Genomic DNA, 57,671 nt, shown 5'->3' with positions numbered 1-57,671 from the left:
CCTGAACAGTTTGTTGTTTTTGTTGTTGCATAAGTAAGGCTTAGGCAAATAAAAGTCAAAAATATTGCTATAAATTTTTTCATGATTTTTTCCTTTCTTGTATCTCTATATTTGATAAATTTAATTAGATTTACATTCTGTCATAAAAAGTGCTGTAAAAAAATGTTTGATCATTTATCTATTTGATAGGGCAGTTTTATTTTGTCTATTACTGTTATTTTCGAAATAATTTAATACAGATAATTTTTCTACTAAGGTATATTAGATGGTATAAAGTAATAAATACTGTTTGATAAGGAAGTTATGAAAACTTTAAACTTTGAGAAATTATATTCAGATTTTACAAATATTTTTGACTTATGTAGATACTCTAATGAGTCGTTAGAAGAAGAAATTATTCGAAGAGTTAAAGAAGATAATATTACCCAAGGAATGTTTCTTTTTAGATTTAGATTAGTTATTTTTAAATTTGAAGTGACTGATGATTCTATCGAATATATTGGTTATGAGAAGTAAGCTTAGATAATAATATGGCGGCTTTATATATTATTTTAGGCGTTTTGTTTCTTATATTTTTGCCTATCATAGATATATACTTTCCCTTTGTTCTTGGACGAACTCCTGGTATTCCCACTTCTGAAAATGAAAATTATGATTTAAATCCAAATAAGAGAAAAGTTGGTGAGAATATAAAAAGCGACTTGAGAAAATAGAAGTCAAAAGAAATGATCAAATAACGTTTAAGAACTTTTTTAGATCAATTTTTATAGGAATCTTAATATTTATAAGGGGCTGTCCTAGATAAGTTTACTTTAAACTCTCTCTAACCCAGTGTTTAATTAGCTTTAGCTGTTCCTTAGAATCACTGTGATTAAATCTCCACTCACATTCCTTCAAAAACAAGTAAAAATGGTCTCTAGGAATACCATTAAATTTTCTCAAATGTCTCTTAGCTTGATTCCAGAAGTTTTCTATACCGTTTATATGATTATGCTTCTTTGCAAACAGCTTACTATGGTTAATTCTATAATGTTTAAACTCTGAAACATCTAAGGCATTATAACTCCTAAAAGTATCAGTGTAAACGATACAATCAGGTTTAACTTTTTCTCTAATTATTGGTAATAGAGTATCACTCTTAGCATTTGGAATGATTACTGTATATACCTTACCATTACGTTTAAGTAAGCCAAATACAGGAACTTTACCACCAGCTCCTCTACCTCGTTTCCCTTTACGAGTTCCTCCAAAATAGCTTTCATCTACTTCAATCTCTCCTGTAAACATTTCTAAATGCTCACTATTTTCATAAATTAATAATCTTAATCTATGAAAATAATAGCTGGCTGTGGTTTTATTTACTGATACTAATTCTGATGCAGTTCGTGCTGTACTTCCTGCTATAAATAACTCTATTAATTTGTCTTGCTTGTATGTACTTAATCTACTTTTCCTCATCAAAACCATCCTAACATAACTTAGTTATCTAGGACAGCCCCATTTATAATTATTACTATGTTTTATTTTCTTAAGCTATAAAAGATATTTTGTTTTAATACCTGCGGTCATTCCCACGCAGACGGGAATCTCTCAAGTCGTTAGGAGATCCCCGTGTCAAGCACGAGGATGACAGTGTTTTTAGTTTATGTCTCTTACTTATGAATTTGAAGAATGACTAAAACATTGGTATCACAACAACTTACCGCAATGGTGCAAGAATATATCATGTAGAGTTTTATGTTTTTATAATCAATCTGCTATAATTTCCTTATCTTAAAATTTCAAAAAATAATTTTCATGGCTGAAAAATATATATACTCAATGCATAGGGTTGGTAAAGTTGTGCCACCTAACAAATATATCCTAAAAGATATTTCTTTATCTTTTTTTGATGGTGCAAAAATTGGTGTACTAGGTCTTAATGGTTCTGGTAAATCAACACTACTTAAAATTATGGCTGGTCTTGATACTGAGATTGTCGGTGAAGCAGCTCCACGTAAAGGTGTCAAAATAGGCTACTTACCACAAGAGCCAAAATTAGATGAAACTAAAGATGTGCGTGGTAACGTTGAAGAAGCTCTTTCTCATCTAAAAGATATGCTGACTAGGTTTGATGAAATCAGTATGAAATTTTGTGAGCCAATGTCTGATGATGAAATGGCAAAACTTCTTGAAGAACAAGGTGAGTTACAAAATGCTATAGATGCAGCTGGAGCTTGGGAAATAGAGCGTAAACTAGAAGTTGCTGCAGAAGCATTACGCCTTCCAGCTTGGGATACTGATGTTACTAAACTATCTGGTGGTGAGGCGCGTCGTGTTGCTCTATGTAAATTATTATTATCAGCTCCTGATATTTTACTTTTAGATGAACCTACTAACCATCTTGATGCAGAATCAGTAGCTTGGCTTGAGAAATTCTTAGCTGAGTATAAAGGAACAGTTGTGGCTGTTACGCATGATAGATACTTCTTAGATAATGTTGCTGAGTGGATTTTAGAACTTGATCGTGGCGAAGGTATTCCTTTCAAAGGTAATTATACTCAGTGGCTAGAGCAAAAAGAAAAACGTCTAGAAATGGAAGAAAAACGTGAGACTGCTCATCGTAAAGCTTTACAACATGAGTTAGAATGGGTGCGCCAAAATGCTAAAGGTCGTCAAGCAAAATCAAAAGCAAGGCTTGCTAAGTTTGATGAGTTAAGTTCGCAAGAGTTCCAAAAACGTAATGAAACTCAAGAGTTATATATTCCACCAGGAGAAAGGCTTGGTAAAAATGTAATTAAAGTCAAAGATATCGTTAAATCATTTGATGATAGATTACTTATTGATCATTTAAATATGGAAGTTCCAGCAGGATCTATCGTTGGTATTATTGGTGCTAATGGTGCTGGTAAATCAACATACTTTAAGATGATAACAGGTCAAGAAACTCCAGATAGTGGTAGTATAGAACTTGGTGAAACAGTTCATTTAGCCTATGTAGATCAGTCTCGTGATGCTTTAGATGATAATAAAACTGTCTGGGAAGAGATTGCAGATGGCTTAGATGTAATCACTGTTGGTAAATATACAATTCCATCACGCCAATATGTAGGTAGATTTAACTTCAAAGGTGCAGATCAGCAGAAGTATATTTCTCAGTTATCTGGTGGTGAGAGAAACCGTGTTCACTTAGCTAAGCTACTTAGAAGTGGTGGTAATGTTATCTTACTTGATGAACCAACAAACGATCTAGATGTCGAGACTTTAAGAGCACTTGAGGAGGCTATCTTAGCTTTCCCTGGGTGTATTATGGTTATCTCGCATGATAGATGGTTCTTAAACCGTGTTGCTACACATATGCTTGCTTTTGAAGGCAATAGTGAAGTAGTTTGGTTTGAGGGTAACTATGATGCTTATATAGAAGATAAGAAACGTCGACTTGGTGATAAGTATGACGCTATTACAAAGATCAAATATAAGCGAATTTCTGTTGATTAATACTATTTTGTAACTTTTATTGAATTGATATCAAGAGGTATATTTGTAGCTGCGACTTCATTCCAGCGAACAATGCGACATTTATTATCAAAATCAAAAGATGCTACATCAAGAAGTTTAAAGTCAGCGCCTTTATATTTTCCATCCATATTATATTTAAATATTAAATTATGATTGTTTTGACTTAAGTAACGGAAGTTACTAAAGCTCATTTCTGTAATGCCTTTGTTAAGCATAACAAAGTGCTTTTCAAACTGGTCATATCCTGTAGCTAGAACCACATCATCAGTAGTCATTGTAACATTTGGGTTAAAGAATTTTTTAAAGTCTTTTATTTTAGGGTTATTAAATTTAGAAGAGTTAAGATATAAGTATAGGTTTTGAACTACTTGAAATTTTTTAAGGCTACAATTATTTACAGTACTAGCATCTGCAAAAGTGTTTGTTGATATTAATAGAAGAGAAGCTAGGCTAATAACTAATGTTAGTATATATTTTTTCATGGGATGCTCCTTATTATTTGGAATTTCTTGTTTTTATTTATCTATACTTAGGAAATATTTGATTAAACTTTTATATAGATAGTTTTTTGTATTTCTTTATTTGCTCGCTATATCTCTATGTGTATTAGAGCCATTATTTTTTATGGAAATATAAAATAAGACCCTATAGCGAACTTGGTTCTCATGATTTTTTTAAGAGCTCTAGTTAATCATGTACTGTATATTTTAGAACAATTATCTGTGTCTTAATATCGGAGTTTAGACTATTTATAAATAATTGTGGACATTTTATTATTGTTAGGTAAAAAGTGGGTATTTACTATATAATTCAGTTTTTTTAATAAGATTAAGAGATTTGATTATAAGGTAAAGAAATATTTTCTGGTAGATTTTCAAAAGTTGCACTTATATGCCAATCTGGTCTAAGAAGAATATATTTATGAGGGTATGCATCTTCTGGAAGCCTTAGTATAGAAACTTTATCTGGTAGATTGATATCCATACTATGATTGCCAACAACTAGTAAGCTCCATTGAGTGCGAGATAAAATTTCATAAATAGATTTATCATCAATATAGACTTCAGGAAGAAAATAACCTGGATCTGCATGAGCTATGTAGTCATCATTTTTCTTTATTTCATCTAGAGGTTGTAATCTATTTAGTTTTGTAAGACTACTATATAAATAAGTGTAAGCATGAGTTATATGTCTGGCATTAACTTGTTTATCAGAAATTTCTGCTAGTTCTTGAATATTATCTTTTGCAAGTATTCTATCTTGAGCATTTTGTTCGGCAGCATGTAGATTGCGTATAGCAACAGGTCTACGCTCTGATTCATATGTTGATAGAATATTTGGGTTCTGTTGCTTATGAATTACAGATGCAAGTTTCCAGCAAAGATTTACAATATCTCCAAAGCCTGTATTTAAGCCAAGCCCACCTGTAGGTGCAAAGGCATGAGCACTATCACTGACTAAAAATACTTTTTGGTAATAACAAAAGTATTCTGCTATTTGTACTTGCATTTGCCATAAATGGTAGTTTACTATCTCTTTATCAATTTTTAGTCCAGCAACCTCATCAAGGGTTCTACTTGCTAACTCTTTTGAAGGTAGTTCTTTTCCAGGATATTGGATTTGTGCGTACCATATCTCTTCTTTGGTTCTTAGATCTATAGGACCAATTGCTGACGCTCCATCTTTAGTTAGGCACAAATGCATCATACTAAGATTTTTAACTTGTGATTTTAGATCATTAGCTTTAAATAAGATACTTAGCATTTGTCTTTTAGGACCTAATTCTATAAAAGGTATTTTACATTTTTTGCGAACTAGACTATTTGCTCCATCACATGCAATAACATAGTTTGATGAGAATGAGCAATGTAGATTATCTTTGTTTATAACAGATACTTCTGTTGTATCTTCAGATATTTCAATATCAACAACTTCATGATTTTTTAGTAAAGTTACAGATGGAAACTCAGAAAGTCTTTCTCGTAGTATATTTTCCGTAATATACAGGGGTATTCGTAATCCTTTAGATTTCATGCTACCAACAGCTATAGGATCTGCTTTTAGATTAGCTTGCCATACAACATCCTGAGGAAAGTCTTTACTAAGGAGAGTTTGATTTGATAATTTATCAAAAATTCCCCAACGTTTTAGTAAGCTAACGGTCCGTGAGTTAAGATATTGGGCTCTAGGGCTAAGTAAAGGATTAGTATATTTCTCAAGAACTAAGGTTTTGATATTTTGCATGCCTAGTTCTATAGCCGCAGCTGTACCAGCAGGACCGCCCCCTACAATGATTACTTGATAATCTAGAGTTGTACATTTTGAAGAGTTTTTCATAATATGCTCCTTATTGCTTAAGCTTTATATATTTTTTGATAAATTGCTATTGTATGTATTAGTTATATAGTAATCTACATTGCAAACATCATGTGTACACCACCTTTGGTTGATACATCGTGATATGGGTATGATGAGCTTATAGAACATAGACTATTACCAAACTCTACAGAAAATAGAAGTAACAAGAAGATCATTGTGATATTAATTTTTTTCATGATTAGTTCTCCTGAAAATATTAACTAATTATATGCTCGGTATTGTAGAAGAATTAGTTCAGGCGTAATATAATAATTTAGACTATTTATAAATATATATGGACATTTTAATGATTGATAAGATTCCAGCGTCTCTTATAAAGAGTGAATCACCTGTGTTTGGTATTAGCCATGATAATAGTGCGCCGTTCGTGGATGGGAGTCATCAACATATACAGGCTCAGCTAATGTACTGTTCCAAAGGGATAATAGAAGCACAAGTTTCTGAGAAAGTGTTTTTAGTACCGCCAACAAATGCAATATGGATACCAGGTAATGTACCTCATAGCACATTAAGTAAAAACCGAGTTGACTTTCGAAGTGTCTATTTTTGTGAAGAGAAGTTAGATAATTTACCTAAAACACCTCAGGTTATTTCAATCTCTCCTTTACTACGTGAGTTGATTATTGAAACTTGTAAGTTTGAAGGACGCCTAACGATAGAGCAAAAAAATATAATAAATGTACTGACAGATCAATTAAACTTAGCAAAACAGCAAAACTATACTTTAGAAATACCTAACGTAGATATTATAAAGTCTATTTATAAATATATTATAAATAACTTATCTGAAGCTCTTTTGATTGACCAGGTAGCAAAGTATTTTGCAATGAGTAGTAAAACACTAACTAGGTTATTTCAAAAACATGTTGGTATGACTTTTGAACAATGGAAGCAGCAAGTAAAAGTATTAGAGGCTATTTCAATGTTATCGCAAAATACTTCTACAACACAAGTAGCTCAGGCTTTAGGCTATTCTAGTGATAGTGCTTTTATACATCGTTTCAAAAAAATGACAGGCAAAACTCCAACAGAGTTTAAAAAGAAATAAATAGATGCTTGAGTTTTGCTGTTTCTAAAAATTGTAATTTTTCTTTATTTAGATAATATCGTACCCAACAAATATAAAAATATAATTTTATCTGATGACTTTAACTAAAGATCAGCTCGATCTACTAATCGAAGAAGGGTGTTGTGTTACGGATATTCCAGCATTATCAGGGTATGAAAATTTAGCTAATTCACTAAAGAGTTTTATATTACGAGAAAAAGCTTACAAAGATAAATATTTGCAAAAAAACTTTTCTAAGGGTTTTGATGGTTACTCATATTTAGGTCAAGAGGATAGTACAAATCAAGGTGCGACCGATTTGCTACACACATTTGTTTTATCAAATTTACATGAATCAAGTTGTTTTCCTATAGAGTTTAAGAAATTTCTATCAAATGAGTGGGCTGATATCTATAAACAGATTTTTAAGATAGAGAAAAGTATACTTTCATCTTTAAGCTTTAGTAATCTAGAGGGCATACATAAAGATATGGCTCATATGGTTTCATGCAATTTCTATCCTGAAGTTAAAAAAGATATGCTTCACCAAGAATTACGTTTAACTGAGCATACAGATATTTCTCTTTTTACAGTTTTTCCATTTGGTACAAGTGATGGTTTAGATTATAAAAACTCACACGGGCAATGGCAGAAAATACCAGCAAGTAATAATGTAACAATTTTTAATGGCTATTTTATGAAGTACTGGAGTAAAGGTAGATTTCCTGCTTGTAATCATCGCGTTAATCTTGATAAAAAAGCAACTAATGAAAGAATTTCATTCGCGTTTTTCTCTATACCACATCCTCAGCAAGATATAATATTAATCGATAAATCTATGGTAACAGCAGAGAAATACTATAAAGATTATTTAGCATTATTTTCAGAATAGAAAAATACGTTAGAGATGATGTATTTTTTTATAAAACTAATACATATTTTCCTTTAGTATGAGCTTTACGCATTTCTTTTAGAATCTCTGGCACATCTTGGATAGAAATAGTATTTATTAAAGGAAGTTTTATAGCTTTATTTTCAACAAGTTGCAACATATTCTCACCTACTTCTGTAAGCTGTTTCTTTGCTTTGTCTCCACCATATCTATGAGCAGCACCTAAGCTTAATTGATGAAATGATAGGTTCCTCATAAAGACATCATTATATTCTGTAGGTCTTACAACATCCAAAAGCTCTAAAAAATGTCCATTGAATGCAAGTAAATCACTTAAAGCAATATCAGTACTTCTACCAGAAGTATTTAACAATTTATCAATGCCATAACCATCTGTATAGTCGAAAACTTTCTCAATTAGCGATTTATCATTATAGTTTACGACATCTGTTGCACCTAAAGATTTAACATACTCAAAATTCTTCTCAGAGCAGCTTGCAACTACATATTTTGCTCCAGCATTTTTAGCTAGTTGAACAGCAAAGCTACCTACACCACCTGAACCTCCAGATATAAATACACTTTCTCCTTGAGTAATATTAAGCTTCTCCAGCATAGCTCTATATGCTGTCCAACCAGCACAAGGAATGCTTGCTTGCTCAGCAGGAGTTAATTTTTGACTTGCTTTTATTAGTGTACGAGAGTCATGGATTGCATATTCTGCAAAACCTCCATTAGCACGCATCATATCACCATGATAAAGAACCAAATCTCCCTTATTCCATTTTGATACATCAGAGCCAGTAGCGATGATTTCACCACATACATCTAAACCACCAACCCAAGTTGATTGAGAATTTTCAACCATGGAAAACCACTGATTAATTTTTGCATCAACGGGGTTTAGTCCTACAGCTTTAACTTTCACTAAAACATCAGTAGAATTTTCTATTTTAGGGATATTTATCTCAGCATTTTCAAAAACATCATTCTTATCGTTATATATAATTGCTTTCATTTTATTTGTTTTTCTATTTATTTAAATACAAACTAGAGACTATTTTACTTGGTATATTTAACAATTTAAAATTATTAAAAATAATCAAAATTATGGATATTACTATCTGAAATTAAGCATTAACGTTGGAAGAAAATATATTACTAGAAGTTTCTTAGCTTTAGTAATTGTATCCCCTAGTTTTTATAGTTATATTTGAAATTAGTTGTACTAAAAAATCTAGTTTTTGAATGTTGCTAAATAATATTAATAATGAGTTTGATAGCGAAGCAAATGAATATAAAGAGTATAGGCTAGAATATCCAAAAGAAATCTTTGAATGGATCAAATCTATAAAGCCTGCGGCAAAAAATGTTTTGGATCTTGGTACTGGGAATGGTCAAGCAGCTATTAAACTAGCAAGTTTTTATTCTAATATATATGCTATTGATATAAGTGAAAATCAAATTATATGTGCATATAAAAATCCAAATATTAAATACTTACAAATGGATGCTAAAGATATAACTTTTGATTTTAAGTTTGATTTAGTGATTTCTGCTACTGCTGCGCACTGGTTTGATCAAGAGGGCTGTCTGGATTCTCTAATTAGACATCTTAATAATAATGCCTTTGTTTGCTTTTGGAGCTATTCATTTCCAGAGTCATCAGATCCCCAAACAGTAGAGAAGTTAAATTTGATTAAAGATTTAATCGGAGATAAGTGGTCTAAAAGATCATTAATACATCTAAATAAATATAAAGACTTATACTTTCCATTTGAAGAAATTGAAAATATTCCAAAAGTAACTCTTAAGCTAAGTTGGGATTCAGATCAGTTATTTAAATTCTTTAGTACTTGGGGATTTTTTAGGGATTACTCAAAAAATGTTGATAGTGAATTTTTTACAAAAGTTAGAAAGATATTAGATGAGCAAGTATACAAAGTAGAATTTCCTTTGGCTTTTAGGGCGGGGTTTTATAAAAAATAAATGAGTAGTATCTAGAAAATCAATAAACATTGCAGTTATATAAGGTTTTCTCTTTATCTGGAAAGAGTTTACATATAAGGAGTAATAGTGTACTATTGGGTTGTTAATTCCTCCTAAGCCTATCTATAGAAGCTCAAATTTGGAGGCTCAATTCTTTCTTTTATTTACATATGGCAAAATTAAAATATTCAAAACCTCCGCTAGATTCCTCTGAACAATTAGATTTGCTTGGTGGAAGGGGATTATTTATTAGTGATGAATTAAGAGCAATAAGATATTTAGAGAATATTGGTTATTATAGATTATCACCTTATTTAATACCTTTTGAAGAAAAATCAGACGGAGGTTCAAGGAAACATCAGCTAAAAAATGGTATTTCTTTTGATAAAATACTTAATATATATCTTTTCGATAGAAAATTAAGACATCTGTTACTAGAGATTATAGAACGAATAGAAATATCTTTCAGAGCTTGGTGGGTTAATGTGATGTCTGAAAAAACGAAAGATTCTCATTTTTATCTGAAATCAAATAATTTTATGAATATCTTATCTAGCTCCCTTTCTGATAAAAGGATTTGTTATAATTCTTTACTTAATAATATAGAAGATAAAGTTAATGATGTTGAAAGAAAAATCAAAGAAGAAAAGGCTGTTAAAGAGATATCAATAAAATCATACCTAGAAAAGTACTCGAGTCCACGTTTTCCTCCCACATGGGTTGTTGCAGAATATCTGACGTTTGGGGAGTTTTCTATGTGGTATTCAATAACACAAAGTAAAAGCTATAAAAAGAAGATAGCCAATAAATTAGGTATTCCATCTGGAGATCTAATGCAAACAGTATTGAAATGTTTAACGGATATAAGAAATATGTGTTCTCACCATGAGAGATTGTATGGTACAAGAATGGTTGCATATCCTCCATTATTAGACAAGTATAAACAGGCTATGAATATTGTAATTCAAAAAGAAGAAACTAAAGAATATGAGAAAGCTGACAATAGTGTATATAACTATATAGTTATTGCTGTATTAATGCTTATGAAAATAAATCCTAAATCAACATGGATAGATAGACTTATAAATATAACAAAAATAAAAAATGAAAATGGAGAGTTGATTCATAATAAAGATATTGATTTAAAGTATTTAGGTTTTCCAAGTGATTGGGAATCAAGATTAAAAAAAACTATAAAGCTAGCTATTATGTAGATTTATAAATAGTTTAATAATTTGTCTTGTAAGTAATTTATTAATTTATCTATAGCATTTTTAATCAAATCAGAAAGTACATCATCTTTTTCAAATATTCTTTGACCTTCTACTCCATAAAATTCAACATTGCTAATATTCATCCCTATAGCATCAGCTAATGCCAAAGATGGAGCAACACCAACACTATGTGAGGATAAAAAACCTCCAAAACTTAGAATATCTTTTGCTTTGAAATAAAATTCTGTTCCAGGTTCAACTTTGGCATATACAGCATCTATTAGAATAACTTTATCATAGTCACTATCTAGATAAGTAAGTAAATTTAAACCTGGTCTATCAGCACTTTCTACAGTTATATCCTGTATATTTTTTTCTTTTACAATCTTGGCTAATTTATCAGCTACAAACCAACCAAATTGATCATCAGCAAATGGTGAACCTATACCAAGAATTAGAGTCTTTTGTTTCATTTTTTACCTTTTATGATTAATAAATTTATGTAGGGGTAGCACATTGTGCTGTCCTATAGGGTAATTATTTAATTTTTCTTTTAGAATATATATTTACAAATTTAAACACAAAAAATACAGAGAAAATCATCACTAAAGTTAATCCAATAGTAGATGAGTAGTTATCGACAAAACCTGTAATTATATTAATAGTAACAATATTTGTATTTAATAAACCTAATAGCTCAACTAATGCAACAATATAAGCAGCAGCTACTACAATAGACAATATTATAACGTTATAACGATAAAATCTTTGTTCTTTTATATTTATGCTCAAAACTTTTGACATCAATCCTGCATCTATAGAATCAACTATAATCATACCAAGAGCAAATGAGAAAGGTAGTAGCATAATATACCAAATAGATAAGCCATTTAGTACATTAGCAGCAGCCATACCTAAAAGAGCAATCTCAGTAGCAGTATCAAAACCTAAACCAAATAAAAAGCCAATAAAATACATCTTATATGGTCTATCTATGACTTTTATTAAAGGCCTAAAAAGTTTTGCTAATAGTGAATTTGACGTGTGATCATGTGCAGAATCATTTTTATTCTTTAGAAGATTCTTTAAAGATATAAGACTCATCGTTCCTGTTAGTAGAAGAAATATGGCTGATACAATGGTTCCAAAGAATGCGCCAATATCTAAAGCACTAGTTTTCTCTATATTTGCAAAACTAAAGCCAATAACTATAAGTAAAGTAAGTAAAAAAACTATAGTAGAATGACCTAAGGCAAAAAATAATCCGGTTCTAAAACTTGCTCTATTTTGAGTTACTAGTTGTCTAGTTACATTATCTATGGCAACTATATGATCAGCATCAAAACCATGTCTAAGACCTAGCAAAAAGGCAATACCAATCATACTAAGCATTTTTATATCTTGAGTTGCTAGAAATAGTAGCAACACTAAGATTAGTAAAGAGAAAATGGTTATATTTTTTCTCATATTAGTTCCTTAAATTCTGAACATAGTTAATATTTCGCTACTTATTTTAACTAATTTTGTTTCTTAAATTAGAAATTTATAGCTAAATTAAAAAAATATAGCTTATCAGGCATAAAATTAGTATATTCAGTCATCCTGAACTCGTTTCAGGATCTCAACACAATCAAGACTTACAGTGAGATGCTGAAATAAATTCAGCATGACATTTTTATGTAGTGACAGATCATTGATCTGTCAGTTATTTAGTATAATTACAAATAGACAGCACATTGTACTGGCATACAATAAATCATTATTTAATCTCTATCAATATTCAAAGTTAAGAAATGCGCAGAGCAAGAAATACAAGGGTCATAGTTACGAATAACCATCTCTGCATGTAGTCTTATATCATCTTCAGGTTTGTCTAAACCGAAGTTTTCTAGAGCTATGCGTAAGTCAGCTTCTATACAAGGTAGGTTTTGCGATGTAGGTGCTGAGATTCTGATTTTCTCAGCTAAGCCTTGATCATTAACTTTGATATGATCTATCTGAATACCACGCGGAGCTTCTACAGCGCCCCAAGCATCAGCAGCTTTAACTGTATAGTCAACACAAGGAGTATCTGTATAAGAGTAGTTCTCACAAACTTGCAATGCTCTTTCAATAGCCCAATATCCTTCAATAGCTCTAGCAACTACTGAATGGAACATATTTCTACTAGGCCATTTAACACCAGTAGCATGAGCCATCTCTTGAATATGTTTCGGAAGTTTGTCGAAGTTTAGGTTGATCCTAGAAAGAGGGCCTAAAAGTATAGGCTGACCATCAACAGTTGTTGAGTGTAAAGCTGTTGACTGAATAGCATGGAACTCTCTAAAATGATCATCATATTCACTAATATGGAATTTTTCACCATCACTAGTGATTACATCATCACCAAATATAGGGTATTCAGTAGGGTGAGATAAACTTACCATCTTAAATGGAATAGTTGTATCTGGGAATGATAGTGTCGATACCCACTCAACAACATCTTTAGCTTCTTTTAGAGCATCTTTCATTTTAGGGATTAACGCATGAACTTCTTTAACTAAAGGAGCTTTGTAGAATCCACCAACCTTCATACCATTAGGGTGAACAGATCTACCACCTAAAAGTTTAAGAATATCATTACCTAAATGCTGTAACTTAACACCACGGACAACTTCTTTAGGGTAATCTTTTGCCATCTCGATAGCTGATCTGTAACCTAAGAAATCAGGTGCCGCTAATAAATGCACATGTAGGTAGTGTGACTCGATCCATTCACCTAAAAACATCAGTAGGCGCATATCATCTATCCACTGAGTCCTAGTAATATCAAATGCAGTTTCATAAGCTCTTGAGAAGCCTGCTTGATATGCCAGAGGGCAAATACCACAAATACGTGCGACAGCATCAATAATTGCATTTGGTTCTCTACCTTCGAGGAATTTCTCAAAGTAACGTGGTGGCTCATAGATTCTTAGATCACATTTATCTATTTTGCCATCTTTAATTCTTAAATCTAAAGCACCTTCACCTTCAACACGGGCTAAAATAGGTACTTCTATAACTGTTTCTCTACTCATAACTATACTCCAGCCTTTTTAAATACATCATCTTGGCTACTGATAAATCTATATTTATCATGAATCTGTTTATCTGATAACCCTAACTCTTTAAGCTTACGTGTCATAGCACCTAGGTTGGCATATTTAGATGCACCAAAGCAGCCATAGCAACCACGTCCAAGTTTTGGACATATTGCACCACAACCATCTGCGATTACAGGTCCTAAGCATGGCTCACCTTTAGCAACCATTACACAAGTAACACCAGCATGCTTACAAGTTGTACAGACTGGATCAACAACTTTCTCAGGTTCTACTCCAAAGAGTAGTTGACGGATAGCCTTAAGTATTTGCTCTGTAGTTATAGGGCAACCAGATATTTCAAAATCAACATTTACATACTCTTTGATAGCTTTAGCAGTTGGTAGATCCTCATCAATAATAACTTGAGTCTCTTGCGGATATACAGCCTTTTGCCATTCTAAAAGCTCAGCATCATTTGTGAAGTTTCTTAGAGCTTGGATACCTCCAGCTACAGCACAAGCACCCATAGATATTACATACTTTGCTTTTTCTCTGATTTTTTCTAAACGATGAATATCATGATGAGTATTTACACTACCTTCGATAAATGCAATATCTACTTCGGCAAACTCATCAAGAGGACCTGCTTCAGCAAAGTGGACAATATCTACCATCTCTGCAAGAGTAAGAAGTGATACAGCGTCGTTTATTAAAGCAAGCTGACAACCATCGCATGAGCTAAATTTATGCACGGCTATCTTAGGGCGAGGAGCTAAATTTTTTAATTTATCTTGAGCGGACATAATTATACTCCTTTTATTTCTAGTAGTTTCTTAACAGCTGGATAAGCGTATACAGCACCATCTTTACAGACAAATTCTTTACCCATTTGGCAATGACCACAATGCCCGATAGCACATTTCATGCTACGCTCTAAGCTGACAAATATTTGCTCTTCTGGCACACCAACTTTAGCAAACTCTTTAGCGACATTTTTCATCATAATCTCAGGGCCAACACTCATTACATAGGTATTTGCATAATCAATATCTAAATCTGGAATTGCTGTAGTTACAAAACCGTCATACCACTTCCATGGACCATGAGGTTCACCAGCGGTAGCAGCTAGAAGTACTTGTGTATTTGGTTGGTTATTCCAGTTGGTATATTTATCTTGGTAGATAAGTCCAGAAGTATCGCGAATACCTTGTACGACATATACTTTGCCATAGTTATCTCTATCTTTCATAATCTCTTCTGTTGCTGCAACTAGAGGAGCATTTCCAAGACCACCAGTCATGATTACAACATCTTTACCTTTGGCTTGTTCTACTGGCCAAGAGCTACCAAAAGGCCCTCTGACACCGATAGTCTCACCAGTTTTTAGCTTGTTCATACCTTTAGTTATACGCCCAACTACTTGGATAGTATGCTCAAAGATATCATCGGCAAAATTTCTATCATTAACAATAGATATAGCTACTTCACCAACACCATACAGATACAGCATATTAAACTGGCCAGGGTGAAACTTATAATTTTTGCGTAGCTCTTCATCTACAAAGCGTAAACGCAAGGTAAAAATATCATCAGCATCTTGGATAAATTCAACTATCTCAGCTTCATGAGGCAAATAAGCATCTTGTGGGTATATCATAATTATTTCTCCTCACAAATAGCGTTAATTTCTTCTGTAACATCAATTTTTACAGGGCACCATGTAATACAACGACCACAGCCAACACAACCTTTAGTCTTAAACTGTTCTCTCCAAGTACCAAACTTATGAGTTAGCCATTGGCGATATCTGTGTTTTGGTTCTTCACGATATAGCTCACCATGAGTATAGCTGTGATCTAAGCCAAAGCATGAATCCCATTCACGTGTATGCTCACTTTCTTTACCATCTAAGCTCGGCTGCTCTTTTTCTGTGTGGCAGAAGCAAGTAGGGCATGATTGCGTACAGCTACCACAAGATAGACATCTCTCTGCGACATCTTCCCACTGTGGATGGTCATAAGAGCTAGTTAAGGCTTTTTCTACTTGAGCTATTGGTGGTAGAGTTTTCTCTTGCATACCATATACAGCTTTTACTTTTTGCTCAGCTTGGTATGTTTGAGCACCTGTTGCAGGCTCTAATTGTAGAGCTAATATTGTTTGTCTGCCTTTATCACTACCTGTCTCGATAACAAAACCGTTCTCAATCTCTGTCATAGCTAGATCAAAACCTTTATCAGCCTCAGGCTTATCACCTAGTGTTATACAAAAACAGTTACTATGCGCTGTAGTACAATTAGCAGCTACGATAAACATAGCTTCTCTTCTAGCTTTATAGCGCACATCTTGATAAGCATTTTCAACAAATACTCTATCTTGAATTTCAATAGCTCTTAGATCACAAGGTCTGACACCTAGTACAGCATATTTTTTATTATTTAAGCTTTGATTGAAGGTTAGCTTACCATTCTCATCACGTGAAACTTTCCAGAGTGTTTCTTTCTCTTCAAAAAGCATTGGCTTAACAGATTGAACAGGTACACTCCAACCAAAAGCTTTTTTTACATCTGTTTTGATGACTTCATATTTTGCAGGCTCTTGTATATCTACATAACCCCATGGAAGCTCACTTGCATTATCTATATTGTCATAAACAATAGATTTATCTCTAACTGCTGGCGCCATAACTTCATAGCCTTGCCCTGAGAAGTAAGAAATCATCCTATCTAGATCATCATGTTTTAAAAAATAAAACTGACTCATACCATTCTCCTTAACATATTCTTGGTAATTGCTCACCACTTAACCAGTCCACACGTCTTTTACCACCAAATGTGGTTTTCATAAACACTTGTGGCTGTTCACTTTTTCTTACGGTTGCTATCACTTGGGCATTTTCTCCTAATGGATGATCCCTTAAGCAGTCTAAAACCTTTTGAGTTTGACTAGGCTTACAAGCGATTAAAACTTTGCCTTCATTGGCGATATACAATGGATCTAAACCAAGTAGCTCACAGGCTGATTGAACTTCAGTTGATATCGGAAGTTTTGTCTCATCTATTTCAATAGCTACACTGTGTTGGTTTGCCCATTCATTAAGTGTTGCACCGACTCCTCCACGAGTAGGATCACGCATAGTTTTTATTTTACAATTATTGCTATAAATTGATTCGACTAAATCATCTAGAGATGTTGCATCACTTACTACTTGGCATTGGAAATCTAGTCCAGCTCGTTGTGACATTACAGCGACACCATGATCACCTAGAGAACCATTTATGATAATCTCATCACCATCTTCAAGAGTATCTCTAGTGACAAAATTATCACGAATTACACCAACTCCAGTTGTATTGATAAAGATACCATCACCTTTACCTTTCTCTACAACCTTAGTATCTCCTGTTACGATTTGGACATTAGCTTTTTTAGCAGCCTCTGCCATAGAGTCTAAGATTATTTTTAGATCTTTAAGAGGTAATCCTTCTTCTAATATAAGCCCTACAGAAATATATAAAGGTTTAGCCCCTCCGACTACTAGATCATTGACTGTGCCATGAATTGCAAGACTACCAATATTACCACCACTAAAAAAATACGGTGTAATAACATAGCTATCTGTAGTCATTGCGATCTTACCATTTATTTGTGGTAGTACAGCTTGATCTTCTGCTTGAGCTAGATATTGGCTATCAAAACTTTTCTTTATCATCTGCTCTATTAAATGATGCATAGCTTTACCACCAGCCCCCATTGCTAGATCAACTACACCATTTTTGATATTTAATTTCACAGCCATTTTAGCCTCCGTATTGATAATGTGCCGCACAAGCACCTTCAGATGAAACCATACAAGCTCCCATAGGTTGCTCAGGAGTACAAACTACACCAAATAATTTACAATCTTTGGGCTCTTTTAGACCTCTTAGAATATCAGGGCAAGCACATTGCTTATGCTCTAGGCCTTGCACCTCGGGTATTTGATAGTATTTTTCAGCATCAAACTTTGAGTATGCATCTTTTATTTCTAAAGCACTATTGGGAATATATCCAAGTCCACGCCATTCAAAAGTATCTCTAATTGTTAGATATTGAGATATTAAATCTTGAGCAAGTTGGTTACCATTTGGCACTACAGCTCTTGTATACTGGTTCTCTACACCGATTTTGCCAGCGTTTATCATTTTGATAAGCATTAGTATAGATTGAAGTACATCTAAAGGTTCAAAACCTGCGACAACCATTGGTTTTTGATATTCTTTAGTCACCTTATCATAAGCGTTACTACCGATAATTACACTGACATGAGATGGACCTAAAAAACCATCTATTTTAACATCTTCAGATAGAATAGCTTGCATAGCTATAGGTGTAAGCACATGGTTACAAAATATTAGAAAATTATCTAACTTTTTAGCTATTGCTAACTGTATAGCTACAGCAGTTGGGGGAGTAGTTGTCTCAAAGCCAATAGCAAAGAATATAACCTTTTTATTAGGGTTTTCTTCAGCTAGTTTTAGAGCATCTTCTACTGAGTAGATCATACGCACATCAGCACCACGAGCTTTGGCCTTGATTAGACTATCTTGATGAGATCCTGGTACGCGAAGCATATCTGCATAACTACAAAATATTACATCTTTTTGTGATGCTAAAAATATCGCCTGATCAACTCTTTTAATCGGCAGTACACAAACAGGGCAACCTGGCCCATGTATCATTTTGACATTTGCAGGTAATAGACTAGGAATCCCATAACGGTGTAAAGCATGTGTATGCCCTCCGCAGAATTCCATCAGGTTGTATTGTCTATTAGTGTCAACTTCTTTAGCGATTTGTTGTAAAAGAGATTTTGCAATTTTCGGGGCCCTAAATTCTTGTATGTAATCCATAACATCACCCCTTACTTATATTGTAACATTTCTTCAAAATCTTTGAGAGTCTGCTGGGCCATTTCTTTGTCTAGTTTGCTTAATGCAAAGCCAACATGGATTATTACAAAATCACCAACCTCTACACTCTCAGCAAGTAGCGCAAGTGAGACTTCTTTTTTGACTCCACCAACATTTACTACTGCTTGATTTTCTGGTTTTATTTCTACAATTTCTGCAGGTATTGCTAAACACATTTTAATTCACCTTTTTTAAATTTTTTGGCGCCAAGCCAAGCTTGTCCAAGACTTATACCACCATCATTTAGTGGCACTTTTTCTGAGATATAAACATTTAAACCCAACTTTTTAAGTTGAGTATAAACCTCAGTAAGCAGTAGCTTATTTTGAAAACAGCCACCACTTAGTATTATTGTTTTTATATTATTCTCTTGAGCTGATTTACTAACCCATTCAACTAAAGCATAAGCTAGAGTGCCGTGCCATAAATTACTAGCTATATATTTATCATTAGCTTTAATAATTTTTTTGAATAGTTTTTTTAAAACCAATCTATTCTCATCGGATATTTCAAATAGATCTTCTTCAACGATTATTTGGTTAGCCAATGACTCTATTTCCATTGCACCCTGGGCTTCATAGCTATTTATATGGCAAATATCAAGAAGACTTGAGACAGCATCAAATAGCCTGCCCATACTGGTGGTTTTACCTTTTGCTAATAAGTGATTTTGCAAAAGTTTAATAAGATTTTCAGTTTGTGAAAATTCCTTAAGATGATTTGGTATCTCAAGATTATATTTATGACATACTGCCAAAGCTATACGCCAAGGCTCTTTAGCAACTTTATCAGCACCAATATACTCGATAGGATCTAGCTCACCAATGCGATTAAACTCTAAATTATCAATATCACAATGATAAAGTTCACCACCTCGAGCTAAACCATCTTCACCTAGACCAAAACCATCTAGTACTAAGCCTATAGTTTGACCTTGTAAATTATGCTCAGCAATTACAGCTGCTAGGTGAGCTTGATGATGCTGAATTTGATAAATCGGTAGATTAAATTTTTGGGCAAAATGCGTAGTATAAATATCAGGATGTAAATCACAAGCAATACCATCAAACTTAAGTCCAAACATTTTCTGAAAATGCTCTAAAGACTGCTCAAAAAACTCTATATTAGCTTGGCTATCCATATCACCAATATGTTGCGATACAAAAGCTTGATTATCTTTGATAAAGCAAAAAGTATTCTTTAAAAATGCTCCAGTAGCCAATATATTTGGTAAGCTTTCAGATAACTGTATTGATTGTGGTACAAGGCCCCGAGATCTTCTAATTGGTAGATTTTTATCTATAACAGTATGAAAAACACTATCATCACTTTTTACCGCAATATCACGGTTATCTGTCACGATTAAATCAGCGATATCTTTAAGTTTTTCATAAGCTTCATTATTATCAGCTATAATGCTCTCACCAGAGATATTTGCACTAGTGACTATCAATGCTAAATCATAAGCTTCATCTAGCCAGCTAGAGCCAGTAGGTTCGTTTAGTAGATGGTAAAAAAGGATATAATCAGCCTCAGTTGTTGGTAGCATAAAACCAAGCTGATTTATATTAGGTGCAATAGCTTTACTAAGATTACTAGTAGAATGTCTTTTAAGTAAAACGATAGGTCTGATAGTCGTGTTTAGAAGCTCTTCTTGCTGTGAAGTAACTTCTGCAAAATGCTTTTGTATACTTTGAGTATTTAGAGCCATCATAGCAAATGGTTTATTAGGGCGATGCTTTCTTTTGCGTAGTTCTGCGACTGCTTGAGTATTTGTAGCATCTACAACTAATTTAAAACCATTTTGGCTTTTTATAGCGATGATTTTACCAGTTTTGATAGCTTGTGATATTTCTGCAAAAGAGTGTGATAATTCTGGCCCACATCTAGAGCATGCAACGGTTTGAGCATAATAGTGTCTATCTAGTGGATTTGTATAGCTAGCTAGACAATCATCACATAATGGAAAATCTTTATAAGTAGTTTTATCTCTATCATAAGGTAGGCTTTGTATTGTACTAAAGCGCGGACCACAATGCGTACAGCTAGCATATGGATATAGATAGTAGCGACTTTGTGGGTCAAAAATATCATTCAAACACAAATTACAAATAGCTGTATCGGCAGGGATTTTGGTGGTAGAGCTTCCTTGTAGAGTTTCTAATATTTTGAAATCTGTAAATTTAGTTTCAGTTTGGTAAATTGTCTTTTCAATAGTTTCTATATTAGCTAGAGGAGGTAGTTTTACCTGCATCTTAGCTATAAAGATATCTGCAACAGATTCATCACATTGTAGAATTATTTCAACACCATTAGGAGTATTTTGCACCGAGCCGTACAAATTCATATCTTTGGCAAGGCAATAGATAAAAGGGCGGAATCCAACCCCTTGAACTATACCATTGACGAGAATTTTTATTATGGTTTGTTGCATTTTTTGTGCCTATTTATGAGTTCTTTTGACTAATAGCTTTTTCTTTAAACGGTTTCATAATATGATCCGCAATTTTAGGTGCGACTTTTGGAATCATAGCAATAACTCCAAAAACTATTACAACAGTAACTATAAGAGCTATAAATTCTCTTTTATAATTCTTTTTCTTCTTAGACAAAACTTATTCCTTAATTATTCCTAGTGTAGTAACAGCACAGTGTCTGTCTTCTAAACAGTTGACAGATCAATGATCTGTCACTACATATAAAATTATTAGTCATACTACTCGGTCACTGAGTACATTCGACTACGCTCATATTTAGTCATACTACGGCTCCGACCGTAGTATCCATTTTTAAACTATAGCTTTTCTCCATAGTTTTTGGATTCTATGGTCAAGCCATAGAATGACAATCTCTACTTTCTGTCATCCTCGTGCTTGACACGGGGATCTCTTAACTACTTAAAATCATTAGTCATACGTTTTAAAACTACCTCGTCAGTCTGCGACTGCCACCCCTTCGTACCCGAAAGGGAATTAGATATAGCTTTAAATAAACAAGTCATCTTGAACTTGTTTTATTGATTTTAAACCCACTCCGTCATTCCCACGCAGGTGGGAATCTATAAACTATTCAAGAGATTCCTGCCTTCGCAGGAATGACATCTCTTAATTATGAATTCTTATAATTCTCAATATACTCTAAGACAATCTCATGATGATCTTTCGTTTTAAACTTATTAAATACGTGATTGATCTTGCCATCTTTGTCGATAAAGAAGCTAATTCTATGGATACCATCATATACTTTGCCCATAAATTTTTTCTCACCCCAAACACCAAATTGCTCAGCAACTTTATGATCTTCATCACTTAGTAGTTGTACTGTTAGGCTATCTCTTTCCTCAAATTTCTTAAGGCGTTTTGGTGCATCTGGACTGATACCAAGAACTACAGTATCAAGCTCAGCTAGTTTGTCACTAATGCTACTTAGACCGATAGATTGAGTAGTACAGCCTGGCGTCATTGCTTTTGGGTAGAAGTAAACTAAGACATTCTTTTTACCTTTAAAATCACTTAAAGATACTTCTTCATTATTTTGATTTTCTAATTTAAAATTTGGAGCAATTTGTCCTTGTTCTAATGTTTTCATTGATTTATCACCTATCCTATTTTATATTCTACTTAACATTATCAACGTATAAACTGTTCATAAGCTGCTTTTACACCACTAGGGACACTAGAAAACTCAATCAAACTAAGCAATGATTTAAAGTTTCTTTTACAATTAGAGTTACTATTAACTCTATAACCAAGCGGACTTGAACTATCACAGGCACTTCTGATTAGAGTGGCAATTTCTCTAGGAGAAAACCCTTGAATCATTTTGTTATAATATGAAACAGCGCTATTGGCTACGCCATAACCATTACCTATACGACAAGCTCCCACAGTTTGTACGAACTGCTCGTGTATTGTTTCTGGAATTGCCCCATGCTGTGATAATTCGTATAACCGCTCAGCAAAAGGCGCCTCATTATAAAAGTTATTTACTCCTTTATGTGCATTCCATAATCTTTCTATCGCTCTTGAAAAAACTATATGTTGCTCAGACTCATTAAGGATATTTAATAAACCAAGCTTTTCAAAAAATTGTAATGATGCACTATGTTTATCTTCTAAACCTTTAGCAACATATTCAGAATGACTATTAATTAAGTCTGATTTTATATCGGATGTTAACTGATCTTTTAATTTGTAACAGATATCAAGAGAATTTAAACGAGAAGGTTCTGGAGTTGCTCGATCACAATATATTCCGTGAGTCATATTTAGTAACATTTGTCTCTGAGCGCTATGAGTTTCTTTTAATCTTTCAACCCATATACTACATTGATTAAAATTAAATCTAGGTCCTTTGATAGCAGAAATGAAAGAACTCATATTTACACCTTTTGGAGATGATGAGTCAGCTAAGGCATATCTTACACAGCGATTTAAAAAATTTGTAAACTCCCGGTCATTAACTGAGCCTATAGTTGGATGAGCCGCCGAAAAATTATTTCTAACATCGCGACATTGATCTAAGAAAAAAAATCCCTCCTCATCAATAATGTTAAGTTTTAAACATAGCTCTAATAATTTACTATCTTGTAGTTCCAATAAGTGTTTTTCTTCAAAATCATTTTGCTGAATTTGAGCTACTATTGTTAGACCAAAATTTCTTATTTTTTGACGAAGATTCAGAATAGCAGCATTCCAAGCATAATTCATTGCACTATCAAACAATCCAGTGCTTACGGCAACACACATTTTTGCGATAAACTCATCACGTAAATGATTTGGTATCTCTCTTAACTCTCTAGGTAAGTCCCGCCAAGCATATTCAATCTCTTCATCGCTTGCTAATACATTCCTCGGTATCCCTAAAGATTTTGTTAATTCGGTTAGGGTAGGCAAAACAGCTGCGGGTGATGATGGTAATAATAGATCTCTTTCTACAGCTAAGTTTGTCATTTATAATCCTTATACATTAAATTTTTGTTCATAGAGTTTTGTTTGAAAATAGTTAAACTACTTACTACTGCTTCAAACCTCTCAACCAATCCAACCAGCTATCAAAACCAGCACCAGTTTTTACAGAGAGCTCAAATATTTTTACATCTGAACGAATCTTTTTGATATTTGCGATACATTCTTGGATATCAAAATCTACATAAGGAGATAGATCAATCTTATTGATAACAACTACATCAGAGTAATAAAATATATCAGGGTATTTAAGTGGCTTATCAGCGCCCTCAGTAGTTGAGATAACTGCGACACGATGCTTCTCACCGAGATCAAACATTGCTGGACATATCAAGTTACCAACATTCTCAATCATCACAAAACCATCTTTGATATCGCCAAGATGTTCAAAAGCATGACCAACCATGTGAGCATCTAGATGGCAAGCTTTACCAGTGTTTATCTGATAAGCTTTTGCACCAGCTTTACGAATTCTATCAGCATCAAGATCTGTATGCTGATCACCTTCAACAACAGCGATAGGGTAGCTATCACCAAGCTCTTTGATAGTTCTCTCAAGTAGAGATGTCTTACCAGAACCAGGGCTTGAGACAAAGTTTAGGGCAATATTATTATCTTTAGCTAGAGCTTTTCTATTTTGCTCAGCATATTGATCATTTGCATCTAATATCGCTTTTTCTAGCTTTACAGCATCGCCTTCGTGACCATGATGATGGTGGTGATGATTACTATCTGTTCCACATCCGCAAGTTGTACACATAATTTACTCCTTAATTAAAAACTATAGACTCTACGAGCATATCTTTACCTTTGAGAATATCTTTCTCAAAACTACCACAATTTGGGCATTGCTCATATAGCTTAGTTAGTTCAAATTCATGTTCACAAGCTTTGCACTTTGCTATAGCTTGTTCATGTATTATTTCTAGTTTTGCTTGTTCTAATACACTATCTTTTGCTGCTACAGGAAACCAGAACTCAAAAGACTCAATATCAACACCGGCCAGGGTGCCTATTTTAACTATGACTTTAGCTATCTGCTTTGAGCTATCTTTAGGTGCTTTCTCAGCAATACTGATAACACTTTGGCAGAGTGAGAATTCATGCATTTTTTAGACCAAATAAAACACTTTAGATCATGTATACATTATAACATATAGATAAATTAGATATGAGAAATTAATTTTAGCAAACCCTTATTTTACAAGGCTTTGAATGATAATAATAACCATTTAGGAAAATAACAATGTAATTAATTTTTTATCTATATATAATAAATTTTATATATAAGAAAACATTAGTTAGGATGATACAGCAACTAACTTTTAAAGAGAAAGTAAAAACAGTTTCTATAATAAATTTAGGAGCAGTTTTAGAGTGGTTTGAGTTTTGTCTATATGGCTATTTAACAACTTATTTAAGTCTACTTTTCTTTCCCAAAGAAGATCAAGTTGTCGCAATGATAACAGTCTTTGGGATCTTTGCCGCTAGTTATATTATGCGACCATTAGGTGGTTTTGTACTTGGTTCTATCGGGGATAGATTTGGTAGACGCTATGCTATTAGACTAAGTATGATTTTGATGTGTATTCCAATGTTATTGATGACTGTTATGCCGACATATCAATCAGCTGGGATATGGGCTATTTTGATTTTACTATTTGCTAGGATGTTACAGGGTTTTTCAGTAGGTGGTGAATATACAGGTATTCTTGTAGCTCTAGCAGAGAGCGCTTCTGAGAAATATCGTGGTCTGACAACAGCATTAGCTGGCTTAGCATCGCAAATAGGTGTGATACTTAGTGCGACTACTGTAGGAATTTTATCAAGCTTATTAACAAAAGAGCAGATGCTAGCTTATGGTTGGCGAGTAGCTTTCTTTATAGGTTTAATCTTGGCTATTTCTTCAACAATTATTCAAAAGAAAGCCAAAGAATCACCATTTTTTAAAGAGATGAAAGCGAATAATAAGCTAAGCAAAAGCCCTCTTAAAGATGCTATAAAAGGCCCTAAAATGCCATTAGTTTGGACTTTTGTTTTAACAGGTTATGTTGGTATAGCATATTATATGATGGCGACATTCCTACCTAATATTCTTATCTCAGATAGAGGTTTTGATGTAAATAAGATCATGTTTATAACTGTTGCAGTATCATGTTTCTATGCGGCACTATCGCCACTATTTGGTTGGTTATCGGATATCTATGGTAGAAAACCGCTACTTTATATACCAATACTCTTGTTAGCGGTATTTGGCTATCCAATGTTTATCTTCTTTAATAAAGGCGGCTTAGAGAGTATATTGATTGCTGAGGTTATATTAGCGATTATAATATCAGCAATGACAGCATCATTCCAAATAACAGTTGCTGAGCTTTTCCCAACTAATCATAGATATAGCGGTATGTCAGCAGCCTATAATACGGGTAATGCACTATTTGCAGGGACAACGCCGATGATATGCGTTTGGCTTTCAGGAGTATTTAACTCAAGTTATGCGCCAAGTTTTTATCTAATAATATCTTCTATTATCACACTTCTACTTATCTATAAAATGCCTGAAACAAGACATTCTCAAGAGTTTAAATTTATATAAATTAGAATATTTATTCACCAAGTATTATTTTTGAGAAGTCTTTCTTTGGATTAAGATATTTATAATCATTGCTATTAATGTAATGATAGCTCCAGCAGTAAGTATATAAGCAGGAGCTAATTCGCTACCAGAGGCTTTAATTGCCCCAAAGACTATCATCGGAGTTAAACCGCCAAATATTGCAAATCCAATATTATACGAGAAACCAATCCCTGTATAACGGACATCTTGTTTGAATAGATCAATAAGTATAGCAGGAATATTACCCCAACAAAGAGCTACTAAAATAGCGCTTATGAAAATTGCAAGGAAGTAGTAATCTTGGTTGTATACATATGTTTTATAGATAAAAAAGCTAAAAGCACATGTGGCTATAATACTAACAAGTAAGATAAATGAGCGATTTATCTTGTCAGCAAAAAAGCCAATAACCACACAGAATATTGAGATAATTATAACCCCAAGACTGTTTATCCATGTGAAATCTTTTAAGTGTAGCTTTAATACTGTTGAGAAATAAGAAGGTAATAGTAAAAATAGTGTCACAAAAACAAGAGCACCAAATGAAACTATTATACACGCATAAATAAAGTTCCAACTATGTGTTAGAAGCATCTTTGTGATAGGTAGAGAGTATTCTTCTTTGATAAAAGGGCTAAACTCTTTGATATCTATTAGCTGACGTCTAAGATAGTAGGCAATTATTCCAAATAATCCCCCTAAAATAAAAGGTATACGCCAACCATAAGATAACATTTGTTGCTTATCAAAGATCTCTAGCATTATACTTTCAACAATAAAACCAAGAGCTACACCAGCTATTAGAAAGCAAAAAATCACCCCTGTAACAAGGCCTTTTTTTTCTGGAACAATTTCCCCTACATATGTAACAGCTCCAGGGATCTCACCTCCTACAGATATTCCTTGAGCAACTCGGCAAAGCACAAGTAAAATAGGAGCAATAAAGCCGATATGGCTATATGTTGGTAAAATACCTATGATAAAAGTTGATAGAGCCATGATAAGTATAGAGATTGTAAAAGTCTTCTTTCTACCATATTTATCACCAAAATGCCCAAAGATAACTCCTCCTAAAGGTCTTGCTAGATATCCTACAGCATAAGCACTAAAGGCTATCAGTAAAGATGTTATAGCTGATTCTGTTGGGAAAAATAGCTTTGAAATAAAGCTTGCAAGCAGGGCATAAATAATGAAATCATAAAACTCAAGGATTCCCCCTAAGCTTGATAAAAAAAGCGCTTTGCGTTGATTTTGTTGTAACATATTATTCCTTTTAACTAATTAAGTTATATATTGTTTTTACTTCATTCTGGTTGAAATATTATCTTTTAATATTAACCAATGGTATAAAGCTGCGACTATATGTAGCACAACTAATATGAGTAAAATAGTAGCAAATAGATAATGATAACTGAATATTTTTGCACCTAAAGAATAATCAGCTTCAAATATCTCTGGAAAAGGAATGATAAAAAATATTTTCCATTGATAACCCATTAGCATCGAACCAAGAAGTCCAGATAAGGCCATACCAAGAGCTGATATGTAGAGCCCTAAATGAACGATTTTGGCTATCATATACTGAATACGAGGTAGAGGAGGGTCGTATTGAAGTTTTTTACTTAGTATCCGAGCGACCACTAGCATTATGATGATGAAAAATGTTAGTAGACCAAATGATTTATGTAAAACCATAATCCATACAAAGTCTAATATAGCAAAGGCGAAAGCAAAACCTAATATTAGCTGGATAATTATTAAACTTGCTAATATTTTGTGAAGTAATCTTATAAAAATATTATATTTCATACTATAAAAAATATTATTGTAGTAATAGTTTTATAGCATTTAATATCTCTTATAAAAAGGCATTTGTTAATTTTTCCAGATTTTTCTGAACTCTTTTATGATCTGATCATGACGTAAAAGAAAGTCATTAGTATTGTAATTTTCATCAAACTTTTGTGTTTTGACAATCCTTTTATCTTCATTGAGGATTATCTTATTTGTAAGACTAAATAATCTATCAGCAAGAGGTTTTATAAACTTATTTGTCATAAAACTACGATAGTTTACTAGATATAGTTTTGTTTCGTTTTCATTTATTGGTACAAAGTAGACACAGATTTTTAGCTTATCAGAATTATTTAGAAGCCAAAAGTTTGGTAGGAGATATTTTAACATCAAGCGATCATTTTTAATTGCTTCAATATACTCAGGTGTAATATTTAAAGTTACATTATCAGGGATCTGATATCCTCTGCCAATTGATTTTTTATGTACTGTTGCAAGGTGCGTATAGTCAAGCTGATTTTCTATACAATGGCGGATATTATTTTGCCAAGTATCTGTAAGAAGTGAGTATTGGGCTTTAAAATGATCGTGAGTTTTTTGGATAAACTCAAAAGCATAGCTATTATCAATCTCTTCATCAAAAATATTAATCCAAAGCATATCAGCAATTACTTTTGTTGGATAGATTTTTGCTTTTAGTTTTGGTATTGCACCTTTTGTTTCAGGGGTGTATGTACAGTTACCATTAGTATCAAATTCAAAGCCATGAAAAGGACAAACTATAGTATTATTACAGATCTTGCCTGAGCTAAGCTCGGCTCCTCTATGAGGACAGCGATTTTCCATGACGATAATATTATCTAAAGATTTCCAAGCAACGAGATTTTTACCAAACCTTTGTAGCTTGATAGGCTTATTTTTAATCTCTTTTATATGAGCTATGGCGTACCAAAATTTTGGAAGGTTTTTCATTTAAATGAAAATCTTTTTTTCATAAGTAGAATTATACCTCAAGCTATTAGATAATAAAAAGATAAGGTATATAAAGTAGTTGGGATATATGGGTGTCAATTCTAACAATCAAGAACTAGTTGGTGGAGTAATTTTATTTTCAGCTGCTATTCTTGCTATTTTGGTTAATAACTCGCCGCTATCTTTATATTATGGAATGTTAGATACTGTTAATGTTAAGCTAGGAATTGAAAACTTAGTAATAGATAAAAACCTCACACACTGGATAAATGATGGCTTAATGGCTATATACTTTCTGTATATTGGCTTAGAAATTAAAAGAGAGGTAATTACTGGAGTATTATCTCGACCATCTAGCATAATAACACCCGCTATAGCAGCTTTTGCAGGGTTGATATTACCAAGTTTAATCTATTTGTTGATAAATTTTAATAATCACAAACTTCTCGATGGTTGGGCAATTCCATCAGCTACAGATATAGCTTTTACGCTTGGGATACTAGCATTACTTGGATCAAGAGTATCGCCAAAGTTAAAACTACTAGTTATTACGATAGCGATTTTTGATGATATTGCTGCAATAGTTATAATTGCTTTTTTCTATTCAAAATCTTTATCTTTGGTTTCTTTAGTATTAGGATCGGTATTTCTCCTAATGATGATTTTTTGTAGCCTTGTTTTAAAAGTTAATAGATCTTCAATATACATTGTTTTGGGCTTCTTAGCATGGTTTTGTACAATTAAATCAGGAGTTCATGCAACCTTAGCGGGCTTTGTTACTGCTCTATGTATTCCTTATCGAGATGGTGATCCAGAATCGCCTGCTAAGTTTATGGAGGAGTCTCTTCATTCGTGGGTTATTTATTTTATACTGCCTATTTTTGCCTTTGCTAATGCCGGTATAAACTTCTCTGGGATTAGCTTTTCAATCATTTTTAAACCGCTAACTTTAGGAATAATATTAGGTTTGTTTGTAGGTAAGCAAATTGGTATTTTTTCTATATTAGCTCTTTTTAAGAAGTTAAAGATTTTTAAGTTAGGAGAGTCTTTCTCAAACGTACAGCTATATGGTGTTAGTATACTCTGTGGAATAGGTTTTACAATGAGCTTATTTATAGGAACTTTAGCTTTTAATGATAGCCACCTATTAAATTCAATAAAAATAGGCGTGATTATTGGATCGATATTATCAGGACTTACAGGGTATATAGTGTTAAGGTTTTTTGCTACAAATTCTAAGTAATTTAGGCTCTACTAATAATTTTATATATAATAAAGAGATAACTATAAAGATAAGAATACTAAATGTTTAATCGAGAAACACAGAGCAATTACTCTAGAAGATTTTGCTTAATGAGTTGGAATACATATAAGATAGATTATAAAGACTCTCAAACATTTAACTCATATATCAATCAAGTTTATGCTGAGCATGATATAGATATTTTTTGTTTACAAGAAGCAGTCCATCATCATGAAACAAGATTCCCTATCGATAAGTTTGATATCAACTTCGCTTCGAATATTGTTCTGCGTTACCATAATTATGGTGTGGCAACAGTTAGTCACTACCCTGTGATAAAAAATGTCAGAATACTTACCACGCATAGAGAGTCTGTTATAAATACCCATAAAGCATCGTTAATTACGCACTTTAATATTGATGATACTAAGGTTATTATAGTAAATATTCATGCAATAAATTTTAAAAGTAATAAAGTCTATGAGTATGAGTTTGAGAAGATAAAAGAAGTAATAAATCCAACAAAATATAAGTATCCGATAATTATTGCAGGAGATTTTAATTCTTGGAATAGAAAAAGAGTTAAGTTTATAAAAGATTTTTGCCGAGAGTTTAACTTTAAGGTAGCTTTTCTTGAAGAAGCTGAGTTAATTAAATCTTTTCAGAATAATCATTTAGATTTTGTTTTATATCGAGGTTTAAAGCTAGAAAAAGCATGTGCCTTAGACTGTCAAAAAATATCTGATCATAACCCGATTATTACAAGTTTTTTGCTTGAATGATTTAGCCACCAAATGACTTTGTTTTATCATTTATAATGTCATAGCACAGGTCAGTTAGTTCAGCCACAGAGTACTGTTTTGGATCTATAGCTTTTTCAAAAGACATTCTTGCGATACCTGGCTTTATAAAGTCACCTTTCTTACGCCCAAAGAAAACACCAAAGTTATGAGCTACAGGGATTATAGGTATATCTGTGACTGTAGCTAGCTTCATCGCTGAGCGGTGGAACTTAGGATACTCGCCAACAGGTACTCTTGTACCTTCTGGAAATATTATAATGCTAAGCCCTTTATTCTTAACTCTATCTTTGCCATCTTCTAATACTTTTTTGATAGCTGAAAGACCTTTAGATCTATCTATACCTATTGCTTCAGCAAAGTGGTTAGCTTTACCAAAAACTGGTTTATCTAGAAGCTCTTGTTTCATTACAAAACAGCTTTTAGGAATTAAACCATAAAAAACAAAAGTTTCTAACATTGACTGATGTTTTGAAACATAAATACATGGGTAGTCTGGGATATTCTCCTTACCTTCTATTTTTACATAGATTTGTAAAAGGATAAAGACACCTAACCTATATAAACAAGACCATAGCCAACATACAAAAAGTCGGACCCTTAGAGAAGCCCCTAATACACCAACTATATTCATTAAAGTACAGCAGAAAGCTAGTACAACATTGGCATATATTTTAAATATATGCATTCTTGCTACTAATAGTAGATGAATAAATTTCTTCATCTTTTTTCCTTAACCTTTAAACTCTTTTGTTTTTTCAGTTATTACTTTGTGGCAGTAGCTTGTAAGTTCCTTAGAGTTAAACTCATGTGGATCAATCCTTTTACCAAAGTCCATTCTAGCAATACCTGGTTTAATAACTTGTCCCCATTTTTTAGGGAAAAATTTTCCAAAATTATGTGCCACAGGTATGATAAAAACATTTGCATCTGTTGCTAGCTTCATTGCAGAACGCTGAAATTCTGGGTATTCGCCGACGCCGACTCTAGTTCCTTCGGGGAATATTACAACATTTATGCCATCAGCTAGGCTTTGTTTTCCATCTGTAACAACTTTTTTTAGCGACTCTCTTGGTTTCTCTCTATCAATTGCAATACTACCTAAGTTTTTCATTGCAGGGCCAAATATTGGCGCCTCAAATAGCTCTTGTTTCATAATAAAGTGACATTTACCAACCAAACCATAAAACATAAAAGTTTCTAACATTGATTGGTGCTTTGAAACGTAGATACAAGGGTAGTCTTTGTCTATATTAACTCTACCTGTGACACGGATATAGACTTGTAGAAATACTAACATACCTATCCAATAAAGATAAGTCCATACATAGCATACAGCCATTCTCCATGAGATAGGAAGTTTGAAAAAAGTAAAAATATTTATAAGAATGCTACAGCCACCGATTACTGCAAAAGAGTAAAGTTGAAAGGCCGTCATTCTAATCCACATTAAGGCGTTCCAAATCTTTTTAAGAAAAGATTTCATTAAATAGTCTCCATGTTTTTTTATTCTAAAAAATAGTCTTATATAACTACGATACCAAAATTTAAGGTATAATTTTATCTCCACTATTATACACTTTTTGAAGCGATCTGCCGATAGGAAAATAAATTTATAAATTACAAAAATTACTTTTAGAGCTTATAAATCATATTATTTTTTTAGAAATGCAGGGAAAGAATTATCTTTTTAGAGGTTTTAAAACATTCTGAAATATCAGGAGATCTGGCTTATAACGGAGAGATTTATTATTAGTAAGCAAGAGATAAGTTTTCAACACAAAGCTTTTTTTAAAGCTATAATTCATATCTACTAGAAAGCTTTCAAAAAGACTATTTATATTATGAATTCTATGTTGAGTTTTTGCTTAGCTATTAGATAGCTACTAATTATTCGTTTATAATTTTAGCTCAAAACTTTATTCGTTGACTACATTACTTTTAGTCTACAATTATATACAAATAAGAAATATTTAAGTTACATCTTTAAAGTATGTTTGAAATATAAAATTAAAATATTTGTAGAGCTTATAAGTGGAAGTGTAAATATTATTCTACAAATTATTGGTTTGTATCTATTCTATATTATATGTACTTGATTGCTATAAAGCCTAAGGAAGCTTGAGACTATTCTAAAAAGAGTTATATGACTTAGCTGATAAAAATAATAGTTAATATAATTAAAATAAGAGTATAAGTAATGATAAAAGAGTATAAGCTTAAAATTGAAATCAATTATCAGTATGGAGATCTAAGGTTAGATGGAGAATATATCTGCCTACAAACAGATCAAGATGAAGCAAAAGCAATAGAGTCAAGATTTTTATATAAAAGAAAAGGGGAAAAACAAAATATAGGAGGAAGGAATATGCGAGGTAATGCAAATCTTCTTCCTGGCTTATATATAGATCTTAAAGGTAATAAATACTATATCAAAGTACCTAAGAACTCTAATGAAATGTTTTGTGAAATTTTTCACGGAGCATTAACAACTCAACTTAAGTTAAATGATTATTTGAATATTGAAAAGCCTTATATTTCAGGAGCTGAAGGCATTATAGTTGAAGTTGCGGGAGTGAAAATATTAGCTTTATGTATATTTATACTACCAAAATTTAAAGAGCTTTTTAAATATTTAGGAACAGCAAAAAGTAATGGTAAAGAAAGAGATAATGTCAAAGAAATAACAAATAGAGGTATTTATCGCAAATTTGTGGAGGGAGAACTAGCAGAAAGGCCGGTAAATAAAGAAACTATTAAAGCTTCTCTAGCTATGTGTATATTACAATCAGTAGCGTTCTTTGGTGATTATAGTCTTCATTCGAGTAATATTGCACTATATGATGATGACATGAAAGTTGCAAAAATAGATGGTGGGGCTGCATTTAGGGATTTTGCTAAAAACTCTCCTGTTAATATATTATTTCCCCATGAGTATAGAGGATTTGGGTGCCATAAGATTATCGATAAAAATTATATAGACTACTATATTCGAATACCGGACTTAAAAAGTTATTTATCATACTATGCTTGTTATTATATAAATAAGATTAACTCATCATCAGTAAATAGTATATGTGATGTAGTTTTAGAAAGTATCCAAATAGTGAAAAAAACTTATATGAGAATAAATGGACAATGTCCTTTTAAAAATAAATCTTTTTCTAATTATTTTGGTATGGATTTAAGTATTGATGAAGTTCTTTTAGCAAAGCAGTTTGAGGAAATAATACATCGTAATATAAAAGGTTTTCAAAGGGTGGTAGCAGTTGATAAACAAAATAATAATTTTTATCCTATTATAAAAGAAAGAGATACCATTTATAGCATTCAGCTAGTTATTCTTCGAATTGTTCTTTCTAGAGGAAAAGATGTAAAATCAAGACCTGGAGTTCCTTCTGAAAAAGATAGAATTAAAAATCTTTTTATGGATAAGTTTAAGAGTTTATCTATATTTGAACGTATGGATTTCTTAATATATTTACACCTGTTATGTGCTCCTAGCAGATCAATTTCATTCTCCTCAAAAACTGCTGAGGTGTTAGCATCTGGATTAAGCAAGTTGGCGAAAGATGATCCGGTTAGAAAATACCTAGGTATATCCGCACTTAAACAAAACGTTACAAGAACAGATTTAACTAGGTCTATAAAGAAAGCTTATGAAATAGAATTATATGCATTAAAAGATGATCCAAAAAGGTATCCTGAATATCTGATAAGATTTAATGGAAATAGTGATGCTTGGTAAATAAAGATACCATTTAATACTTGATAAGGTGTTGTTTCTTATAAGCATATAACATATAAGGTTAATATTATAATTAGCCCTAACTATTTACTTATTTTCTTAACTTATTATTACAATATTTTACATCTGAGAAACATTTAAGTTACTTTTGTAATGTACTTATAGGTTATTAGCTATATAAATTAAAAGCTATAAGGATGTGTAAAATGTTAGAGGATTCTATAAGCTTTAATGAAGATGTTATCAAACAAGCCATTGATTCATATATATATAATCAAAATAAAGCTAAGCTCTTCGACTTACAATTATTTCATCATCATGGTAAGTCTGGTATAAAAAGAGCTGAGATACTCTTAAAGTGGTTGCATATTTTTGCACAATTTGATGACTTAGATAGATTTTTGGAAAATTATATAAAACAGTCTCCTAGTATTTTAGATCAGTTAATAAATATTGCATATAAGAGTGATCTTAAGCCAGTGAATATAACTCATGTCAAAAAAGAAGCAGAAATACTAATTAGAGGTAATAATACAACTAGCTCACTTAGAACTTATGTAAAAAATGCTTATGAGTCTATTAATAGAAATCAAAGTCATATTATTAGGTTGTTCACAAATAATCAGATTAGTGGTAAGAGTTTTTTTACCTATAATGAAAGTGAACTTGGATTAGGGCCGATTAAAGTCCTTAAGACATCTGCTAAAGAGGTTAAAATTTATGATCGAAATAATACTTTCTTTTTTATGAAGCCCTTTAATCTTTCTTCTAAAGGTTATCACAAGAAAGTTGATGATGGCCTTGCTGAGGTGATTTATGCGCAGATATGGCGTTATTTGATTGGTGAGAGGGCTTCAGAATCAAGACTTGTTATTAAAGATAGTGAAATAATAGGGATTTGTTCTAAAGGTTTAAAGGATTTTAAAGAGTATGGAAAAATGACAAATCAAGAGAGGCTAAATACAAAAGGCCTAATATCTATTATGATTTTTGTTTATTTACTTATGGAAGATGATTTTCATATATATAACTATGGAATGGCTAGTTTTCAAAAAGGAAATGAGATAGAGCATTTTTTTGGGAAAGTTGATCATGATTATATAGTTGAAAAATGGGATACATTGAGTAAAGATAATACCAAATTTGATATAACTAAGCTTTCACAAGTTCTAAAAACGAGAAGTTTAGTTGGTTTTATTAATTTACTATCATCTAAATCTAGGTTTAATCCTAGTAGTGGTAATAACTTCTTATTGAGAGCAGCTCATACTTTTCGAGCAAATATTAGTTCTCGTAGGATAACAACAACCTCAAGATCTCAGGGAGCATTTTTTAGGTCTTATTTAGCAACTAGTAATAACGTCGAAGAGTTTTATAATACTATAGTCTTTATCAAACAACGCTGTAATAATTTAGAGAAGAACTTAAGTCTTCCACTTAAAGAGCAGTTAAATATTTTTTCTAAAATATATCAAAATGTTAACACTAACAAAGCTAACCAAATATTAGAGCATTTTATAAATAGAATACAAATATTAAGAAATGAGCTCGGTCAAAATTAAAGGACAATTTATATTTTGAGTTATAGTAAATACTTTTAATGAATTATCTAAAGTAGTATATTCTGAAAGTGATAAGCAAATTTTAAAGGAGTTTTGACTAAGCTATTTTATTCAGTTTGTTTAGGAGTACTCAATGAAGTCGACATTAAGATTAATATTAAAAAATAAGATTTTCAAATTATTGTTATTGTTAGTATTAATTTTGCTTATCGGACAAGTTACTATAGCAGCATATGCTATATCTGATAATGTTGTTGCTAAAAACCTTAACAAGGAGATGATTAGCAATTATCAAAAGAATATCAGTATGATCAAATTACTCTTTAATTATCAAGGAGATATCATAGGAAACAAAATGTTTTTTGACTTTAAGTTTAATGTTGTTCAAGCATATTTTTCAAAAAAGCCTATATGTGGGATACATTTAAATCAGAAAGATCTCTATAAATATAGTAGTGATAATAAAAATTTTAGTTTTCATGTAGCAAGCTGTATTTCTATATTAAGTACTAAATTAGGGTGGATAAATTATATTAGTAAGCCATCTTTACCTAAAGGAAAGGAATTATTACTTGCTAATTTAATGACTACTATATTTATTGCTATGATAATTATATTATGTTGGTTTTTGTTAAAAGTTGTCATTCCTGCAAGAAAATTAGAAGATAGTGTATATGAACTTGGAAAGTCGTTAGTGAAGAAAGACGTTAGAGTAAATGGAGTTAGCTTTTTAGGACGCTTTGCTAATTCAATAAATTTTATACAACAAAAACTATTTAGAGCATTAGATGTGAGAACGAAAGCTCTATCTATGATTACTCATGACCTTAAATCTCCAATAGCACGTTTAAAACTTAGGTATGATCTGAATCCTACAGAGAATAAAGATAACTTAGAAGATATTGGTTTGCTAGAATCCTTATGTAACCAAATATTGTTAGAAGCAAAGAATGATATGTTTGAATGCGAAAAAGTAGAGACTATAAATATTACATCCTTATTAGAGAAGATAATACAAGAATACAATAATATAACTATAGATCTAAAAGATGATGTTTATTTAAAGGGTAGAAAACTGTCTTTATATAGAGCTTTTGAGAATTTGATTTCAAACTCAAAGAAATACAGTGATAAGGTACTAGTAAGTATTATTAAGTCTGATTGTTTTGTAAATATAAAGATTAAAGACTATGGAGTGGGAATAAAAGAAACAGATATTAAAAATATATTTAGGCCTTTTTATCAGATTGATAGCATGAAAAAAGGTAATGGTCTTGGGTTGACAATTGCCCAAGAGGTTATTACTAATCATGATGGTTATATTGATATAAGTAATCATTATGATCCTCATGGGATAATTGTTAATGTTAAGCTACCACTTTAAAAACATTATTTTAATATTTATCGTAATTGCGTTGGAAATTATATTAAGTATGATTCCTGAAATAATGGATTATCAACCTTTAGTTTTTCCAAATAGTTGTATATGTTTTAGGTTTTTCTATTTGGTAGGCGCATTATTACCAGTTTTGATTTTAATATCATCAATATTGTGTTTTTTTTCTCATAGAAATTTAGATATCGTAATAAAAGTAAATTTTCTTATTGGTTTTTTTGCCTACTTTATATACGCGCTATATTTTTATACTGATTCTGTATTGAAGATACTATTTATTGTTATATGTTTATCAATGTTATATACAAATATCTTTATGCTTTTATATAAACTTATATTAAGAGTAAAAAATAAAATTTTTGTTGCAGGATTATTTTGTAGTTTTTTTCCTTTGTTAAAATTGGTGATGTTGCTAATAGCAGTGTTGTTATCTTATAACTATATTGATGGTGAAGAAATACTATACAATACATCACCTTTTCTAATTATACTACTAATGCTTTACTCTTATGTTACAAGTGGGGAAAAATCAAGGAAAATCAGCTATAAAAATCTTTCAATCAGACTTTTTGTATACTTAATAAATATTCTTAAAGAATATTTTATAATAAGATTATTTTTATATTTATTAATTTGTGGTGTTATAAATGGTCTTACTCAACAATATCTTTTACAGTATGTATCACTTAGTAATAAAATATATTTTAACTTCTTTTTCTTTTCTCAAGGGCTTATTTATATAGTGTTGTTTGTATCAATAATACTAATATCATCTTATCTAAATAGTAAACATTTTGATTTTATATTCTCTTGTTCCAGCTTTGCAGTATTTTTAAATATAGTATTCATATTAGCTTTTGAAAATGTCTTTCTTCTTAAGGAAGTACTTATGGTTAATGTTGTTTGGTATCATACTTTTTTATTTTTTCATTTGCTTACTAAATATATAAGAAAAAATAGGTATCATAAATTTAATATGGTATTAATCTTAGGTTTTATAATGTTTTTATTTGGGCTTATTTTCTCTGAATGGGTAAATGTAGGTTGGTTTGTAAATAGATATATAGTGCTATTGTTAATATTATCTATACTAATAATTTTGCATGCGAGAGTGATAGCTTTTAAATAGTATTCATCTAGTGGATAACTCTATAAATTTTCATAGTAGAAAAATAATAATCCAGATTCATATCTTATCTAATCAAAATTTAAAGTATGAATTTTCTAATATGATGATAAGCACAACGGGAGGAGATGCTCGATAAAATAAATGTTATTTTTCTAAATATTTTAATTTATCAGGTACAGAAGCCCAGTTATCAGCGTCCTCACATGGATCACACTTCTCGACTATATTTGGCCAAGTGTTAGCAAGCTCTCTGTTTAGATCAAGCATTTGCTCTTCACTTTCTGTTAAATCATCGCTAGATTTGATAGCTTCAACTGGACACTCTGGTTCACATAGAGCACAATCGATACATTCATCTGGATTAATCACAAGCATGTTTGGACCTTCATAGAAACAATCTACAGGACAAACTTCGACACAATCACCATATTTACATTTGATGCAATTTTCAGTAACTACAAATGGCATTTTACTAAATCCTTTCGTTTTTTACTTAATACTTTTGAAGAAAACCCACAAATTATAGCACAGATAAACCAAAGGTAAATATTATTCGCTTTATGAAGAACTCTCTTAGTATTAGAAATACTTATAACTAGTGGTGTTGAGATTAATTAAATGCGTTGCTATTGTTGAGAGGGAAATATACTGTGATAACTTTTTTTCTTAGCATCAATGATTTATAGTGTTTGATATGTATGTTTATTGAGAATCAGATAATGTCAATTAAATCTTTATTTAATAACTCTAACCTTAACCAGTATATCGATGATAATTCTGTAAAGTTAGATAGAGTTGCAACGAAGCTTTTTGATAAAGCAAAAAATGATGAATTTAGTAATATGCTTAGTTCACCAAATCAACTTCAATTGATTAACATGCTTATAAAAATGAGTAATGTCAAAAGCATTCTAGAGATAGGTGTTTTTCGTGGATTCTCTACTTTAGTTATGGCTCAAGCCTTACCTTCTGAGGGGAAGATAGAGGCTTGTGATATTAGTTATGAATATATAGAGCCATATAAACACTTTTGGCAAGAAGCAGGTGTTGATGGCAAGATTAATTTAAATATAGCTCCAGCATTAGAGACTTTAGATAAGTTTATAAAACTAGGCAAGAGATTTGATTTTGCCTATATTGATGCTGATAAAGAAAACTATATAAACTATTATGAGAAAACCTTAACTTTAATGAATTCTGGTGGGATTATTGCTATAGATAATGTCCTTTGGTCAGGCAGAGTTGCAGATAGCTCAGATAACGAATCAAGTACAGTTGCTATTCGTAAGCTTAATGAATTAATTCATAATGATGATAGAGTAGAGGCTTGTATCATCTCTATAGGTGATGGAGTGAATTTAGTGAGAAAACTGTAAATTATTTTGCTAGATAGATATGTTTTAAAGCATCTTTGGTTGTATCTAGCGTTTTATCTATAGTTTTCCCTTTTGCTAAAACAACGCCCATTCTACGTTTGCCATGTATTTCTTTTTTTCCAAAAATATGGATATCAACATTTTCGAGCTCTAAAGCCTTATCAATACCCTCAATAGTTGGATTACTAGATTCTCCTTCAAGAAGTATTGCAGCCGAAGCAGATGGTTGTAATGTTTTTATCTGAGGTATAGGTAATCCAAGTATTGCACGTAGGTGTAGCTGAAATTCATTTATATTCTGTGATATTAATGTAACCATACCTGTATCATGAGGGCGAGGAGAGAGTTCATTAAAGAATACCTCATCACCTTTTATAAACATCTCAACGCCAAAGATACCATAGCCACCTAAGCCATCTGTTATTTTCTTGGCTATTTGTTGTGATTTCTCTGAGGCTTTCTCAGACATGGTATGAGGCTGCCAAGAGAAACGATAGTCACCATCTTTCTGGATATGGCCAATAGGATCACAAAAAGAAGTACCATCTTTGTGTCGCACAGTTAAAAGTGTGATTTCATAGTCAAAGTCTATAAATTGCTCAACAATTACACCGTTAGCATGACCTCGTGAGCCACTTTGGGCATAGTCCCAAGCTTTTTTAATATCTTTAGAATATTTAACAATAGACTGTCCTTTACCTGATGAGCTCATCACAGGCTTAATAACATATGGAAGACCAATATTACTAACAGCATCTAGATATTCTTCTTCAGAATTCGCAAAGGCAAATTTTGATGTTGGTAAATTAAGCTCTTGTGCTGCTAGAGCTCTTATACCTTGGCGATCCATAGTTAGTTTAGTAGCTTTTGCACATGGGATAATGTTAAAACCCTGGTTCTCTAATCTTATCAAAGTGTCTGTGTTTATAGCCTCTATCTCTGGGACGATATGTGTAGGAGTTTTCTCGAGTATCAATTTTTCTAACTCATAGTCATTGAGCATATTTATTACGCAACTTTCGTGAGCTACTTGCATAGCAGGAGCGTTATCATAACGATCAACAGCTATAGTATATAAACCAAGCCTTTGAGCTGCTATTATAAACTCTTTACCAAGCTCACCGGAGCCAAGTAACATGATTTTAATATTAGAAAGAGAATTTTCCATGATATTGTTTCTAAATAAAGCTTAATATAAGCAATATAATAACAGTTATTTGTTAGAAATTTTCTGTAAATTAATTTAGAACAAAGGGTTATTTAGAGAAAACTATATTATTATCAGTATCTACATCAACAATTATTCGATCTTCAGCTTTAAACTCACCATCTAGTAACTTAAGTGCTAAAGGATTTTCTAAGCCATTTTGAATAGCTCGCTTAAGTGGTCTAGCACCAAATACAGGGTCAAAACCAGCATCAGCTATTTTATCCATAGCCTTTGTGGTTACTTCTAATCCAATACTTAGATCAGTTAAGCGTTTTTCTAAACGTTTAATTTGTATCTTAGCGATCTCAGTTATCATTTCTTTATTTAGAGGTTCAAATACAATAGCATCATCAACCCTATTTACAAATTCTGGTCTGAAGTGGCTAAGTACCATTTCCATTACAGCATCTTTGACAGTGTCATAATCTTGTCCTTGCATTTCTTGTATTCTGTGTGAACCTAGATTTGAAGTCATAACTATTACAGTGTTTTTAAAGTCTACTGTTCTACCTTGACCATCAGTTAAACGACCATCATCCAACACTTGTAGCAATATGTTAAATACATCAGCATGAGCTTTTTCAACCTCATCTAGCAAGATTACAGAATAAGGCTTTCTTCTAACATGTTCAGTCAAGTAGCCACCTTGCTCATAGCCAACATATCCTGGAGGAGCTCCGATTAGTCTAGCTACAGAATGTTTCTCCATAAACTCAGACATATCTACTCTAAGCATTGCATCTTCATCATCAAATAAGAATTCTGCTAATGCTTTTGTAAGCTCAGTTTTACCTACACCTGTTGGGCCTAAGAACATAAATGAGCCTATTGGCCTATTCGGATCTGATAAGCCTGAGCGAGATCTTCTAACAGCATTAGATACTGCTTTTATAGCTTGATCCTGACCAATTACTCTTTTATGTAAGAAGCTTTCCATATTTAGGAGCTTCTCTTTTTCTCCTTCCATCATTTTAGATACAGGTATTCCAGTAGCTTTTGAGACTACATCAGCTATCTCATTCTCTGTAACAGATGTCCTAACAAGCTTGTTCTCAGAAGGTTCTGCTTCAGTATTTTCAATTTGTTTAATTTGAGCTTCAAGTTCTGGTATCTTACCGTATTGTAGTTCAGCCATTCTACTTAAGTCGCCAGCTCTTTGATATTTTTCCAGCTCAAACTTAGCTTTCTCAAGCTCTTCTTTTAGCTTACTTGTGCCTTGCATTTTAAGTTTCTCAGCTTTCCAAAGCTCCTCGAAGCCTTTATACTCAGATTCTAAGCCTTTAATTTCTTCTTCAAGAATCTCTAAACGTTTTTTCGTAGCCTCATCCTTTTCTTTTTTTAGTTGCTCACGTTGCATTTTTAACTGGATGATTCTTCGATATAGACTCTCCATTTTTTCTGGTTTAGAGTCTATTTCCATACGGATCTGGCTAGCAGCCTCATCGACTAGATCTATTGCCTTATCTGGTAGTTGTCTATCGGTTATATATCTATGTGATAGTGTTGCAGCACTTACAATAGCTGAGTCTGTGATATTTACACCATGATGTAGCTCATATCTTTCCTTTAGACCTCTAAGTATAGCGATAGTATCTTCAACTGTGGGCTCATCAACTAATACTTTCTGGAATCTTCTTTCAAGAGCAGGATCTTTCTCTACATACTCACGATATTCATCCAGAGTTGTTGCACCAACACACTTTAGCTCGCCTCTTGCTAGAGCAGGCTTAAGCATATTACCAGCATCCATAGACCCTTCTGCTTTACCTGCACCAACCATAGTATGTAGCTCATCTATAAATAAGATCACATTACCATCTTGCTTTGCTAACTCTTTTAGCACTGATTTTAAACGCTCCTCAAAATCACCTCTAAATTTTGCTCCTGCTAATAATGCTCCCATATCTAGAGATAAGACTTTTTTACCTTTGATACCTTCTGGAACTTCATTATTTATTATTCTTTGAGCTAGACCTTCAACGATCGCAGTTTTACCAACACCAGGCTCACCAATAAGTACTGGATTATTTTTTGTTCTACGTTGTAACACTTGTATAGTTCTACGAATCTCACTATCTCTACCGATAATAGGATCAATTTTACCTTTTTTAGCTAGATCTGTTAGATCTACAGTGTATTTGTCTAATGCGCCTTTCATATCTTCTTGATTTTGACTACTCACTTTTTCCCCTCCGCGATAATCATTGACTGCTTTTGTAAGCTTTTCTTTTGTAATATTAAATTTACTATATAATCCTGTTAAACTTTTATCTTCTAGCGATGCTAATAAAAAGATCTCACTTGATATAAACTCATCACCGTTTTTATTTGCTAGATCTTGCATTTTATGTAAAGTGGCTATTAGATCCCTAGATGGTGATACTTGTGGATTAGCCTCTCCTGATAGTACAGCCACCCCATCAATCATATCATTTACAGCTTTTATAAAGTTCTGTGTATTAACTCCACAAACACTTAATATTGCTGTTGCAACACTATCATTTTGCTCTAAGAGAGCTTTTAGCATGTGAGCTGATGTAAACTCAGTTGCTTTTTGTTGGAAAGCATAGGACTGAGCTTCAGCAAGAGCTTCTTGTAACTTTATCGTAAACTTATTTATATCCATTAATTTCCCCCTAAGAAATATATCTGTTATATATCTAAGGACTTATTTTAAAATTTCAAGTAGCTAAACGATATATTTATATTTTAAACTGCTATAAAACGATATATCTTAAGGCTATATGTTGTTATTATTTTGGACAATTTTTAAAGAGAATTTATCTGTAGGATGTTTTATTTCTTAATAGATGTTATTGCTATTTGTTTTTCTGTAATTCCTTTTTTATTTGGTAGAAGTATCAATAAAAGTTTTCTAGGATTTTGTTCCTCAATTTTATCTTTGATATTCTGTATTTTAAATTTTGACTTTGTTTTTTTGGCTATTTTACTAAGTGTTGTGTCGCTAATTTATATGTCACGCAAAAATAATTTAGAGAATTATCAAGAGCTTCTAAGAAAAGCTCGTCATTAAAATAGCTTTTAAAGAATTACTTAAAGTATTATTATTTTAATTTTATGATTTTGGTTTGATTTTATGTTCAAGAGTATTATTTTAGCATCTTTTATTTTTATTGTGTTTAGTTATAGTGCTTTTGCAGATAGGTCTCTGAATATAGTTATTTTTGGTGATAGTCTAAGCGATACTGGCTATGCAAATAACTTTCATAATATTGATAGTGATTGGCCAACCATACCAACAAATTCAAAAATGCTTAAGCAAGCGACATACTCTAGTCCAGATATCCATTATACAGTGTGGCCTCAATACTTAAGTGAGAGTAATAAAGATATATCAATACCAAATAATATATTTACTTTACCTCAAAATATAAATAGGGCAGTAAAACCAAGTTTAAAAGGTAATGATTATGCTGCAGGTGGGGCGACAACTATTTGTAAAGGTATTGGTAAAAAAGGTGATTATATACCGCCACCTATAGGACCTTTAAGAGATGGTCTGAACTGTAGTGATAGCGATAATACAATTGAAAAATATAATCAGATTGATAGTTATCTGAAGCAACATGATAACAAAGCAGATTCTAACACTATCTATATTATTTGGGGTGGTGCTAACAATGCTTTCTTACAGCTTCAAGATTTTGCAAATAATCAATCAACATTAGCAAAATTATATTTACTCATAAAATATTACATTACAGGAGATGTCTCACTAACTAAAGAATTAAAAGGTATGGATAGTGCTGCAAAGGATATTGCATATGATGTGTATTATCTAATTAAGTATGGAGCAGAACCAGAAAACATATATGTTATCAATTTACCGGATTTAGGGATAACTCCGATGGCGACTAATAATGGCAAAGATTTACATAGTTTTAAAATAGCACTATTTAACTCTTTATCAACAGCTTTTAATAATGAACTTAAAAGTGGTATTTTACCGTTAGGTGTAAATATTATTGATTCTCAGAAGTTTTTTAGCACTATCATTAGGAATAAAAAAGTAAAAGTAAGTGGGGTAGAGTATAAGTTTTCGGATGTGAGGCACTCTGCCTGTGATTTTAGTGGACCGAATGCTTTAACGTGTATTCCTAAAGACTACAATAGTGGTAAATATGATAAGTATCTTTTTGCTGGTCAAATACATCCTACTAGTTATGCCCATAAAGTTTTGGCTAAATATATTGCAAGCAAGTTAAACATAACTAATTTTTAGTTAAATATTCCTTGTTGCTGGTTGTGAATACCCTTAAAATAACTACTTCTAAATACTTTGAGATATTTTATATATGACAATACTAGAAAACACCTTGACAGGATGGAGCAAAAAAGAAGTTGCTTGGTTAGTTTGTTGTATTATATTGACAGTAGTTGTCGCTTTTCTAAGTGGTAGTAGCTCTTTTATCTTAATATTCTCCATTATCAGTATTACTAATTTGATCTTGGCAGCTAAAGGGAAAGTTTTTAATTATATTTTAGGCCTTATTGCTGCTGTGATGTATGCGGCTATTTCATATCAGAATCAGATATGGGGTCAGTTACTTTTAGCAATATTATTTTTGTGTCCAGTGCAGTTTTATGGTTGGTATAATTGGACTAGACCTAAAAATACAACTAAAGAAAAACAAATTAAAATCAAAACACTAACGAAAGTTCAGTTTATAAGTATTTTAGTATTTATAGCTGTAGTATCGACTCTATATGGCTATTTTGTTTTACATCTATATTTTGGTCAAAATGTTGGATTAGTTGCAGATGCTATAGTTGAGGTTACTTCAATAGTTGCTTTTATACTTACAGTTTTACTTTATAAAGAGTTTTGGATACTATGGTTAACAGTTGATGTCTTGACTATATCTATATGGGTTGATGGGATATTAGATTCAGTAATTACAATAGCAATTATTCCTGTTATTATTACCAAGCTTGTAGCTCTTATAAATGCTGTTTATGGGTATATTAGTTGGCGAAAAATTTACAATACTCAGAAAAAGATAAGGGGCTGTCCTAGATAAGTTTACTTTAAACTCTCTCTAACCCAGTGTTTAATTAGCTTTAGCTGTTCCTTAGAATCACTGTGATTAAATCTCCACTCACATTCCTTCAAAAACAAGTAAAAATGGTCTCTAGGAATACCATTAAATTTTCTCAAATGTCTCTTAGCTTGATTCCAGAAGTTTTCTATACCGTTTATATGATTATGCTTCTTTGCAAACAGCTTACTATGGTTAATTCTATAATGTTTAAACTCTGAAACATCTAAGGCATTATAACTCCTAAAAGTATCAGTGTAAACGATACAATCAGGTTTAACTTTTTCTCTAATTATTGGTAATAGAGTATCACTCTTAGCATTTGGAATGATTACTGTATATACCTTACCATTACGTTTAAGTAAGCCAAATACAGGAACTTTACCACCAGCTCCTCTACCTCGTTTCCCTTTACGAGTTCCTCCAAAATAGCTTTCATCTACTTCAATCTCTCCTGTAAACATTTCTAAATGCTCACTATTTTCATAAATTAATAATCTTAATCTATGAAAATAATAGCTGGCTGTGGTTTTATTTACTGATACTAATTCTGATGCAGTTCGTGCTGTACTTCCTGCTATAAATAACTCTATTAATTTGTCTTGCTTGTATGTACTTAATCTACTTTTCCTCATCAAAACCATCCTAACATAACTTAGTTATCTAGGACAGCCCCAAAGATAATCAAGATTTAATCTTTTAGCTTAAGGATAGTTAGGTTGTTATCTTTAGAACCAAAGATATAAACATAATCATCTTTTACACTTAGAGTGTATGATTTCTTTATATTAGGGATATTTCTTATTACAGCAACTTGTTTTAACTTATGCGGGTTAGATATGTCGACTATGCTAAAAGCTCCTGTGTCTTCTTGTTCTAGAGGAAGAAATGCATAATTGTTTTCTATTCTAACACGATTAGCTTTCGCTGATTGTTGAGTGCATGTATGACTTAGCTCTTTAATATTAGCAGGATCTTTTATATTAAAGCTTGCTAGTCCACCACATTTACCTCCCCAAAGAGCCATGTATAAAACATCAGAATTCTTAGCTGTGCTAGGACACATTTGTAAATAATAAGGTTCTATAATGGTTTTTGTATGTTTAATATCTTTAGGGTTTGTGATATCAAGAACTTCAACCGAGTTACTGAAAAAACCACCAACTATAGCATATACGTGATCATTATATTTTTTAATATATATACCTTCTATACCTTTGACAGTTTTTATAGAGTTTATTAATTTTGGATTATTGTTTGTTATTTCTATTATTACTAGCTTATTAGTAAGCGCTGATGATGCAGCAACATATATCTTTTTATTCTGCTCATAGATCTTATCATGGAGTAAAGAAAACTCCCCATTAAAGCCAGGCACTTTATAGCTTTTTATAAGTTTAATATTTTTAGGATTTGAAACATTTAATAAATATAAAAAACCATTTCTACCTGCAACTACTAGAGTATCGTTGATGAGATCTTGACCTTCAACATCACTTATTACTTTTTGTTTAGGTTGCCAATGGTCTAAAATCTTAGGTTCAGAAGGCGTGCTAATATCAAGTGATGTAACACCACCACCACGCATTGTTAGGAACATCGTATTAGGGTATTTTTTATATATTCTAGAGATAGCTACATAATTAAAGTTTTTGTCATCATGGATAGTTTTAATTACTTTATAATTAACTTTATGAAGGCTTTGAGCATTTAGATTACTATATATAAATATACAAAATGCGAAGGTTAGAAGTGTAAATTTTCTCATGTTTATTTTATAGTTTTTGCTTTCATACCCTTAACAAAGAAGCTAAGTTCTTTAAGCATTTCATTTTTATCTGATAGATTGTTTTGAATTATTTTAACTGTTGCTGAGCCTGAGATTGCTCCAGAAGCACCAGCTTTGATTGCTTTTGCTACTTGCTCAGGAGTCGAGATTCCAAAACCGAGTATTGGTTCGGGAGCATTGAATTCTCTGAGTTTTTCTAGTACTTTTTCAACAGGCATATTTGCTGCAGTTTCAGCTCCAGTAACACCAACTCTTGAAAGCAGGTAAGTATAGCCACTGCCAAGTTTAGATATTTGTCTTAATAGGTTTTCATCAGCATCTGGAGGAGCAATAAATATTTGTGATATACCAACCTTCTCAGCGATATCACGAAACTCTTTAGATTCATGAGCAGGTACATCAGCTATAAGTATAGAGTCGACACCAGCATTTAGACATTTTTTATAGAAATTCTCTATACCATTTGCATAAACAAGATTTGCATATAAAAGTAATCCTATTGGGATATCTGGATATTTACTTCTAATCTTAGCTAAAATTTCAAAACAATCATCAGGAGTAATACCACTATTTAGTGCTCTAATATTTGCTTCTTGTATTGTTGGACCATCTGCTAAAGGGTCAGAAAATGGTATTCCTAACTCTAGAGCATCAGCACCTGATTGTACTAAAGTATCTATGATTTCAAAGGATAGCTCTTTATTTGGATCCCCAACAGTTACAAATGGAATAAAAGCCCCTTCGTTTTTTGATTTTAATTTTTCAAATAAATTCGAATATCTACTCATTATTGCACCTCTCCCTTTTGTTTTAAAATATCATGAACAGTAAAGATATCTTTATCTCCACGTCCAGAGAGATTTACAACGAGTATTTGTTCTTTATCAGAATTCTCAAAAGCAAGTTTTAGTGCATATGCAAGAGCATGAGAGGACTCTAATGCTGGGATAATTCCCTCTTTGCGACATAGAAGTTTAAATGCATCTAAAGCCTCATCATCTGTAGCTGAGACATATTCTGCTCGTCCGATTGATTGTAAATATGCGTGCTGAGGTCCAACAGAGGGAAAATCTAGTCCTGCAGATATTGAATAAGACTCTTCTATTTGACCATTACTATCCTGCATTAACGGAGCTTTCATGCCAAAGAAGATACCTGTTTTACCATGCTTTAATGGGGCTCCATGTTGTCCAGAGTCTATACCCTTACCAGCTGGCTCTACACCAATTAGTTGTACATTACTTTCGTCAATAAAATCAGCAAACATGCCAATAGCATTTGAGCCACCACCTACACAGGCTATTACTGCATCAGGAAGCTTACCTTCTTTAGCTAATATTTGCTGTTTAGTTTCTTCACCAATTACTCTTTGGAATTCTCTAACGATCGTAGGAAAAGGGTGAGGTCCTGCAGCAGTACCAAGTAAATAGTGTGCACGACTATAGCTTTCTGACCAGTCTCTTAGAGCTTCATTACAAGCATCTTTAAGTGTTGCAGAGCCACTGTGAACAGGTATTACTTCAGCGCCCATTAGCCTCATTCTGAAGACATTTGGGCTTTGGCGTTCAACATCTTTTGCACCCATGTAAACTTTGCATTTTAGATCTAGTAGAGCGCATGCTAATGCAGTAGCTACTCCATGTTGACCAGCACCAGTCTCAGCAATAATCTCTTTCTTGCCCATTCTCTTTGCAAGGAGAGCCTGACCTAGAACCTGATTGGTTTTATGTGCTCCACCATGAAGTAAGTCTTCTCTTTTAAGGTATAATTTAGTTTTAGTGCCTTTAACTAAGTTTTTTGTAAGAGTTAGGGCTGTTGGACGGCCTGCGTACTCCTGTAAAAGCTCTTTAAATTCTTTTTTAAAGCTCTCATCATTTTGTGCTTTTATAAATTCTTGTTCAAGCTGTTCAAGAGCTGGCACGAGTAATTGAGGTACAAATTGACCACCAAACTCACCAAAATAAGCATTTAATTTTGACATTATCAAATATAACTAACTAATTTCATTAGTTATATTATCTCTAATATTTTGCTCAAAGGCTATAGTAGATAGTGGGGTAAGATTAAATATTATTTAAGTTTGTAGATATCAGAGAATTTATTCTCAAGATAGTCAATATAGTATTTTGCATTTAGGTATTCTCCACACATATTATGTATGACACTATTTGCTGGTTTTAGGCTACCAAATTTATGAATGTTTTCATTGAGGAATCTAAGAATAATATCTAATTTATTTTGCTGTATTGCTTGGTTAACATCAAACTCTTTATTCATATAATGGAATATTTGAGAAGCATAGGCACTACCTAATGCATAAGTAGGGAAGTAACCAAATAATCCAGCTGCCCAATGAACATCTTGTAAAATACCATTAGTATAATCATCTGAGTGAATACCTAGGTATTTTTGATATTTATCATTCCAGAGCTTTGGTAGATCTTTAATCTGAATATTCTTCCCAAATATTTCTTTCTCTATCTCAAAGCGTACAAGTATATGTAAGGAGTAAGTTAGCTCATCTGCTTCTACACGAATTAGACTTGGGCAGACCTTGTTTATTGCTTTGTAAAAACTATCGATATCGACTTTACTGAGGTTTTCAGGGAATGTTTGTTGAAGATCTTGATAATTGGCTTTCCAAAATGATTTGTTCTTACCAACTAGATTTTCATAGAAGCGTGATTGTGACTCATGCACACCAAGGCTTACTCCTGTGCCAAGGATACTATCATAAATGTCATCACCAATATTTTGCTCATACATTGCATGACCTGTTTCATGGATCGTACTAAATAAAGATGATGTGAAAAGATCTTCTATATAGCGGGTTGTCATTCTAACGTCATGCTTGTTGAAATTTAGTGTAAATGGATGAGCACTTTCTTTTAAAATACCACTCTCAAAGTTAAAACCTAGTTGTTTTGCAATTTTATGAGAATATTTTTTCTGTTTATCAATATCATAATTTTGATCAATACATATTGTATCTACTTGTTTAGCAGATTTGATCCTCTCTAATAAAGGAACTATCTTCTCTTTAAGGCTATTAAAAAATGGCTCTAATTTAGCAACTGTCATTCCTTCTTCATACTCATCTAATAGTACATCGTAAGGATGTTCTGAATATCCTATGCGTTGAATATATTTTTTCTGATAGTTTACTATTTTTTCTAGAAATGGAGCAAAGATTTCGAAGTTGTTAGTTGCACGGGCTTCTACCCAAATATTTTGTGCTTGTGATAAGATCTTGTTATATTCAACGTATTCATCTTTAGGTATTTTACTAAGTTTATCTTTTTCTTTAGTTGTTAGATATACTATTCTTTTACTAGTTTCATTAAGTTCCGAGTAGTTTTTATTTAGAAAATCTAAGCAATTATTTATTTCATCATTATTGATGGTTTCATAGACTTTTTCACTGAAAAAACCAAGAACTTCTGAGGTTGTTTTTACTGAGTTTTTTGGGGCTTCTGTTTCTAAGTCCCAATGCATTAGAGATATCGCGTGATTATATTTCTTCTTTTGTGATAGTTTGTTCTGAAGTATCTGAAGTTGTTTTTTGATTTCGCTCATTCTTTAACTTTTCCTGCTGCTTTCTTTCATTTGAAATAGTTCGTCTTAATAGCGTATCATATATTGGTTTTTGATGGTGGATATATGTCAGCATAGAAGCACTAAGGCAAGTTATCATAAGAGGTAATAGTAGTTGGTAGTTCCAAGTCATCTCAATCACCAAAGTGATTCCAGTCAAAGGTGCTCCAACAGTAGCTGTAAATAGTGCACTCATACCTGCAACAGCGAAAACACCTGCTTCAACATTATAGTATGGGAAGAGTTGGTTAACTGCAAGGCCGTATGCAAGACCAAAAATAGTACCTAAAGCAATCATCGGAGCAAATATACCACCAGTTACACCTGTTCCATAAGAGAAAATCACACCTGCAAAACGTAGAGCAAACATAACAAGTAGCATTTTTATGGAAAGGTTATAATCAAGGGCGTTTGCAATAACAACATATCCACCACCAACTGCATTAGGGGCAAGAACAACACCAGTACCAAAGATTATACAAACAGCTATAACTAGACACCAGTATCTTCTTTTTGATCCATTGGAAAAAAAGTTTGCCACTTTGATTAGAGACTTATTAAAGAATAATCCAAAGTATCCAAATACGATACCTAAAACAACAAAAAGCCAAAGAGTGTTTTGTGGTACAGAGCTAAAAGTTTCAACTCGGATAGCAGGTGGGTTACCCATTATAGCTCTTGAGATAACTGTACTCATAATACATGCTACGATAACACACTTAATAGCAGAGACACTAAATCTAAACTTTCTATTCATTTCTTCTATCACAAAAACTATTCCTGAAAGAGGGGTGTTAAATGCTGCAGCTAGACCAGCACCAGCACCAGCAGATATTACAGCATTTGCATATTTTTTAGTTAGTTTAAACTTATCAACAAAAATCTGAGCAATTGCAGCAGCCATATGAATTGAAGGACCTTCTTTTCCTAAACTTAGACCTGAGCCTAAAGAGAAAAGACCACTAACAAATTTCACAGGGACAACACGCTTTCGTAGTTTTCTACAGCCCTTGAGAGTTCCTTCAACCTCTTGTATACCACTTCCGCCAGCTTCTTTAGCAAACTTTTTGACAATAAGGATAGATATTATTGTCATAACAATTGTAATAGCTATAGATATTAATATTTGTAATACGATATTGTGACTACCACAAAGAGAAAAGAGTATTTTCTTATATTTAAATATAAGATCTAGTAGTAGTTGGAAAGAAGTTGCTATTAGCCCAATAAAGATTCCAATAAGAGCACCGCATAATACTAGTACCCAGATATGCCTGTTGTTGGTATAATATCTATCTAATACTTTGTTACTCATTGGGATATTAAATTTGGCTTGACTATTGCGACAAATTATACATCTTTAAAACTAATTAGAAAGAGGATCTTTAGTAAAAAGTAAAACTAATGCATATTAGTTCAGATTTTTAGTTATTTCATTTACTAGATTTGCAGACTTTTTTTCATCCCCCAACGCACCGTATCTAATTTTTATTTCAGTTGTGCGATTTTTGATACTCGTTAAATCTATAGAGATATTGCTACCTGTTTTAAAGTCGAAAGCTTCAACCTTGGCAGATTTGTCTGCATATGAGTTTTTCTTAAGAGAATACTTACTATTGCTTTGTATTGCTTTAATTGTCGCATTATATACTGTCCTTAGGTCTCTAGGTATCTCAACTATATAGTTTCCATTCATATAGTAGACTGTTCCACCAGCAACAACTGCGGTACCAATTAGTATAGCTGTAAGAACACAGCTGTTAAGACAAAGAATAACAAAAATAGATAATATTAGTAAGCGAAGCTTTTTATACATAAGCTAGTTTAAGATTTTTGATGTACGTTGGCTTGGATTTGATCCATTAAACTAGATGACATTTGTTGATCACCAAAAGTACCAAATTTTATAGTAACTTTTGACGCATTATTTGTGAGTTTCTCTATTTCTATAGAGAAGCTTGTACTATCTATCTTTGTAGCACCTTCAATATCGGCATTATTATTTACATTATCTATAGTTTTAGAAACTAAAACAAAATCATTATTTTCATTGACTGCTTTAAGAGCCGCTGTATAAACATCCTTATAGTTTCCTTGGATGTTCATAGAGTAGTTCCCATCAATATATGCAACTGTTCCACCACCAACAGCTACAGCAGCAAGGATACAGCTATTCAAAGCTATTAGAGAGCAAGAAATTAATGATACAAAAAAAAGTTTTTTTAGGAAATTCATTTTTTATCCTCTATCTTATTTTGCATTCTTTTGGATTTGATCCATTAATGTTGCTGATGCTGTCTTATCTCCAAAAGTACCAAACTTAATGCTAACTTTTGATGCATTGCTAGTAAGTTTCTCAATTTCTATAGAGAAGTCTGTAGAATCAACTTTTGTGTTACCCTCTATTGTTGCTTGTGTAGGCGTTATATCCTTCTTAGTAATAACATAGTCGTTATTGTTTTGCACAGCCTCTAGTGCGGCATTATAGATATCTTTTATATTACCATCCATGTTCATTGAGTATTTACCTTGAACATAAGCAATAGTTCCAGCACCAGCTGCAGCCCCGACAATAAGCCAACAACTATTTAGTGAAAGTGCTGATACTGCTAATAATGCAGCTGTTAATGTTTTTTTCATTTTCATGGTTTAAACCTCTTATAAGTTTTTAATAATTTCATAAATCATAATATACAGGGTTTAAAAATTAGTCAATTACTTAGTGGTATCTCTATAAGCATATATATGCATCGGATTACTAATATATAATATTTCAGTATGGAAGTTTAAATAAATAGTAAAAACTTCCATTAAACAAGTATTATAACCGATGAGTTTTTAATACAACTGCAGGAAAACCAAACAAATATTTCAATAAGTACTATAAATTAAGTTGAGTAGTTATTTCTTTTGTTCAATAATTTAGCTAACAGATAGTCAAACGAGGGTTTGTTATGCCTTTATACCCAGATATTGAACCGTACAATGAAGAGTTCTTAAAAGTTTCAGAAATTCATACTATATATTTTGAAGAATGTGGTAACCCTACAGGTAAGCCTGTTGTATTTATACATGGAGGTCCTGGAGGAGGTATTAGTCCTGGTGCTAGACAATATTTTAACCCAGAGAAATATCGCATTATATTAGTTGATCAAAGAGGGTGTGGTAAAAGTACACCATTTGCAGAGCTTAGAGAAAATACTACCTCAGACTTAATTAATGATTTTGAGACTATCCGAAAAAAAATAAAAATAGACAAATGGATGATTTTTGGAGGCTCTTGGGGTAGTACACTAGGTCTAGCATATGCACAAGCTTATCCAGAAGTTGTTACAGAATTAGTGCTTAGAGGAATATTCTTAGGTAGACGTAAAGAAATTGCATGGTTATACCAGCATGGAGCAAGTGAAGTATTTCCAGATATGTGGGAGCATTATATAGCTCCAATACCTCAGGAGTTAAGAGGTGACTTTTTGGCTGCATACCATAAATTACTAACTGGCGATAATGAAGAGCTTAAGAAAAAAGCAGCTAAAGCTTGGAGTATTTGGGAGGGTTCAACAAGTAAGCTTTATATTGATGATGAATCAATTGAGAGATTTGCAGGAGAAGATTTTAGTTTAGCATTTGCACGAATAGAAAATCATTTCTTTATAAACCAGTTGTTTTTAGAGGAAGCACAGCTGCTTAAAAATGCTCATAAGATAAGAAATATTCCAGGTGTTATTGTACAAGGTCGTTACGATATGGTTTGTCCTACAGCTAGTGCTTGGGATTTACATAAGGTTTGGCCAGAAGCGGAATTAGAAATCATTCGTGATGCTGGACACTCTGCAACTGAACCTGGGATTATTGATGCTTTAGTAAGAGCAACAGATAATTTTGCAAATAATATTTAATATTTCATCTTTTATAGTAGATCATTCTATTTTTCACTTTTATATTTAATACTTTTTATTAAATAGCTTTATATAGTTTATAAATAATTTCATTTAATAGTTTTTTTGTATTTATTATTATTTTGCATATTTGCTGCAAAAAGGGGGTATTTTTGGTGATTAAGTACTTGATAGGGGTGTTTTTAGGGTGTTTTTTTTGAGTATTTTGAGTGTAATAAATAAAAAGTTTAAAAAGTTTAATTTTTTTCAAAAAAGTACTTGCGTTTTTGTTAGAGGATGCGTATTATATGTCTTCACCGGCTGACGAGTGATGTCAACGGTAGGAAGCTAAGGCTTTTGAGATATTTAATAGATATATTATATACAAACACTTTGTTAAAGAATTTGAGTATCAGTAGTTAGAGTCAGAATTTGAGAATTAAACTGAAGAGTTTGATCCTGGCTCAGATTGAACGCTGGTGGCATGCTTAACACATGCAAGTCGAACGGTAACAGGAGAAGCTTGCTTCTTGCTGACGAGTGGCGGACGGGTGAGTAACGCGTAGGAATCTGCCCATCTGTGGGGGATACCAGTTGGAAACGACTGTTAATACCGCATAATATCTGCGGATTAAAGGTGGCCTTTGTGCTGCCGCAGATGGATGAGCCTGCGTTAGATTAGCTTGTTGGTGGGGTAAGGGCCTACCAAGGCTACGATCTATAGCTGATTTGAGAGGATGATCAGCCACATTGGGACTGAGACACGGCCCAAACTCCTACGGGAGGCAGCAGTGGGGAATATTGGACAATGGGGGAAACCCTGATCCAGCAATGCCATGTGTGTGAAGAAGGCTCTAGGGTTGTAAAGCACTTTAGTTGGGGAGGAAAGCTTATAGGTTAATAGCTTATGAGAAGGACGTTACCCAAAGAATAAGGACCGGCTAACTCCGTGCCAGCAGCCGCGGTAATACGGGGGGTCCGAGCGTTAATCGGAATTACTGGGCGTAAAGGGTCTGTAGGTGGTTTGTTAAGTCAGATGTGAAAGCCCAGGGCTCAACCTTGGAACTGCATTTGATACTGGCAAACTAGAGTATGGTAGAGGAATGGGGAATTTCTGGTGTAGCGGTGAAATGCGTAGAGATCAGAAGGAACACCAATGGCGAAGGCAACATTCTGGACCAATACTGACACTGAGGGACGAAAGCGTGGGGATCAAACAGGATTAGATACCCTGGTAGTCCACGCTGTAAACGATGAGTACTAGCTGTTGGATTCGGTGTAAAGGATCTAGTGGCGCAGCTAACGCGTTAAGTACTCCGCCTGGGGACTACGGCCGCAAGGCTAAAACTCAAAGGAATTGACGGGGACCCGCACAAGCGGTGGAGCATGTGGTTTAATTCGATGCAACGCGAAGAACCTTACCTGGTCTTGACATCCTGCGAACTTTCTAGAGATAGATTGGTGCCTTCGGGAACGCAGTGACAGGTGCTGCACGGCTGTCG

General features: G+C 32.6%; 57 protein-coding genes and 1 rRNA gene (2 of these 58 running past the window's edge). 20 read left to right on the top strand and 38 right to left on the bottom strand.

Going from position 1 to position 57,671, the window contains the following annotated elements; all coding sequences use genetic code 11:
- Window positions 1-83: the beginning of a hypothetical protein gene (locus FIP56_RS10185; RefSeq protein ID WP_192578791.1), read on the bottom strand. The gene continues 400 nt to the left of window position 1, outside the view; 83 of the gene's 483 nt are visible here — the first part of the coding sequence; its start codon is at window positions 81-83; the stop codon falls past the left edge of the window.
- Between the two features lie 220 nt (window positions 84-303).
- Between FIP56_RS10185 and FIP56_RS10180 the strand changes: the two genes are divergently transcribed.
- On the top strand, window positions 304-516 hold the full coding sequence (locus FIP56_RS10180; RefSeq protein WP_192578790.1) for a hypothetical protein: 213 nt from the start codon (window positions 304-306) through the stop codon (window positions 514-516).
- A gap of 14 nt (window positions 517-530) precedes the next feature.
- Window positions 531-713, top strand: a complete 183-nt coding sequence (locus FIP56_RS10175; RefSeq protein ID WP_192578789.1) for a hypothetical protein — start codon at window positions 531-533, stop codon at window positions 711-713.
- A gap of 94 nt (window positions 714-807) precedes the next feature.
- Here FIP56_RS10175 and FIP56_RS10170 read toward each other — a convergent pair whose 3' ends face one another.
- The gene (locus FIP56_RS10170; RefSeq protein ID WP_192576968.1) at window positions 808-1,458 is read right to left on the bottom strand and encodes an IS1595 family transposase; all 651 of its coding nucleotides are present in this window, start codon (window positions 1,456-1,458) and stop codon (window positions 808-810) included.
- A gap of 339 nt (window positions 1,459-1,797) precedes the next feature.
- On the opposite strand from FIP56_RS10170, the gene ettA reads away from it, so the two are divergent.
- Window positions 1,798-3,477 (top strand): energy-dependent translational throttle protein EttA, encoded by a 1,680-nt coding sequence (gene ettA, locus FIP56_RS10165; protein WP_192578788.1) that lies wholly within the window; start codon window positions 1,798-1,800, stop codon window positions 3,475-3,477.
- Between the two features lie 2 nt (window positions 3,478-3,479).
- On the opposite strand, the gene FIP56_RS10160 is transcribed toward ettA, so the two are convergent.
- The 3 genes from FIP56_RS10160 to FIP56_RS10150 all read right to left on the bottom strand — a co-directional run bounded on the left by FIP56_RS10160 (window position 3,480) and on the right by FIP56_RS10150 (window position 6,053).
- The gene (locus FIP56_RS10160) at window positions 3,480-3,980 is read right to left on the bottom strand and encodes a hypothetical protein (RefSeq protein ID WP_192578787.1); all 501 of its coding nucleotides are present in this window, start codon (window positions 3,978-3,980) and stop codon (window positions 3,480-3,482) included.
- 346 nt (window positions 3,981-4,326) lie between these two features.
- Complete coding sequence (locus FIP56_RS10155; RefSeq protein ID WP_192578786.1) at window positions 4,327-5,835, bottom strand: FAD-dependent monooxygenase; 1,509 nt, start codon at window positions 5,833-5,835, stop codon at window positions 4,327-4,329.
- Between the two features lie 74 nt (window positions 5,836-5,909).
- Window positions 5,910-6,053 (bottom strand): hypothetical protein, encoded by a 144-nt coding sequence (locus tag FIP56_RS10150; protein WP_192578785.1) that lies wholly within the window; start codon window positions 6,051-6,053, stop codon window positions 5,910-5,912.
- Window positions 6,054-6,163: 110 nt separating this feature from the next.
- Between FIP56_RS10150 and FIP56_RS10145 the strand changes: the two genes are divergently transcribed.
- Together FIP56_RS10145 and FIP56_RS10140 are read left to right on the top strand one after the other, a co-directional pair.
- Entirely contained in the window at window positions 6,164-6,925 is a 762-nt protein-coding gene (locus tag FIP56_RS10145; protein ID WP_192578784.1) for a helix-turn-helix transcriptional regulator, read from the top strand.
- 94 nt (window positions 6,926-7,019) lie between these two features.
- Window positions 7,020-7,817: a 2OG-Fe(II) oxygenase family protein gene (locus FIP56_RS10140; protein ID WP_192578783.1), complete on the top strand. Its 798-nt coding sequence runs from the start codon at window positions 7,020-7,022 to the stop codon at window positions 7,815-7,817.
- A 28-nt stretch (window positions 7,818-7,845) separates the two neighbouring features.
- Here FIP56_RS10140 and FIP56_RS10135 read toward each other — a convergent pair whose 3' ends face one another.
- Window positions 7,846-8,835, bottom strand: coding sequence for a zinc-binding dehydrogenase (locus FIP56_RS10135; RefSeq protein WP_192578782.1), 990 nt, complete (start codon window positions 8,833-8,835; stop codon window positions 7,846-7,848).
- Window positions 8,836-9,065: 230 nt separating this feature from the next.
- Between FIP56_RS10135 and FIP56_RS10130 the strand changes: the two genes are divergently transcribed.
- On the top strand, window positions 9,066-9,806 hold the full coding sequence (locus FIP56_RS10130) for a class I SAM-dependent methyltransferase (RefSeq protein ID WP_192578781.1): 741 nt from the start codon (window positions 9,066-9,068) through the stop codon (window positions 9,804-9,806).
- Window positions 9,807-9,976: 170 nt separating this feature from the next.
- On the top strand, window positions 9,977-11,020 hold the full coding sequence (locus tag FIP56_RS10125) for an Abi family protein (protein ID WP_192578780.1): 1,044 nt from the start codon (window positions 9,977-9,979) through the stop codon (window positions 11,018-11,020).
- A 2-nt stretch (window positions 11,021-11,022) separates the two neighbouring features.
- Here the strand turns inward: FIP56_RS10125 and FIP56_RS10120 are convergent, their stop codons facing one another.
- From FIP56_RS10120 to hypA, 15 genes are all read right to left on the bottom strand, one after another.
- Complete coding sequence (locus FIP56_RS10120) at window positions 11,023-11,493, bottom strand: hydrogenase maturation protease (protein WP_192578779.1); 471 nt, start codon at window positions 11,491-11,493, stop codon at window positions 11,023-11,025.
- Window positions 11,494-11,557: 64 nt separating this feature from the next.
- On the bottom strand, window positions 11,558-12,487 hold the full coding sequence (locus FIP56_RS10115; RefSeq protein ID WP_192578778.1) for a metal transporter: 930 nt from the start codon (window positions 12,485-12,487) through the stop codon (window positions 11,558-11,560).
- 296 nt (window positions 12,488-12,783) lie between these two features.
- Window positions 12,784-14,079: a nickel-dependent hydrogenase large subunit gene (locus FIP56_RS10110; RefSeq protein WP_192578777.1), complete on the bottom strand. Its 1,296-nt coding sequence runs from the start codon at window positions 14,077-14,079 to the stop codon at window positions 12,784-12,786.
- Window positions 14,080-14,081: 2 nt separating this feature from the next.
- Complete coding sequence (locus tag FIP56_RS10105; protein WP_150467806.1) at window positions 14,082-14,888, bottom strand: sulfhydrogenase subunit delta; 807 nt, start codon at window positions 14,886-14,888, stop codon at window positions 14,082-14,084.
- A gap of 2 nt (window positions 14,889-14,890) precedes the next feature.
- Window positions 14,891-15,742 (bottom strand): FAD/NAD(P)-binding protein, encoded by an 852-nt coding sequence (locus tag FIP56_RS10100; RefSeq protein WP_192578776.1) that lies wholly within the window; start codon window positions 15,740-15,742, stop codon window positions 14,891-14,893.
- Window positions 15,743-15,744: 2 nt separating this feature from the next.
- On the bottom strand, window positions 15,745-16,845 hold the full coding sequence (locus FIP56_RS10095; protein WP_192578775.1) for a 4Fe-4S dicluster domain-containing protein: 1,101 nt from the start codon (window positions 16,843-16,845) through the stop codon (window positions 15,745-15,747).
- Between the two features lie 10 nt (window positions 16,846-16,855).
- The gene (gene hypE / locus FIP56_RS10090; protein ID WP_192578774.1) at window positions 16,856-17,881 is read right to left on the bottom strand and encodes a hydrogenase expression/formation protein HypE; all 1,026 of its coding nucleotides are present in this window, start codon (window positions 17,879-17,881) and stop codon (window positions 16,856-16,858) included.
- A gap of 1 nt (window position 17,882) precedes the next feature.
- A complete protein-coding gene (gene hypD / locus FIP56_RS10085) occupies window positions 17,883-18,974 on the bottom strand; it encodes a hydrogenase formation protein HypD (RefSeq protein ID WP_192578773.1) in 1,092 nt (363 codons plus the stop codon).
- An 11-nt stretch (window positions 18,975-18,985) separates the two neighbouring features.
- Window positions 18,986-19,210 (bottom strand): HypC/HybG/HupF family hydrogenase formation chaperone, encoded by a 225-nt coding sequence (locus FIP56_RS10080; protein WP_192578772.1) that lies wholly within the window; start codon window positions 19,208-19,210, stop codon window positions 18,986-18,988.
- Complete coding sequence (hypF, locus tag FIP56_RS10075; RefSeq protein ID WP_192578771.1) at window positions 19,201-21,468, bottom strand: carbamoyltransferase HypF; 2,268 nt, start codon at window positions 21,466-21,468, stop codon at window positions 19,201-19,203. Before hypF ends, FIP56_RS10080 begins: the two co-directional genes overlap by 10 nt.
- A 13-nt stretch (window positions 21,469-21,481) precedes the next feature.
- Window positions 21,482-21,646 carry a hypothetical protein gene (locus tag FIP56_RS10070; RefSeq protein ID WP_192578770.1) on the bottom strand — a complete coding sequence of 55 codons (165 nt, stop codon included), beginning with the start codon at window positions 21,644-21,646 and terminating at the stop codon, window positions 21,482-21,484.
- A 496-nt stretch (window positions 21,647-22,142) separates the two neighbouring features.
- Complete coding sequence (gene bcp, locus FIP56_RS10065) at window positions 22,143-22,622, bottom strand: thioredoxin-dependent thiol peroxidase (RefSeq protein ID WP_192578769.1); 480 nt, start codon at window positions 22,620-22,622, stop codon at window positions 22,143-22,145.
- A 41-nt stretch (window positions 22,623-22,663) separates the two neighbouring features.
- Entirely contained in the window at window positions 22,664-23,986 is a 1,323-nt protein-coding gene (locus FIP56_RS10060; RefSeq protein WP_192578768.1) for a hypothetical protein, read from the bottom strand.
- A gap of 64 nt (window positions 23,987-24,050) precedes the next feature.
- A complete protein-coding gene (hypB, locus tag FIP56_RS10055) occupies window positions 24,051-24,761 on the bottom strand; it encodes a hydrogenase nickel incorporation protein HypB (RefSeq protein ID WP_192578767.1) in 711 nt (236 codons plus the stop codon).
- A gap of 10 nt (window positions 24,762-24,771) precedes the next feature.
- Window positions 24,772-25,110 carry a hydrogenase maturation nickel metallochaperone HypA gene (gene hypA / locus FIP56_RS10050; RefSeq protein ID WP_192578766.1) on the bottom strand — a complete coding sequence of 113 codons (339 nt, stop codon included), beginning with the start codon at window positions 25,108-25,110 and terminating at the stop codon, window positions 24,772-24,774.
- 197 nt (window positions 25,111-25,307) lie between these two features.
- On the opposite strand from hypA, the gene FIP56_RS10045 reads away from it, so the two are divergent.
- Window positions 25,308-26,597 carry an MFS transporter gene (locus tag FIP56_RS10045; protein WP_192578765.1) on the top strand — a complete coding sequence of 430 codons (1,290 nt, stop codon included), beginning with the start codon at window positions 25,308-25,310 and terminating at the stop codon, window positions 26,595-26,597.
- Between the two features lie 24 nt (window positions 26,598-26,621).
- On the opposite strand, the gene FIP56_RS10040 is transcribed toward FIP56_RS10045, so the two are convergent.
- From FIP56_RS10040 to FIP56_RS10030, 3 genes are all read right to left on the bottom strand, one after another.
- Window positions 26,622-27,881 carry an MFS transporter gene (locus tag FIP56_RS10040; protein ID WP_192578764.1) on the bottom strand — a complete coding sequence of 420 codons (1,260 nt, stop codon included), beginning with the start codon at window positions 27,879-27,881 and terminating at the stop codon, window positions 26,622-26,624.
- Between the two features lie 36 nt (window positions 27,882-27,917).
- Complete coding sequence (locus FIP56_RS10035; RefSeq protein WP_192578763.1) at window positions 27,918-28,427, bottom strand: cytochrome b/b6 domain-containing protein; 510 nt, start codon at window positions 28,425-28,427, stop codon at window positions 27,918-27,920.
- 66 nt (window positions 28,428-28,493) lie between these two features.
- Complete coding sequence (locus FIP56_RS10030) at window positions 28,494-29,384, bottom strand: Rieske 2Fe-2S domain-containing protein (RefSeq protein WP_192578762.1); 891 nt, start codon at window positions 29,382-29,384, stop codon at window positions 28,494-28,496.
- A gap of 88 nt (window positions 29,385-29,472) precedes the next feature.
- On the opposite strand from FIP56_RS10030, the gene nhaA reads away from it, so the two are divergent.
- Entirely contained in the window at window positions 29,473-30,627 is a 1,155-nt protein-coding gene (gene nhaA / locus FIP56_RS10025; protein WP_192578761.1) for a Na+/H+ antiporter NhaA, read from the top strand.
- Window positions 30,628-30,689: 62 nt separating this feature from the next.
- Window positions 30,690-31,409, top strand: a complete 720-nt coding sequence (locus tag FIP56_RS10020; protein WP_192578760.1) for an endonuclease/exonuclease/phosphatase family protein — start codon at window positions 30,690-30,692, stop codon at window positions 31,407-31,409.
- Window position 31,410: 1 nt separating this feature from the next.
- Here FIP56_RS10020 and FIP56_RS10015 read toward each other — a convergent pair whose 3' ends face one another.
- Together FIP56_RS10015 and FIP56_RS10010 are read right to left on the bottom strand one after the other, a co-directional pair.
- Window positions 31,411-32,151, bottom strand: a complete 741-nt coding sequence (locus tag FIP56_RS10015) for a lysophospholipid acyltransferase family protein (RefSeq protein WP_192578759.1) — start codon at window positions 32,149-32,151, stop codon at window positions 31,411-31,413.
- A gap of 9 nt (window positions 32,152-32,160) precedes the next feature.
- Window positions 32,161-32,913, bottom strand: a complete 753-nt coding sequence (locus FIP56_RS10010; RefSeq protein ID WP_192578758.1) for a lysophospholipid acyltransferase family protein — start codon at window positions 32,911-32,913, stop codon at window positions 32,161-32,163.
- Window positions 32,914-33,627: 714 nt separating this feature from the next.
- Here FIP56_RS10010 and FIP56_RS10005 point away from each other — a divergent pair.
- The 4 genes from FIP56_RS10005 (at window position 33,628) to FIP56_RS09990 (ending at window position 39,262) form a co-directional block, all read left to right on the top strand.
- Window positions 33,628-35,175: a hypothetical protein gene (locus FIP56_RS10005; protein ID WP_192578757.1), complete on the top strand. Its 1,548-nt coding sequence runs from the start codon at window positions 33,628-33,630 to the stop codon at window positions 35,173-35,175.
- 206 nt (window positions 35,176-35,381) lie between these two features.
- Window positions 35,382-36,737 carry a hypothetical protein gene (locus FIP56_RS10000; protein WP_192578756.1) on the top strand — a complete coding sequence of 452 codons (1,356 nt, stop codon included), beginning with the start codon at window positions 35,382-35,384 and terminating at the stop codon, window positions 36,735-36,737.
- Between the two features lie 133 nt (window positions 36,738-36,870).
- Complete coding sequence (locus tag FIP56_RS09995; protein ID WP_192578755.1) at window positions 36,871-38,121, top strand: HAMP domain-containing sensor histidine kinase; 1,251 nt, start codon at window positions 36,871-36,873, stop codon at window positions 38,119-38,121.
- Window positions 38,102-39,262, top strand: a complete 1,161-nt coding sequence (locus FIP56_RS09990; protein WP_192578754.1) for a hypothetical protein — start codon at window positions 38,102-38,104, stop codon at window positions 39,260-39,262. The genes FIP56_RS09995 and FIP56_RS09990 overlap by 20 nt, the downstream gene beginning before the upstream one ends.
- A gap of 144 nt (window positions 39,263-39,406) precedes the next feature.
- Here the strand turns inward: FIP56_RS09990 and fdxA are convergent, their stop codons facing one another.
- Window positions 39,407-39,730: a ferredoxin FdxA gene (gene fdxA / locus FIP56_RS09985; RefSeq protein ID WP_150467841.1), complete on the bottom strand. Its 324-nt coding sequence runs from the start codon at window positions 39,728-39,730 to the stop codon at window positions 39,407-39,409.
- Window positions 39,731-39,981: 251 nt separating this feature from the next.
- Here fdxA and FIP56_RS09980 point away from each other — a divergent pair, with 251 nt between their 5' ends.
- Complete coding sequence (locus FIP56_RS09980; protein WP_192578753.1) at window positions 39,982-40,638, top strand: class I SAM-dependent methyltransferase; 657 nt, start codon at window positions 39,982-39,984, stop codon at window positions 40,636-40,638.
- 1 nt (window position 40,639) lies between these two features.
- On the opposite strand, the gene purT is transcribed toward FIP56_RS09980, so the two are convergent.
- Together purT and clpB are read right to left on the bottom strand one after the other, a co-directional pair.
- Window positions 40,640-41,806: a formate-dependent phosphoribosylglycinamide formyltransferase gene (purT, locus tag FIP56_RS09975; RefSeq protein WP_192578752.1), complete on the bottom strand. Its 1,167-nt coding sequence runs from the start codon at window positions 41,804-41,806 to the stop codon at window positions 40,640-40,642.
- Between the two features lie 88 nt (window positions 41,807-41,894).
- On the bottom strand, window positions 41,895-44,474 hold the full coding sequence (gene clpB / locus FIP56_RS09970) for an ATP-dependent chaperone ClpB (RefSeq protein ID WP_192578751.1): 2,580 nt from the start codon (window positions 44,472-44,474) through the stop codon (window positions 41,895-41,897).
- A 165-nt stretch (window positions 44,475-44,639) separates the two neighbouring features.
- On the opposite strand from clpB, the gene FIP56_RS09965 reads away from it, so the two are divergent.
- From FIP56_RS09965 to pnuC, 3 genes are all read left to right on the top strand, one after another.
- Window positions 44,640-44,882, top strand: coding sequence for a hypothetical protein (locus tag FIP56_RS09965; protein ID WP_192578750.1), 243 nt, complete (start codon window positions 44,640-44,642; stop codon window positions 44,880-44,882).
- Window positions 44,883-44,945: 63 nt separating this feature from the next.
- Window positions 44,946-46,091, top strand: coding sequence for an SGNH/GDSL hydrolase family protein (locus tag FIP56_RS09960; RefSeq protein WP_192578749.1), 1,146 nt, complete (start codon window positions 44,946-44,948; stop codon window positions 46,089-46,091).
- A gap of 73 nt (window positions 46,092-46,164) precedes the next feature.
- Entirely contained in the window at window positions 46,165-46,890 is a 726-nt protein-coding gene (gene pnuC / locus FIP56_RS09955; protein WP_192578748.1) for a nicotinamide riboside transporter PnuC, read from the top strand.
- Between the two features lie 2 nt (window positions 46,891-46,892).
- On the opposite strand, the gene FIP56_RS09950 is transcribed toward pnuC, so the two are convergent.
- From FIP56_RS09950 to FIP56_RS09910, 9 genes are all read right to left on the bottom strand, one after another.
- Window positions 46,893-47,543 (bottom strand): IS1595 family transposase, encoded by a 651-nt coding sequence (locus FIP56_RS09950; RefSeq protein WP_192576968.1) that lies wholly within the window; start codon window positions 47,541-47,543, stop codon window positions 46,893-46,895.
- Between the two features lie 56 nt (window positions 47,544-47,599).
- The gene (locus FIP56_RS09945; RefSeq protein WP_192578747.1) at window positions 47,600-48,676 is read right to left on the bottom strand and encodes a hypothetical protein; all 1,077 of its coding nucleotides are present in this window, start codon (window positions 48,674-48,676) and stop codon (window positions 47,600-47,602) included.
- 2 nt (window positions 48,677-48,678) lie between these two features.
- Window positions 48,679-49,488, bottom strand: coding sequence for a tryptophan synthase subunit alpha (gene trpA / locus FIP56_RS09940; protein ID WP_209451880.1), 810 nt, complete (start codon window positions 49,486-49,488; stop codon window positions 48,679-48,681).
- Window positions 49,485-50,678 carry a tryptophan synthase subunit beta gene (gene trpB, locus FIP56_RS09935; protein WP_192578745.1) on the bottom strand — a complete coding sequence of 398 codons (1,194 nt, stop codon included), beginning with the start codon at window positions 50,676-50,678 and terminating at the stop codon, window positions 49,485-49,487. The genes trpA and trpB overlap by 4 nt, the downstream gene beginning before the upstream one ends.
- Before the next feature lie 89 nt (window positions 50,679-50,767).
- Window positions 50,768-52,273 (bottom strand): carboxypeptidase M32, encoded by a 1,506-nt coding sequence (locus FIP56_RS09930; protein WP_192578744.1) that lies wholly within the window; start codon window positions 52,271-52,273, stop codon window positions 50,768-50,770.
- Window positions 52,209-53,606, bottom strand: a complete 1,398-nt coding sequence (clcA, locus tag FIP56_RS09925) for a H(+)/Cl(-) exchange transporter ClcA (protein ID WP_192578743.1) — start codon at window positions 53,604-53,606, stop codon at window positions 52,209-52,211. The genes FIP56_RS09930 and clcA overlap by 65 nt, the downstream gene beginning before the upstream one ends.
- Before the next feature lie 96 nt (window positions 53,607-53,702).
- On the bottom strand, window positions 53,703-54,107 hold the full coding sequence (locus tag FIP56_RS09920; RefSeq protein ID WP_192578742.1) for a DUF3568 family protein: 405 nt from the start codon (window positions 54,105-54,107) through the stop codon (window positions 53,703-53,705).
- Window positions 54,108-54,115: 8 nt separating this feature from the next.
- Window positions 54,116-54,526 carry a DUF3568 domain-containing protein gene (locus tag FIP56_RS09915; protein ID WP_192578741.1) on the bottom strand — a complete coding sequence of 137 codons (411 nt, stop codon included), beginning with the start codon at window positions 54,524-54,526 and terminating at the stop codon, window positions 54,116-54,118.
- A gap of 15 nt (window positions 54,527-54,541) precedes the next feature.
- Window positions 54,542-54,937: a DUF3568 domain-containing protein gene (locus FIP56_RS09910; RefSeq protein WP_192578740.1), complete on the bottom strand. Its 396-nt coding sequence runs from the start codon at window positions 54,935-54,937 to the stop codon at window positions 54,542-54,544.
- A gap of 308 nt (window positions 54,938-55,245) precedes the next feature.
- Between FIP56_RS09910 and pip the strand changes: the two genes are divergently transcribed.
- Together pip and FIP56_RS09900 are read left to right on the top strand one after the other, a co-directional pair.
- Window positions 55,246-56,190 carry a prolyl aminopeptidase gene (gene pip / locus FIP56_RS09905; RefSeq protein ID WP_192578739.1) on the top strand — a complete coding sequence of 315 codons (945 nt, stop codon included), beginning with the start codon at window positions 55,246-55,248 and terminating at the stop codon, window positions 56,188-56,190.
- Between the two features lie 420 nt (window positions 56,191-56,610).
- Window positions 56,611-57,671, top strand: a 16S ribosomal RNA gene (locus FIP56_RS09900) (it continues 473 nt past the right edge of the window).

The sequence above is a fragment of the Francisella sp. LA112445 genome (genome assembly GCF_012224145.1).
Taxonomy (GTDB): domain Bacteria; phylum Pseudomonadota; class Gammaproteobacteria; order Francisellales; family Francisellaceae; genus Francisella.
This window is presented reverse-complemented; position numbering and strand designations above follow the sequence as displayed.

Coding starts and splice junctions, on each gene's coding strand:
- FIP56_RS10180 (WP_192578790.1), top strand. CDS start 304: ATGAAAACTTTAAACTTTGAGAAATTATATTCAGATTTTACAAATATT.
- FIP56_RS10175 (WP_192578789.1), top strand. CDS start 531: ATGGCGGCTTTATATATTATTTTAGGCGTTTTGTTTCTTATATTTTTG.
- FIP56_RS10170 (WP_192576968.1), bottom strand. CDS start 1,458: ATGAGGAAAAGTAGATTAAGTACATACAAGCAAGACAAATTAATAGAG.
- ettA (WP_192578788.1), top strand. CDS start 1,798: ATGGCTGAAAAATATATATACTCAATGCATAGGGTTGGTAAAGTTGTG.
- FIP56_RS10160 (WP_192578787.1), bottom strand. CDS start 3,980: ATGAAAAAATATATACTAACATTAGTTATTAGCCTAGCTTCTCTTCTA.
- FIP56_RS10155 (WP_192578786.1), bottom strand. CDS start 5,835: ATGAAAAACTCTTCAAAATGTACAACTCTAGATTATCAAGTAATCATT.
- FIP56_RS10150 (WP_192578785.1), bottom strand. CDS start 6,053: ATGAAAAAAATTAATATCACAATGATCTTCTTGTTACTTCTATTTTCT.
- FIP56_RS10145 (WP_192578784.1), top strand. CDS start 6,164: ATGATTGATAAGATTCCAGCGTCTCTTATAAAGAGTGAATCACCTGTG.
- FIP56_RS10140 (WP_192578783.1), top strand. CDS start 7,020: ATGACTTTAACTAAAGATCAGCTCGATCTACTAATCGAAGAAGGGTGT.
- FIP56_RS10135 (WP_192578782.1), bottom strand. CDS start 8,835: ATGAAAGCAATTATATATAACGATAAGAATGATGTTTTTGAAAATGCT.
- FIP56_RS10130 (WP_192578781.1), top strand. CDS start 9,066: ATGTTGCTAAATAATATTAATAATGAGTTTGATAGCGAAGCAAATGAA.
- FIP56_RS10125 (WP_192578780.1), top strand. CDS start 9,977: ATGGCAAAATTAAAATATTCAAAACCTCCGCTAGATTCCTCTGAACAA.
- FIP56_RS10120 (WP_192578779.1), bottom strand. CDS start 11,493: ATGAAACAAAAGACTCTAATTCTTGGTATAGGTTCACCATTTGCTGAT.
- FIP56_RS10115 (WP_192578778.1), bottom strand. CDS start 12,487: ATGAGAAAAAATATAACCATTTTCTCTTTACTAATCTTAGTGTTGCTA.
- FIP56_RS10110 (WP_192578777.1), bottom strand. CDS start 14,079: ATGAGTAGAGAAACAGTTATAGAAGTACCTATTTTAGCCCGTGTTGAA.
- FIP56_RS10105 (WP_150467806.1), bottom strand. CDS start 14,888: ATGTCCGCTCAAGATAAATTAAAAAATTTAGCTCCTCGCCCTAAGATA.
- FIP56_RS10100 (WP_192578776.1), bottom strand. CDS start 15,742: ATGATATACCCACAAGATGCTTATTTGCCTCATGAAGCTGAGATAGTT.
- FIP56_RS10095 (WP_192578775.1), bottom strand. CDS start 16,845: ATGAGTCAGTTTTATTTTTTAAAACATGATGATCTAGATAGGATGATT.
- hypE (WP_192578774.1), bottom strand. CDS start 17,881: ATGGCTGTGAAATTAAATATCAAAAATGGTGTAGTTGATCTAGCAATG.
- hypD (WP_192578773.1), bottom strand. CDS start 18,974: ATGGATTACATACAAGAATTTAGGGCCCCGAAAATTGCAAAATCTCTT.
- FIP56_RS10080 (WP_192578772.1), bottom strand. CDS start 19,210: ATGTGTTTAGCAATACCTGCAGAAATTGTAGAAATAAAACCAGAAAAT.
- hypF (WP_192578771.1), bottom strand. CDS start 21,468: ATGCAACAAACCATAATAAAAATTCTCGTCAATGGTATAGTTCAAGGG.
- bcp (WP_192578769.1), bottom strand. CDS start 22,622: ATGAAAACATTAGAACAAGGACAAATTGCTCCAAATTTTAAATTAGAA.
- FIP56_RS10060 (WP_192578768.1), bottom strand. CDS start 23,986: ATGACAAACTTAGCTGTAGAAAGAGATCTATTATTACCATCATCACCC.
- hypB (WP_192578767.1), bottom strand. CDS start 24,761: ATGTGTACAACTTGCGGATGTGGAACAGATAGTAATCATCACCACCAT.
- hypA (WP_192578766.1), bottom strand. CDS start 25,110: ATGCATGAATTCTCACTCTGCCAAAGTGTTATCAGTATTGCTGAGAAA.
- FIP56_RS10045 (WP_192578765.1), top strand. CDS start 25,308: ATGATACAGCAACTAACTTTTAAAGAGAAAGTAAAAACAGTTTCTATA.
- FIP56_RS10040 (WP_192578764.1), bottom strand. CDS start 27,881: ATGTTACAACAAAATCAACGCAAAGCGCTTTTTTTATCAAGCTTAGGG.
- FIP56_RS10035 (WP_192578763.1), bottom strand. CDS start 28,427: ATGAAATATAATATTTTTATAAGATTACTTCACAAAATATTAGCAAGT.
- FIP56_RS10030 (WP_192578762.1), bottom strand. CDS start 29,384: ATGAAAAACCTTCCAAAATTTTGGTACGCCATAGCTCATATAAAAGAG.
- nhaA (WP_192578761.1), top strand. CDS start 29,473: ATGGGTGTCAATTCTAACAATCAAGAACTAGTTGGTGGAGTAATTTTA.
- FIP56_RS10020 (WP_192578760.1), top strand. CDS start 30,690: ATGTTTAATCGAGAAACACAGAGCAATTACTCTAGAAGATTTTGCTTA.
- FIP56_RS10015 (WP_192578759.1), bottom strand. CDS start 32,151: ATGAAGAAATTTATTCATCTACTATTAGTAGCAAGAATGCATATATTT.
- FIP56_RS10010 (WP_192578758.1), bottom strand. CDS start 32,913: ATGAAATCTTTTCTTAAAAAGATTTGGAACGCCTTAATGTGGATTAGA.
- FIP56_RS10005 (WP_192578757.1), top strand. CDS start 33,628: ATGATAAAAGAGTATAAGCTTAAAATTGAAATCAATTATCAGTATGGA.
- FIP56_RS10000 (WP_192578756.1), top strand. CDS start 35,382: ATGTTAGAGGATTCTATAAGCTTTAATGAAGATGTTATCAAACAAGCC.
- FIP56_RS09995 (WP_192578755.1), top strand. CDS start 36,871: ATGAAGTCGACATTAAGATTAATATTAAAAAATAAGATTTTCAAATTA.
- FIP56_RS09990 (WP_192578754.1), top strand. CDS start 38,102: ATGTTAAGCTACCACTTTAAAAACATTATTTTAATATTTATCGTAATT.
- fdxA (WP_150467841.1), bottom strand. CDS start 39,730: ATGCCATTTGTAGTTACTGAAAATTGCATCAAATGTAAATATGGTGAT.
- FIP56_RS09980 (WP_192578753.1), top strand. CDS start 39,982: ATGTCAATTAAATCTTTATTTAATAACTCTAACCTTAACCAGTATATC.
- purT (WP_192578752.1), bottom strand. CDS start 41,806: ATGGAAAATTCTCTTTCTAATATTAAAATCATGTTACTTGGCTCCGGT.
- clpB (WP_192578751.1), bottom strand. CDS start 44,474: ATGGATATAAATAAGTTTACGATAAAGTTACAAGAAGCTCTTGCTGAA.
- FIP56_RS09965 (WP_192578750.1), top strand. CDS start 44,640: ATGTTTTATTTCTTAATAGATGTTATTGCTATTTGTTTTTCTGTAATT.
- FIP56_RS09960 (WP_192578749.1), top strand. CDS start 44,946: ATGTTCAAGAGTATTATTTTAGCATCTTTTATTTTTATTGTGTTTAGT.
- pnuC (WP_192578748.1), top strand. CDS start 46,165: ATGACAATACTAGAAAACACCTTGACAGGATGGAGCAAAAAAGAAGTT.
- FIP56_RS09950 (WP_192576968.1), bottom strand. CDS start 47,543: ATGAGGAAAAGTAGATTAAGTACATACAAGCAAGACAAATTAATAGAG.
- FIP56_RS09945 (WP_192578747.1), bottom strand. CDS start 48,676: ATGAGAAAATTTACACTTCTAACCTTCGCATTTTGTATATTTATATAT.
- trpB (WP_192578745.1), bottom strand. CDS start 50,678: ATGTCAAAATTAAATGCTTATTTTGGTGAGTTTGGTGGTCAATTTGTA.
- FIP56_RS09930 (WP_192578744.1), bottom strand. CDS start 52,273: ATGAGCGAAATCAAAAAACAACTTCAGATACTTCAGAACAAACTATCA.
- clcA (WP_192578743.1), bottom strand. CDS start 53,606: ATGAGTAACAAAGTATTAGATAGATATTATACCAACAACAGGCATATC.
- FIP56_RS09920 (WP_192578742.1), bottom strand. CDS start 54,107: ATGTATAAAAAGCTTCGCTTACTAATATTATCTATTTTTGTTATTCTT.
- FIP56_RS09915 (WP_192578741.1), bottom strand. CDS start 54,526: ATGAATTTCCTAAAAAAACTTTTTTTTGTATCATTAATTTCTTGCTCT.
- FIP56_RS09910 (WP_192578740.1), bottom strand. CDS start 54,937: ATGAAAATGAAAAAAACATTAACAGCTGCATTATTAGCAGTATCAGCA.
- pip (WP_192578739.1), top strand. CDS start 55,246: ATGCCTTTATACCCAGATATTGAACCGTACAATGAAGAGTTCTTAAAA.